Annotated in this window: 41 protein-coding genes, 1 other RNA gene and 2 pseudogenes; 21 read left to right on the forward strand and 23 right to left on the reverse strand. The window is 67.5% G+C overall.

The genetic code is table 11. The annotated features are described in order from the left end of the window. The first annotated feature begins 101 nt into the window (after window positions 1–101). Window positions 102–1,391 carry a DUF222 domain-containing protein gene (locus tag A5779_RS17880; RefSeq protein ID WP_064884163.1) on the forward strand — a complete coding sequence of 430 codons (1,290 nt, stop codon included), beginning with the start codon at window positions 102–104 and terminating at the stop codon, window positions 1,389–1,391. 23 nt (window positions 1,392–1,414) lie between these two features. On the opposite strand, the gene A5779_RS17885 is transcribed toward A5779_RS17880, so the two are convergent. Together A5779_RS17885 and A5779_RS17890 are read right to left on the reverse strand one after the other, a co-directional pair. Continuing rightward, on the reverse strand, window positions 1,415–1,834 hold the full coding sequence (locus A5779_RS17885; protein ID WP_055115161.1) for a VOC family protein: 420 nt from the start codon (window positions 1,832–1,834) through the stop codon (window positions 1,415–1,417). A gap of 9 nt (window positions 1,835–1,843) precedes the next feature. Beyond that, complete coding sequence (locus A5779_RS17890) at window positions 1,844–2,296, reverse strand: helix-turn-helix transcriptional regulator (RefSeq protein ID WP_064884166.1); 453 nt, start codon at window positions 2,294–2,296, stop codon at window positions 1,844–1,846. 29 nt (window positions 2,297–2,325) lie between these two features. Between A5779_RS17890 and rnpB the strand changes: the two genes are divergently transcribed. Further along, window positions 2,326–2,721, forward strand: an RNA gene (gene rnpB / locus A5779_RS17895) — RNase P RNA component class A. Window positions 2,722–2,732: 11 nt separating this feature from the next. Here rnpB and A5779_RS17900 read toward each other — a convergent pair. After that, window positions 2,733–4,223: a CYTH and CHAD domain-containing protein gene (locus tag A5779_RS17900; protein WP_064884168.1), complete on the reverse strand. Its 1,491-nt coding sequence runs from the start codon at window positions 4,221–4,223 to the stop codon at window positions 2,733–2,735. A gap of 162 nt (window positions 4,224–4,385) precedes the next feature. On the opposite strand from A5779_RS17900, the gene A5779_RS17905 reads away from it, so the two are divergent. Together A5779_RS17905 and A5779_RS17910 are read left to right on the forward strand one after the other, a co-directional pair. Beyond that, window positions 4,386–5,084: a TetR/AcrR family transcriptional regulator gene (locus tag A5779_RS17905; RefSeq protein ID WP_064884170.1), complete on the forward strand. Its 699-nt coding sequence runs from the start codon at window positions 4,386–4,388 to the stop codon at window positions 5,082–5,084. Window positions 5,085–5,094: 10 nt separating this feature from the next. Next, a complete protein-coding gene (locus A5779_RS17910; RefSeq protein WP_064884172.1) occupies window positions 5,095–5,880 on the forward strand; it encodes an enoyl-CoA hydratase/isomerase family protein in 786 nt (261 codons plus the stop codon). Between the two features lie 34 nt (window positions 5,881–5,914). Here A5779_RS17910 and A5779_RS17915 read toward each other — a convergent pair whose 3' ends face one another. Beyond that, window positions 5,915–7,744, reverse strand: a complete 1,830-nt coding sequence (locus tag A5779_RS17915) for a BamB-related PQQ repeat family beta-propellar protein (protein WP_064884174.1) — start codon at window positions 7,742–7,744, stop codon at window positions 5,915–5,917. Window positions 7,745–7,842: 98 nt separating this feature from the next. Then, complete coding sequence (gene panB, locus A5779_RS17920; protein ID WP_055115148.1) at window positions 7,843–8,688, reverse strand: 3-methyl-2-oxobutanoate hydroxymethyltransferase; 846 nt, start codon at window positions 8,686–8,688, stop codon at window positions 7,843–7,845. 158 nt (window positions 8,689–8,846) lie between these two features. Here panB and A5779_RS17925 point away from each other — a divergent pair, with 158 nt between their 5' ends. The 7 genes from A5779_RS17925 (at window position 8,847) to A5779_RS17955 (ending at window position 19,453) form a co-directional block, all read left to right on the forward strand. Further along, window positions 8,847–10,238, forward strand: coding sequence for a WS/DGAT/MGAT family O-acyltransferase (locus tag A5779_RS17925; RefSeq protein WP_064884176.1), 1,392 nt, complete (start codon window positions 8,847–8,849; stop codon window positions 10,236–10,238). Window positions 10,239–10,303: 65 nt separating this feature from the next. Beyond that, on the forward strand, window positions 10,304–11,821 hold the full coding sequence (locus A5779_RS17930; RefSeq protein WP_236732067.1) for an alpha/beta hydrolase: 1,518 nt from the start codon (window positions 10,304–10,306) through the stop codon (window positions 11,819–11,821). A gap of 89 nt (window positions 11,822–11,910) precedes the next feature. Further along, complete coding sequence (locus tag A5779_RS17935) at window positions 11,911–13,437, forward strand: alpha/beta hydrolase (RefSeq protein ID WP_064884226.1); 1,527 nt, start codon at window positions 11,911–11,913, stop codon at window positions 13,435–13,437. A 52-nt stretch (window positions 13,438–13,489) separates the two neighbouring features. Beyond that, window positions 13,490–14,830 carry a type I glutamate--ammonia ligase gene (glnA, locus tag A5779_RS17940; protein ID WP_064884178.1) on the forward strand — a complete coding sequence of 447 codons (1,341 nt, stop codon included), beginning with the start codon at window positions 13,490–13,492 and terminating at the stop codon, window positions 14,828–14,830. A gap of 49 nt (window positions 14,831–14,879) precedes the next feature. Continuing rightward, window positions 14,880–17,885 (forward strand): bifunctional [glutamine synthetase] adenylyltransferase/[glutamine synthetase]-adenylyl-L-tyrosine phosphorylase, encoded by a 3,006-nt coding sequence (locus tag A5779_RS17945; RefSeq protein WP_110777444.1) that lies wholly within the window; start codon window positions 14,880–14,882, stop codon window positions 17,883–17,885. Between the two features lie 84 nt (window positions 17,886–17,969). Continuing rightward, window positions 17,970–18,599: a PaaI family thioesterase gene (locus A5779_RS17950; protein WP_064884180.1), complete on the forward strand. Its 630-nt coding sequence runs from the start codon at window positions 17,970–17,972 to the stop codon at window positions 18,597–18,599. Further along, window positions 18,596–19,453, forward strand: a complete 858-nt coding sequence (locus A5779_RS17955) for a TIGR03619 family F420-dependent LLM class oxidoreductase (protein WP_055120343.1) — start codon at window positions 18,596–18,598, stop codon at window positions 19,451–19,453. The genes A5779_RS17950 and A5779_RS17955 overlap by 4 nt, the downstream gene beginning before the upstream one ends. Here A5779_RS17955 and A5779_RS17960 read toward each other — a convergent pair. The 4 genes from A5779_RS17960 to glnA (A5779_RS17975) form a co-directional block, all read right to left on the reverse strand. Next, on the reverse strand, window positions 19,450–19,869 hold the full coding sequence (locus tag A5779_RS17960; protein WP_064884182.1) for a DoxX family protein: 420 nt from the start codon (window positions 19,867–19,869) through the stop codon (window positions 19,450–19,452). The two genes, A5779_RS17955 and A5779_RS17960, sit on opposite strands and share 4 nt — an antisense overlap. 31 nt (window positions 19,870–19,900) lie before the next feature. Continuing rightward, on the reverse strand, window positions 19,901–20,332 hold the full coding sequence (gene dtd, locus A5779_RS17965) for a D-aminoacyl-tRNA deacylase (protein WP_064884184.1): 432 nt from the start codon (window positions 20,330–20,332) through the stop codon (window positions 19,901–19,903). 45 nt (window positions 20,333–20,377) lie between these two features. Further along, window positions 20,378–20,704, reverse strand: a complete 327-nt coding sequence (locus A5779_RS17970; protein ID WP_064884186.1) for a darcynin family protein — start codon at window positions 20,702–20,704, stop codon at window positions 20,378–20,380. A 250-nt stretch (window positions 20,705–20,954) separates the two neighbouring features. Further along, window positions 20,955–22,391, reverse strand: coding sequence for a type I glutamate--ammonia ligase (glnA, locus tag A5779_RS17975; RefSeq protein ID WP_055115131.1), 1,437 nt, complete (start codon window positions 22,389–22,391; stop codon window positions 20,955–20,957). 156 nt (window positions 22,392–22,547) lie between these two features. Between glnA (A5779_RS17975) and A5779_RS17980 the strand changes: the two genes are divergently transcribed. Continuing rightward, window positions 22,548–23,024 (forward strand): RDD family protein, encoded by a 477-nt coding sequence (locus tag A5779_RS17980; RefSeq protein ID WP_064884188.1) that lies wholly within the window; start codon window positions 22,548–22,550, stop codon window positions 23,022–23,024. A gap of 3 nt (window positions 23,025–23,027) precedes the next feature. Here A5779_RS17980 and A5779_RS17985 read toward each other — a convergent pair whose 3' ends face one another. Genes A5779_RS17985 through lipB form a run of 3 tightly spaced genes read right to left on the reverse strand, consistent with a single transcriptional unit; the run spans window position 23,028 to window position 25,411 of the window. Continuing rightward, entirely contained in the window at window positions 23,028–23,780 is a 753-nt protein-coding gene (locus A5779_RS17985; protein ID WP_064884190.1) for a DUF4191 domain-containing protein, read from the reverse strand. Between the two features lie 4 nt (window positions 23,781–23,784). Continuing rightward, a complete protein-coding gene (gene lipA, locus A5779_RS17990) occupies window positions 23,785–24,729 on the reverse strand; it encodes a lipoyl synthase (protein WP_064884192.1) in 945 nt (314 codons plus the stop codon). A 4-nt stretch (window positions 24,730–24,733) separates the two neighbouring features. Next, entirely contained in the window at window positions 24,734–25,411 is a 678-nt protein-coding gene (lipB, locus tag A5779_RS17995; RefSeq protein ID WP_064884194.1) for a lipoyl(octanoyl) transferase LipB, read from the reverse strand. A gap of 144 nt (window positions 25,412–25,555) precedes the next feature. Between lipB and A5779_RS34975 the strand changes: the two are divergent. Then, window positions 25,556–25,825: pseudogene (locus tag A5779_RS34975) on the forward strand (STM3941 family protein); the annotation flags it as partial. 135 nt (window positions 25,826–25,960) lie between these two features. Here A5779_RS34975 and A5779_RS18005 read toward each other — a convergent pair. Both A5779_RS18005 and sucB read right to left on the reverse strand, forming a co-directional pair. Then, entirely contained in the window at window positions 25,961–26,869 is a 909-nt protein-coding gene (locus tag A5779_RS18005) for a TIGR01777 family oxidoreductase (RefSeq protein WP_064884198.1), read from the reverse strand. A gap of 25 nt (window positions 26,870–26,894) precedes the next feature. Then, a pseudogene (gene sucB, locus A5779_RS18010) lies at window positions 26,895–28,690 on the reverse strand (2-oxoglutarate dehydrogenase, E2 component, dihydrolipoamide succinyltransferase). 213 nt (window positions 28,691–28,903) lie between these two features. Here sucB and A5779_RS18015 point away from each other — a divergent pair. Both A5779_RS18015 and A5779_RS18020 read left to right on the forward strand, forming a co-directional pair. Then, window positions 28,904–29,257, forward strand: coding sequence for a hypothetical protein (locus tag A5779_RS18015; protein WP_064884200.1), 354 nt, complete (start codon window positions 28,904–28,906; stop codon window positions 29,255–29,257). A 67-nt stretch (window positions 29,258–29,324) separates the two neighbouring features. Further along, window positions 29,325–31,061, forward strand: coding sequence for an SDR family oxidoreductase (locus A5779_RS18020; protein ID WP_064884202.1), 1,737 nt, complete (start codon window positions 29,325–29,327; stop codon window positions 31,059–31,061). Window positions 31,062–31,065: 4 nt separating this feature from the next. Here the strand turns inward: A5779_RS18020 and A5779_RS18025 are convergent, their stop codons facing one another. The 3 genes from A5779_RS18025 to A5779_RS18035 are packed head-to-tail and all read right to left on the reverse strand — an operon-like array spanning window position 31,066 to window position 34,623. Next, window positions 31,066–31,986 carry a lytic transglycosylase domain-containing protein gene (locus A5779_RS18025; protein ID WP_064884230.1) on the reverse strand — a complete coding sequence of 307 codons (921 nt, stop codon included), beginning with the start codon at window positions 31,984–31,986 and terminating at the stop codon, window positions 31,066–31,068. 26 nt (window positions 31,987–32,012) lie between these two features. Continuing rightward, a complete protein-coding gene (locus tag A5779_RS18030) occupies window positions 32,013–33,530 on the reverse strand; it encodes a leucyl aminopeptidase (protein WP_207549093.1) in 1,518 nt (505 codons plus the stop codon). Between the two features lie 10 nt (window positions 33,531–33,540). After that, window positions 33,541–34,623: an adenylate/guanylate cyclase domain-containing protein gene (locus tag A5779_RS18035; RefSeq protein WP_064884232.1), complete on the reverse strand. Its 1,083-nt coding sequence runs from the start codon at window positions 34,621–34,623 to the stop codon at window positions 33,541–33,543. Window positions 34,624–34,677: 54 nt separating this feature from the next. Here A5779_RS18035 and gcvT point away from each other — a divergent pair, with 54 nt between their 5' ends. Beyond that, on the forward strand, window positions 34,678–35,775 hold the full coding sequence (gene gcvT, locus A5779_RS18040) for a glycine cleavage system aminomethyltransferase GcvT (protein WP_064884206.1): 1,098 nt from the start codon (window positions 34,678–34,680) through the stop codon (window positions 35,773–35,775). 52 nt (window positions 35,776–35,827) lie between these two features. Then, window positions 35,828–36,934: a branched-chain amino acid aminotransferase gene (locus A5779_RS18045; RefSeq protein ID WP_064884208.1), complete on the forward strand. Its 1,107-nt coding sequence runs from the start codon at window positions 35,828–35,830 to the stop codon at window positions 36,932–36,934. On the opposite strand, the gene A5779_RS18050 is transcribed toward A5779_RS18045, so the two are convergent. Genes A5779_RS18050 through A5779_RS18065 form a run of 4 tightly spaced genes read right to left on the reverse strand, consistent with a single transcriptional unit; the run spans window position 36,931 to window position 39,978 of the window. Continuing rightward, window positions 36,931–37,656, reverse strand: coding sequence for an adenosylcobinamide-GDP ribazoletransferase (locus A5779_RS18050; protein WP_064884210.1), 726 nt, complete (start codon window positions 37,654–37,656; stop codon window positions 36,931–36,933). The genes A5779_RS18045 and A5779_RS18050 overlap by 4 nt on opposite strands. Beyond that, a complete protein-coding gene (cobT, locus tag A5779_RS18055; RefSeq protein ID WP_064884212.1) occupies window positions 37,653–38,723 on the reverse strand; it encodes a nicotinate-nucleotide--dimethylbenzimidazole phosphoribosyltransferase in 1,071 nt (356 codons plus the stop codon). Before cobT ends, A5779_RS18050 begins: the two co-directional genes overlap by 4 nt. Continuing rightward, window positions 38,720–39,262, reverse strand: a complete 543-nt coding sequence (locus A5779_RS18060; protein WP_064884213.1) for a bifunctional adenosylcobinamide kinase/adenosylcobinamide-phosphate guanylyltransferase — start codon at window positions 39,260–39,262, stop codon at window positions 38,720–38,722. Before A5779_RS18060 ends, cobT begins: the two co-directional genes overlap by 4 nt. 23 nt (window positions 39,263–39,285) lie before the next feature. Continuing rightward, window positions 39,286–39,978, reverse strand: coding sequence for a DUF3043 domain-containing protein (locus A5779_RS18065; protein ID WP_064884235.1), 693 nt, complete (start codon window positions 39,976–39,978; stop codon window positions 39,286–39,288). Between the two features lie 154 nt (window positions 39,979–40,132). On the opposite strand from A5779_RS18065, the gene A5779_RS18070 reads away from it, so the two are divergent. Next, on the forward strand, window positions 40,133–40,489 hold the full coding sequence (locus tag A5779_RS18070; protein ID WP_064884215.1) for a HesB/IscA family protein: 357 nt from the start codon (window positions 40,133–40,135) through the stop codon (window positions 40,487–40,489). A gap of 20 nt (window positions 40,490–40,509) precedes the next feature. Here A5779_RS18070 and A5779_RS34060 read toward each other — a convergent pair whose 3' ends face one another. Then, a complete protein-coding gene (locus A5779_RS34060; RefSeq protein ID WP_064884217.1) occupies window positions 40,510–41,136 on the reverse strand; it encodes an Rv0361 family membrane protein in 627 nt (208 codons plus the stop codon). Window positions 41,137–41,309: 173 nt separating this feature from the next. Here A5779_RS34060 and A5779_RS18080 point away from each other — a divergent pair, with 173 nt between their 5' ends. Next, window positions 41,310–42,287, forward strand: coding sequence for a carbohydrate kinase family protein (locus A5779_RS18080; RefSeq protein WP_055115086.1), 978 nt, complete (start codon window positions 41,310–41,312; stop codon window positions 42,285–42,287). 90 nt (window positions 42,288–42,377) lie between these two features. On the opposite strand, the gene asnB is transcribed toward A5779_RS18080, so the two are convergent. Beyond that, window positions 42,378–44,342, reverse strand: a complete 1,965-nt coding sequence (gene asnB, locus A5779_RS18085) for an asparagine synthase (glutamine-hydrolyzing) (RefSeq protein ID WP_064884219.1) — start codon at window positions 44,340–44,342, stop codon at window positions 42,378–42,380. Between the two features lie 190 nt (window positions 44,343–44,532). Between asnB and ctaC the strand changes: the two genes are divergently transcribed. Both ctaC and A5779_RS18095 read left to right on the forward strand, forming a co-directional pair. Beyond that, window positions 44,533–45,570: an aa3-type cytochrome oxidase subunit II gene (gene ctaC / locus A5779_RS18090; RefSeq protein ID WP_064884222.1), complete on the forward strand. Its 1,038-nt coding sequence runs from the start codon at window positions 44,533–44,535 to the stop codon at window positions 45,568–45,570. Window positions 45,571–45,582: 12 nt separating this feature from the next. Further along, window positions 45,583–46,002 (forward strand): cytochrome c oxidase subunit 4, encoded by a 420-nt coding sequence (locus A5779_RS18095; protein WP_064884224.1) that lies wholly within the window; start codon window positions 45,583–45,585, stop codon window positions 46,000–46,002. Window positions 46,003–46,078 lie beyond the last annotated feature (76 nt).

Raw genomic sequence — 46,078 nt, forward strand, 5'->3', positions numbered from 1 at the left:
ACTGGGCCTACGCGCGCATTTTCAATGAGGCAACGAATCACCCGTACGCGCGCATTTCTGATGAGTCAACGCGGTCATACCGCTGTGGCATAGTCGAAAATATGTTCGATATGTCCAGGTTGTCGCAGGTCAACCCGCATGATGACGAGGCGACGCTGCATCGGCGCATCGAGGAACTCGAGCGGGCCAAGTCGGCCGCGGCTGCCGGGCAGGCCCGGTGTGCGGCCCTGTTGGACGCGAAGCGCCGGGCCGCCGAGGCGGCGGCGGGAGTGTCGCGCGCCAAACTGGGCCGCGGGGTGGCTTCGGAGGTTGCGCTGGCTCGTCATGATTCGCCGAACCGGGGGAGTCGGCATCTCGGGTTCGCCAAGGCGCTGGTGTACGAGATGCCGCATACGTTGGCGGCGCTGGAGTCCGGCGTGTTGTCAGAATGGCGGGCCACGTTGATCGTGCGGGAGTCGGCGTGCCTGTCGGTCGAGGATCGGCGTGAATTGGACGCCGAGATGTGTGCCGACGTCACGAAGCTCGACGGTATGGGTGACAAGCGAATTGAGGCGGACGCCAAGAAGATCGCGTACCGCCTGGATCCGCAGGCTGTCGTCGACCGGGCGGCGAAGGCGGCAGAGGACCGGAATGTCTGGATCCGGCCGGCACCGGACTGCATGGCGCGGCTGACGGTGTTGTTGCCGGTGCAGAAGGGCGTCGGCGTGTATGCGGCGCTCAAACGCAGCGCTGATACGACGTTCGACGGTCGGACCCGCGGGCAGGTGATGGCCGACACCGTGGCAGAGCGGGTGACCGGCCGCCCTGTCACGGTGCCTGAGCCGGTAGCGGTCAATCTGTTGCTCTCCGACCAGACCCTGTTGGCGGGCGACGAGAACCCGGCCGTGGTCGAGGGATACGGGCCGGTGCCGGCGTCGGTGGCCCGTTCCCTCGTGAGTGACGCGGTGGCCGACGAACGGTCGCGTGCGACGCTGCGGCGGCTCTACCGGCATCCGGTGTCCGGTGCATTGGCGGCGATGGAGTCGCGGTCGCGGCTGTTTCCCAAGGCGCTGGCCCAATTCATCGGATTGCGGGATCAGACCTGCAGAACCCCGTACTGCGACGCGCCGATCCGCCATCACGACCACGCCCAACCGCATGCCGGGGGTGGTCCCACCAGTGCGCGCAACGGTCTCGGCGAATGCGAACGGTGCAACTACGTCAAAGAGTCACCCGGGTGGAGGGTGACGACCAGTGACGAGAACGGCCTACACACAGCCGAATTCGTCACTCCGACGGGGGTGGCCTATCGGTCCGCCGCCCCGCCGCCACCCGGGCCAGTCGAGAGGTACGAGAGCGTGACCGAGTTGCGGGTCGCGATCGAGTTCGCGCGCTGCCCGGCCGCGGCTTAGTCACCGCGGCTTGGTAACGCGGGTTAGTCCGTGCGTTGGGTCAGCCGGATGCTGTTGCCCGATGGGTCACGGAACCCGGAGTCGATGCCGTAGGGCATCTGATTGGGCGGCTCGGTGAACTCGACGCCGCGGGCGGTGAGCTCCTCGTAGCTCTTCTGGCAGTCGTCGGTGGTCAGAAACACCGTGCCGGCGAAGCCCTTTGCGGTCAGATCCTGGACCTGCTTGCGGGTCGATTCATCCATCACGGGCTCGCCGGGTACAGCCATCAGCACGATGCCGACGTCCTCCTGTCCCGGCGGGCCGACCGTGACCCACCGGAAGTTGCCCATCTCCTCCGGAAACGAAACATCTTCGCGCACTTCCATTCCCACCTTTTCGGTCCAGAACTTCAACGCGACTTCCTGATCGTGAACCCACAGATGCGTGTAAGCGATTTTCATCATGAGCAGACGCTACGTCCGCTCTGGCCCGGCCGTCTTCTCCGTTTGTGCTGTCTTGGCTCGGCCGGTGTGGGCCCGCCGGGTATCGCGCGCCAGAATGCAACTGGGCACCGGGGCGCGCAGCATCGCAGGCGGCAGGCCGGCGCGATAGGCCGCGGGAGGCTTGCCGTACACGCGAGCGAAACTGGTGGTGAACGACCCCACGCTGTGTAGGCCGACCATCACGCAGATGTCCGCCACCGAGCGGTCGGTGTTGCGCAGCAGCGCCGCAGCCCGTTCCAGGCGCCGGCTCTGCAGATAGGCGCGCGGAGACTCACCGAAGGTGCGGGTGAACGTGCGGCTGAAATGCGCCCGGGACAAGCCGGCCGCCGCGGCAAGGTCGTCGACGGTGATCGGATCCGCGTAGCGGGCGTCCGCCAGATCCTTCGCACGGAGCAAATATCGTGCCGGTGGCACCTGAGCCATGATTTTGAGGGTAGTCTGACCAGCGCGAACGAGTTGGCTGGGCGGCCGCGGCACCCTCGGGTGTCGAGGAAAGTCCGGACTTCACAGAGCAGGGTGATTGCTAACGGCAATCCGAGGCGACTCGCGGGAAAGTGCCACAGAAAACAGACCGCCACCTGAGCCCTTGCGGCCAGGGGTAAGGGTGAAACGGTGCGGTAAGAGCGCACCAGCACCCCGGGTGACCGGGGTGGCTAGGCAAACCCCACCCGAAGCAAGGCCAAGAAGGCCGCAACCTGGTTGCGGCCGCGCAGGCGTTCGAGGGCTGCTCGCCCGAGCCTGCGGGTAGGCCGCTCGAGGCACCCGGCGACGGTGTGTCCAGATGGATGGTCGCCGCCTCGCCCTCTGGGGGCGAGGGACAGAATCCGGCTTACAGGCCAACTCGTTCGCCCTCAGCCCCCTAGTGGGCCTTGCGCACCGCCTTGGCCAACTTCTTCAGCGCGTCGTCCAACAACGCCCGGGACTGCTGGGCGGCGTCGTGCTCCTGTTGATAGAGCAGCCCGTAGGTGAAGGTGTCCTCGCCGGCGGCATGTGCGGCATCGGCTTGGGTGCTCAGGTGTGCCTTGCTCACCACGCTGTCCTGGTGGTCGCCCAGCAGGGACTGGATGCTCTTCGCCCGATCGGACACCTTGTCCGCCCCGGTGGCAGCCGCGGTATAACGAAGCCGTTTGGCGCCCTTGCGGATCCGGTGTAGCGCCTCATCCTTCTCCTCGGCGCTGGCATCTTCGGCAGCCACCGCCGCGGCGGTCTTGGCCGCCTTACGTACCCGCTTGTACGCGGCGTCGATGGTCACCGAAGGCGCAGAGCCGTCCGCAGATTCGGGCTTCTCGGCACCGACCAACTCTTCCAGTGAGTCCAGCAACCGGAAGTAGCGTTGTGACCGCATCGCCAACAGCGAACGTCGCCAACCCGCGGTGTAGCGGCGGTTGGCACCCTCGACCAGACGCTGGCGCACCGGGCCGCGGACCAGCTCGGCGGGCATCTCGTCGAGTGCGCGCTGATAACGCTCGCCCAGCACCTCGGCATCGCGGGCCACACCCAGGACAGCGGCCAGCGCCCGCAACTCGTCGAGCACCCAGCCGTCGTCATCCAGCCCGAAAGAGTCCTTGGACTCCTGCAGCAGACTGCGGATCTTGCGGGTCGTAACCCGCATCTGATGTACCGAGTCGTAGGCGTCCGCGCGTACGGCCCGGTCCCACTCCAGCAGCGCGTCGATCTGCTCGGCGATGGCCCGGTGCACCGGATCAGCCGGGGGCGTCGGGGCCGGGGCCTGGTCGGTACCGAGGACCTTGGCCAGCTTCGAACCGTGCCCGGCCGGTTCCGCGCCGGCATCCGCGAGCCGGTTCGACAGTCGATCCATCAGGTCGTCGGGCACATCGGCGGTGAGCAGTTCCAGCTCCCACTCGCGCCAGCTCTGTTCTTCGCCTTCGGTGGCCGAAGCGGTCACCCGGTCATCACAGAATTCGGCCAGTGCGACGCCGTCCGCTCCGTGCAGTACCTCGACGTGGCGTTCGGTGCTGATCCGGGCCACCGGAGCCAGCGGACGATCCCGGACGATCGCCAGCACGATGTCGCGCAGATCCTCGGGCACTGTGTCGGTGCCCGCGCCCAGAGGCGCGCGGACCTCGGTGCGGGTGTCGACTCCGGCCGGGAGCTTCAGGTGCCAGCCCGCGTCGTTGCCGCCGGTGCGGCGCCGCAACGTGATGCGGTGCGCTGCCAGGTCGCGATCAGGGGTGTCGAAGTACACCGCATCCAGATGCTGGGTCGGGGTGTGTTCCACCTCGGTGACGGCCGACAAACCCTCGAACGAGGGCGAGACGGTGTCCTCGGTGACGGCGAACTTCCGCTCGATTTCGGTGTATCTCGCGGTCTTGGATTTGCCGGGAGCCATAGTCACCTTCGCTGTGCACCGGAGGCGGGAGATCGGATGGCACCAGCGTGCCATATTCGGGTGGGTGCCACGACCGGTGTCCGGTCACAGCAACATCAAGACTTGGCGCTGTCCCGACCGCGCTGACGGTCATGTCCGCAGACGTCTCTTACTGTTGCTGGCATGGGGGCTGAGACGACACCGGCGAGCGCCAGTGCCGGGCGCGGACGCCCGCGGCTGGAGCGGCCGCGGCGACCGGGCACGACTGCCCGGGAACAGATCCTTGACGCCGCCGCCGAACTGTTCACCAACCACGGCTACGCCAGCACCTCGACCCGGCGGATCGCCGACGAGGTCGGGGTGCGACAAGCCTCGCTGTATCACCATTTCGCCACCAAGGACGACATCCTCGACGCCCTGCTGGCCGGCACCGTCGACGAGGCCCTGCGCCTGGGCGCCGAATTGCTCGACGGCGCGGGTACGGCGGCGCAACGCCTGCACATCCTCGCCGTCGCCGATGCGCGCCAGTTGTGTGCGGGACGGTGGAATCTGGGTGCCCTCTATCTGCTTCCCGAGCTCCGGACCGACCGGTTCGCGCCGTTCCGGCAACGACGCGCCGAGCTTCGCGAGGTGTACCGCAGATTGTCAGAGGCGGTGATCGCCGAGTGCGGTGGTCCACCCGCGGCCGCCGACCTGCCGTTCCGATTGGTGGAATCGGTGGTCAACACCCGCTCCGACGAGGTCGAGGGCACGCCCGCGCAGCCCTGGGTGATCGCGGAGGCGGCGCTGCGGATCCTCGGGTTCGACGGCGACTTCAGTCCGCTGGTGACTGCCACCGCGGCTCGACTGGGGGTGCGACCGCCGCAAACCCCGGCCCGCTAGAGTTCGGGCCGTGACCGAGCCCACCTATGAAGCCATCTCGTTCGAACAGTCCGGAGCCGTCGCGTACATCACGCTGAACCGCCCGGACGCCGCGAATGGCATGAACGACACCATGACTCGCGAACTGGCCGACGCTGCGCGGCGCTGCGACACGCCTGCGACCAAGGTCGTGGTGCTGACCGGTGCGGGCCGGTTCTTCTGCGCGGGTGGCGACCTGAAATCGTTCGCCACCGCACCCGACCGGGGCCAGTTCATCAAGGGCGTCGCCGACGACCTGCACCAGGCCATCTCGTCGTTCGCCCGGATGGACGCCGTGCTGATCACCGCGGTCAACGGCACCGCGGCCGGCGCCGGGTTCAGCCTCGCGGTGACCGGTGACCTGGTCCTGGCCGCCGAATCCGCCACCTTCACCATGGCCTACACCAAGGTGGGCCTGAGCCCCGACGGCAGCGCGTCCTATCACCTGCCGCGACTCGTCGGCTTGCGCCGGGCGCAGGAACTCATCCTCACCAACCGCACGCTCTCGGCCACCGAGGCGCAGGAGTGGGGACTGGTCACCGAGGTGGTCGTCGGCGACGAACTGGCCGCGCGTGCCGCCAAACTGGCCGAGCAGGTGGCCACCGGGTCCGGCGGATCCAACGGCGCGGTCAAGTCGCTGCTGGTGTCCTCGTTCAAGAACAGCCTCGAAGAGCAGATGGCTGCCGAAGGGCGGTTCATCGCCGAGCGGGCCAACTCCGCCGACGGCCGCGAGGGCGTCGACGCGTTCCTGGCCAAGCGCAAGCCTGACTTCGCCTAGGCGCTCGGGCCGCGAACGCTCAGGCCGCGAACACTCAGGCATAGCCCTCGATCACCACGGTCTCCATGTCGGGAACGTCCTGGCGTAGTGCCAACACGACGCCGGGCGCGGCCACCAGTCCGAGGATCGCGTCGAAGGGGACTTCGGACATCGGCTGACAGGTCGTATTGCTGAACATCCGCAAGAACGAATGTTCGTCGTACCTGAAGTTCGGGCCGTAGTCGTACACCACGAAGCCATCGCGCAACGCCACGTAACCCACTTCGGACTGCCTGCGGTCCGGCAACAGAGAGCCCGCGGCCTCTAGCGGGGTTGTGGTGGCGCATTTCGGCTTTCCGTCGTTGCCGTACACCGACAGCACGTCCCACCTGCGTCCGTTGTAGTGGTGGCGGACCAGGAAGTCGTCGGCGGGTGCCGGTGTGGTCTGCGCGCCGACATCCACCGGCAGCGGCACGACGAGTTGCCTACCCGGATCGACGTAGAAATCGCTCGCGCGCTGCGGGTCGTTCGCATCGACCCGTAGGTACAGGCCGGACGAGCCGGTCGGGAACGGGTAGACCGAATAGTCGCGCCAGGAATCGTCATCGAGGGATACGTCCGGCAAGTAGGTGTGCTCCCAGAGCTTCTCACCGTTCAGCGGATCGGCTGCGAGGATTCTCTGGTTCACCACGCGCCGCCCGTCGTTCTCGCGCTCGCACCACAACAGGGACGTGAGGCGGTTGCCGGTATCGGCCGCGCGTTGCTCCTTGCAGTCGCCACGGGGATTGGCCACCGACCACATCGGTTCACCGGTGCGGGCATCGAAACGGGTCCAGGTCTCGTCGGTGCGGTCGATGAGAAACGGATCGGGGTCATATAGACCCGATTCGCCGAGGAACGCCGATGTCAACCGCGCGTCCCGGCGGGTCCACAGCCATTGCCCGGTAACGGCGTCCAGGCCCAGCAGAACATATTTCCGGTCCCGGGCGAGGGACGGTGCGGCACCGAAGTCCGCTATGACCACGGTGGCCCCCTGGTCGTAGACCCGCGCCGACATGACGGTCTTTCCCGGTCCGGTTCTGCGATAGTGCCACCGCTCGTTGCCGTCGGCACCATAGGCGGTGACGGCTCCCGCGTGAGTGACCACAAAACCCGCTCCTGCCGGCCAGATTTCGTATTGGGGATCGGCGGACGTGCCGAGCGCGGCAGGTAGTTTCACGCTGAATTTATGCTGGCCGAGCGCTGTCGGGTACGGCGGAACGTCGACTCGATCCGCCGTGGTCGCGTCGATGAATCTGGCGTCGTTACCGGCGAACCCCGCGGCGACGGCCACCGCCCCGGACACCACGACCGCGACGACGACACCGACCACCAGCGCCGACTTCACGCGTCGAGTCCACCAGGGCAGCCCGAAGCCCGCGAACACCGTGGCGACTGCACCTGCGATGGCAAGCACCCAGGCACCGATCGCCGCTGGCAGCGCCGCTGTGATGGGGCCTTCACTCATGACTTCCCGGACGTAGCCCAGCGCGCCGGTGCTGAATGCGGCGAGGAACACGAGGGCGCAGACCGCCACTACGCCCACGGAGGCCCAACGGGGTGGCAGAGCCGCAGCCCGAGACCGCATGGTGCGCTGAAGGGGGATCAGAAGCAGTACGGCGACGACGGCTGCCGACACCGAAAGGAAGGTGGCCGAGTTCCACGGATGCTCGTCGACGCCCGAAGGGGGAGCGGCATCGCCGACCACGCCGAACTTGGCGTCGAGGCGACTCCAGACGGCCAGTGCAATCGCCGACAACAGCAGGACAATGGCGGCGCCGGCAGAGAACGAGGCAATTCGACTCGGTGGGGCGCCGTCAGCGGGCTTGTCTTGGTCGCTGTTCACACGCCCAATCGTCACACGGATCAACGCACCGCCAGATCAACAAAAACGTCGCTGAATCCGTTCTCCAGCGACGTTTTCGTTGATCTCGGCGGGGGAGATCAGTAAGAGTGCTCTTCGGCCGGGAACACCCCGGACGCCACGTCGTGGGCGTACTGCGTTGCCGCACGGTGCAGTTCGCCGCCCACGTCGCCGAAACGCTTCACGAACTTGGCGGTCTTACCACTGGTGAGTCCGGCCATGTCCTGCCAGACGAGCACCTGGGCATCGCAGTTGGGGCCGGCCCCGATGCCGACGGTGGGGATGGTCAACTTGCCGGTGATCTGCGTGGCCAGCTCGGCGGGCACCATCTCCAGCACCACCGCGATGGCACCGGCTTCCTGCACGGCGATCGCGTCGTGAATGGTCTGCTCGGCGGCATCGCCGCGACCCTGCACGCGGAACCCGCCCAGCCCGTTGACACTCTGCGGCGTGAAGCCGATGTGCGCGACCACCGGGATACCCGCGGCGGACAGCGTCGCGATCTGATCGGCCATCCGCTCACCACCCTCGAGTTTGATGGCCTGCGCGCCGGTCTCCTTCATGAAGCGGGTGGCGGTCGCCAGCGCCTGGGTGGGGCTGCTCTCGTAGCTGCCGAACGGCAGGTCGGCGATCACCAGGGCGTGCGGGGCGCCCTTGACTACCGCGCGGGCCAACGGGATCAGCTCATCGATGGAGATCGGCACGGTGGTGTCGTAGCCGTAGACCACGTTTGCGGCCGAGTCGCCGACCAGCAGTACCGGAATCTCGGCCTCGTCGAATACCCGGGCGCTGGAGTAGTCGTAACACGTGAGCATCGCCCACTTGTGGCCTTCGGACTTCCACTTTTGCAGTGTCAGCGTGCGGACTTTGGTGCGCGGCTTGGCTTCGACAGAATCGGAAGCACCATAAACAGACTGTTCAGACATCGTCGTCCCTTGTGATGGTCGGTTCGATCCTCGAGGCCGCTCTGCGGTCCCCGGGTTCGGCTGACAATTGCAAGTCTGCCACTGCACGTATTGAAGGCCAAAGCGACGTTCGAGTGGATTTCCTCACAGTTCGTGCGCGGAGCCCTAACATCAGCGGCATGCAACGGCTCAGCGGACTCGACGCCAGCTTCCTGTACCTCGAAACTGCTGCGCAGCCCATGCACGTGTGTTCGGTGCTGGAACTGGACACCTCGACCATGCCGGGCGGCTACACCTTCGACCGGATGCGTGACGCGCTTACCCTGACCATCAAGGCGATGCCGCAATTCCGGGAGAAGCTGGCCGACAGCCGGTTCAATCTCGACCACCCGGTGCGGGTGGAAGACAAGGACTTTGACGTCAACCGGCACCTGCACCGGATCGGCCTGCCCGGGCCCGGTGGGCGGGCCGAGCTGTCCGAGATCTGCGGACACATCGCGTCGCTTCCGTTGGACCGGACCCGGCCGTTGTGGGAGATGTGGGTCATCGAGAACGTGGCGGGCACCGACGCTCACGCCGGGGGCCGATTGGCGCTGATGACGAAGGTGCACCACTCCGGCGTCGACGGGGTGACCGGCGCCAACCTGATGTCGCAGCTGTGCACGACCGTGGCGGATGCGCCGCCCCCGGACCCGGTCGACGGGGTGGGCGGTGCCACCGGCGCCGAGATCGCCATCAGCGGGGCACTCAGGTTCGTGAGCCGGCCACTGAAGCTGGCGAACGTGCTGCCCTCCACGGCGAGCACGGTCATCGACACGGTGCGCCGGGCAATCAACGGGCAGGCGATGGCGGCCCCCTTCAACGCGCCGAAGACTGCGTTCAACACCAACATCACCGGCCAGCGCAGCGTGGCGTTCGCCCAGTTGGACCTCGATGACATCAAGACCGTCAAGAACCACTTCGACGTCAAGGTCAACGACGTGGTGATGGCGCTGGTGTCCGGCGTGCTTCGCACCTTCCTGCACGACCGAGGTGAACTGCCGGAAAGCTCGCTGGTCGCGATGGTGCCGGTATCGGTGCACGACCGCTCGAACCGGCCCGGCCGCAATCAGGTGTCGGGGATGTTCTCCAAGCTGGAGACCAACATCGAGGATCCGGCTGAGCGCCTGCGGGCCATCGCCGAATCGAATTCCGTTGCCAAGCAACACAGTTCCGCGATCGGTGCGACGTTGCTGCAGGACTGGACCCAGTTCGCGGCACCGGCGGTGTTCGGCGCCGCGATGCGGGTGTACGCGGCCAGCCGCCTGTCCGGGGCCAAACCCGTCCACAATCTCGTCATCTCGAACGTTCCCGGGCCACAGGACCCGCTGTACCTACTGGGGTGTGAGGTCAAGGCCATGTACCCGCTGGGCCCGATCTTCCACGGATCGGGGCTCAACATCACCGTGATGTCGCTGACCGGCAAGCTCGACGTCGGCATCATGTCCTGCCCGGATCTGCTGCCTGACCTGTGGGATATGGCCGACGATTTCCACGTCGCGCTCGACGAACTCCTTGCCGCTACCCGATAGCGTCGGGGCACCTCGTGACCAGGCCCGGCCTGCGGCGATGTCGTGCCATGGCAGCATGGTCAGCCATGAAGTTCAGGATGAGGTTCGGCGCGCTGCTGGCAATGACGGCGGTGGCCGCGGCGGGCTGCACCCAGGTGGTCGATGGCCAGGCCAAGATCGCCGTTCCGCGGCCCGGCACGCCGGTGCAATGGCTGCCGTGCAACGCCGGCTCCGGTGACCACGTGCAGATCCCCGACAACGCCGAATGCGGGATGCTGTCGGTGCCGGTCGACTACTCGAAGCCTGACGGCGACGTCGCCCGCCTGGCGATGATCCGGTTCCCGGCCGCGGGCCAGAAGATCGGCTCGCTGGTGATCAACCCCGGCGGCCCCGGTGAATCCGGCGTGGAATCGGCCGTCTCCCTGTTGTCGGGCCTGCCGCAGTCGGTCAAGGACCGCTTCGACATCGTCGGGTTCGATCCGCGCGGTGTCGGATCCTCCACACCCGCGGTGTGGTGCAACTCCGACGAAGACAACGACCGGCTGCGCGCCGACCCGACGGTGGAATACACCCCCGAAGGCGTCGAGCATCTGGAGAACGAGACCAAGAAGTTCGTTCAGCGCTGCGTCGACAAGATGGGCAAGGAGTTCCTCGAGAACGTCGGCACCGAGAACGTCGCCAAGGATCTGGATGCCATCCGGGTTGCCCTCGGCGACGACAAGCTGACCTACCTCGGCTACTCGTACGGCACCCGCATCGGCGCCACCTATGCCGAGCAGTTCCCGCAGAAGGTCCGCGCGATGATCCTCGACGGTGCCGTCGACCCCAACGCGGACCCGGTGGAAGAAGACATCCGTCAGGCCGCGGCGTTCCAGAAGGCCTTCGACGACTACGCCACCGACTGCACCACCAAGAACCCCGACTGCCCGCTGGGCACCGATCCGGCCAAGGCCGTCGAGGTGTACAAGAGCCTGATCGACCCGCTGGTGGAGCACCCCGCCAAGACCCGCGATCAGCGCGGGCTGGGTTACAGCGACGCCACGGTGGGCACGATCCTGCCCCTGTACTCGCCGAACCTGTGGCGGCACCTCACCGAGGGTCTGACCGGACTCAAGAACGGCAACGGTGACGTCATGCTGGCGTTGGCAGACCTCTACATGGGCCGAGACGCCAAGGGCCACTACAACAATTCGACTGACGTGCGCGTCGCGGTGAACTGCGTGGACAAGCCCGCGATCACCGACCGGGCCACCGTCGTCGAAGAGGACCGGCGGGCCCGAGAGGTGGCCCCGTTCATGAGCTACGGCGAGTTCACCGGGCATGCGCCCATGGGCACGTGCGCGTTCTGGCCGGTGCCGCCCACCAGCAAGCCGCACGAGATCTCGGTGAAGGGACTGCCTCCGACCCTGGTGGTCTCGACCACCAACGACCCGGCCACGCCCTACCAGGCGGGCGTCGACCTGGCCCGCCAACTCGGCGGCACCCTGGTGACCTTCGAGGGCACCCAGCACACCGTGGTGTTCCAGGGCAACAAGTGCATCGACGACATCGCCGCGACCTACCTCGTCGACGTGACGGTGCCCCCGCCCGGAACCCGTTGCTGACCGCCCCGACCGTCAAAAGTCACCGGTTGGTCTCCGGCCGATCTCTGCTCGGCCTCAGGCGCAGACCCGGCGGTGGCCGCCGTGCGACCATGACTGCCGTGTGGTGGGCGGGTAGGCGGGCGGCGAGCGCCCTTGCGGTGACTCTGCTCAGCGCATCTGCCTTGGTGTGCCCGGTCGCGGTACCTGTCGCGGCTGCTGCGCCGGAATCCGGGCCGGAGTGGGGAAGTTGCGCTCAATGGGTGCAAGATCCGGCACGGATTCCGACAGCGCAGTGCAGCACGGTCGCCGTTCCGATCGATTGGAATTCCCCGGACCCCCAAGGCGCACAAGCGCAATTGGCCGTCATCCGGATACCTGCCAGCGGGCAGCGGATCGGCGCCCTGTTCATCAACCCGGGCGGCCCCGGCGCCTCGGCGGTGGACACCGTCGCCGGCATGGGTGCCGCCCTGGCCGGCTCCCCACTCACCGATCATTTCGATCTGGTGGGCTTCGATCCGCGCGGCGTCGGGCATTCCACCCCGGAGCTGCGCTGCCGCACCGACGCCGAGATCGACGCCTACCGCCGCGAGCCGATGGCCGATTACAGCCCCGCCGGGGTCGCCCACATCGAAGATGTCTACCGCCAGTTCGCCCAGCAGTGCCTCGACCGCATGGGCGCACCGTTCCTGGCCAATGTCGGCACCGCCTCCGCCGTACGGGACATGGACGCGGTGCGGGCCGCGCTGGGGGAGGAACAGATCAACTATCTGGGCTTCTCTTACGGCACCGAACTGGGCAGCGCGTACGCCGAACAGTTCGGGAACCGGGTGCGCACGATGGTGCTCGACGGCGCGATAGACCCCAGCCTGGATCCGATCACCAAGAACGTCCGCCAACTCGCCGGCTTCCAGAAGGCCTTCGACACCTACGCCGCGGAATGCGCGACGTCAGCCGACTGCCCCCTGGGCACCGACCCTGCCCAGTTCGTCAGCCGGTACCAAGGGCTCGTGGATCCACTGGTGACGACGCCGCACCCCACTGCGGACCCGCGTGGACTCGGCTACGCCGACGCGATCACCGGCACCGGCAACGCCCTGTATTCGGCGCGCTACTGGCCGTACCTGACCAGCGGGCTGCTCGGGTTGACGCGTGGCACCGACGCCGGCGACCTGCTGTTGCTCGCCGACGACTACTGGCGCCGCGATGGAACCGGGCACTACCAGAACATGCAGGATGCGTTCACCGCGATCCGGTGCGTCGACACGCCGTTCCCCACCGACCCAGCGGTGTGGGCCGACGCGGATCAGCGGACCCGTGCTGCCGCCCCGTTCATGTCCTACGGCGAGTTCACCGGATACGCGCCGCGGGACATCTGCGCGCTCTGGCCGGTGCCCGCGACGTCGTCACCCCACCCGGTCACCGGGCCCGGGCCGGGCAAGGTCGTGGTGGTGTCCACCACCGGCGACCCGGCCACGCCGTACCAGGCCGGGGTGGAACTGGCCCGGCAAATGGACGCGGCGCTCATCTCGTTCAAGGGCACCCAACACACCGTGGTGTTCAACGGGAACGCCTGCGTCGACACCGCGGTGCTGAACTTCTTCGTCACCCAGGGCTCCCCGGGCAACCTCTCCTGCTAACTCCTTGCAGGCCCGTAACACAGAATTAACAGCCGATGCCTACGCTGCGCTCATGGACCGCCAGAAGGAATTCGTGCTGCGCACCCTGGAGGAACGCGATATCCGGTTCGTTCGGTTGTGGTTCACCGACGTCCTCGGCTACCTCAAATCGGTAGCGATCGCGCCCGCCGAACTCGAAGGCGCCTTCGAGGAGGGCATCGGTTTCGACGGCTCTTCGATCGAGGGCTTCGCCCGTGTCTCGGAGTCCGACACCGTGGCACGGCCCGACCCGTCCACCTTCCAGGTGCTGCCCTGGACCACCAGCGCCGGCAAGCACTACTCGGCGCGCATGTTCTGCGACATCACCATGCCGGACGGCTCACCGTCGTGGGCAGACTCGCGACACGTGCTGCGTCGGCAGCTCGCCAAGGCCAGCGACCTGGGCTTCACCTGCTACGTGCACCCCGAGATCGAGTTCTTCCTGCTGCAGCCCGGCCCGGACGACGGGTCGGTGCCGGTGCCGGCGGACAACAGCGGCTACTTCGACCAGGCCGTGCACGATTCGGCCCCCAACTTCCGCCGGCACGCCATCGAGGCGCTGGAGCAGATGGGCATCTCGGTGGAGTTCAGCCACCACGAGGGCGCACCGGGCCAGCAGGAGATCGATCTGCGCTACGCCGACGCCCTGTCGATGGCCGACAACGTGATGACCTTCCGGTATCTGGTCAAGGAGGTCGCGCTGGCCGACGGTGTGCGGGCGTCGTTCATGCCCAAGCCGTTCGGAGAGCATCCCGGCTCGGCCATGCACACCCACATGAGCCTGTTCGAAGGCGATACCAACGCCTTCCACAGCCCCGACGACCCGCTGCAGCTGTCCGACGTGGCCAAGTCCTTCATCGCGGGCATCCTTGAGCACGCCAGCGAGATCAGCGCCGTCACCAACCAGTGGGTGAACTCCTACAAGCGCCTGGTGCACGGCGGTGAAGCCCCGACGGCGGCGTCGTGGGGCGCGGCCAACCGCTCGGCGCTGGTGCGCGTTCCGATGTACACCCCGCGCAAGGCGTCGTCGCGGCGTGTCGAGGTCCGCAGCCCCGACTCGGCATGCAACCCGTACCTGACGTTCGCGGTCCTGCTCGCCGCCGGTCTGCGCGGCGTGGAGAAGGGTTACGTGCTGGGCCCACAGGCCGAGGACAACGTCTGGAGCCTGACACCCGAAGAGCGGCGCGCCATGGGCTACCGCGAGCTGCCCACCAGCCTGGGCAACGCGCTGGAGGCCATGGAGAACTCTGAGCTCGTCGCGGAAGCGTTGGGGGAGCACGTATTCGACTACTTCCTGCGCAACAAGCGCGCAGAGTGGGAGAACTACCGCAGCCACGTCACGCCCTACGAGCTGAAGACCTACCTGTCGCTCTGAGACGGGTGGCGCCGGTGCCGGTCGTTTCCCGCGAGCGTGCGCTACCGTCGTGAACGTGCCCAAGCCTGCAACCGATCGCCCGAAACTGCCCAGCGTCGGTCGGCTCGGTCTGGTCCATCCCCAGGCAGCGGCCCACTTGGAACAGCTCGGCTGGAACACCGAGTCACACGTCGAACTGCTGTGGTCGCTGTCGCGTGCACCGGACGCCGACGTCGCGCTGCTGGCAATGGTGCGGTTGACCGACGCGCTCGGCGCGGACGCCGACGAACTCAACCGGCGGCTCCTGACCGACAAGGCGCTGCGGGGCCGGCTGTTCGGGGTGCTCGGATCCTCTCTGGCTCTCGGTGATCACCTCGTCGCCCATCCGGAATCGTGGCGGTTGTTGGCCGGTGCGGTCGACCTCCCCGGCCCCGACGAACTGCACAGTGTCTTCACCGCTGCGGCCCGGGCAGCCGAGATCGACAGGGGCGCAAGCAGTGCCGTGCCCGCGCTGCGGGATCTCTACCGGGACCGACTGCTGGTCCTGGGCGCGCTCGACGTCGCCTCGACCGTCGAGAACGAGCAGGTGCTGCCCTTCGTCGAGGTGGCCGCCCATCTGTCCGACCTGGCCGACGCCGCGCTGGGCGCCGCGCTGACAGTGGCCACCCGCGTCGTGTGCGACGACGGTGTGCAGCCCCGGCTGGCAGTCATCGCCATGGGTAAATGCGGTGCGCGCGAACTGAATTACGTCAGCGACGTCGACGTCATCTTCGTCGGGGAATCGGTCCCGGACGGCGACGGCGACGACAACCTGGCCACCGCGACCCGGGTGGCCGGCGAGATGATGCAGTTCGCCGCCGATGCGTTCTTCGAGGTCGACGCCGCGTTGCGCCCCGAAGGTAAACGCGGACAACTGGTCCGGACACTGGAATCCCACGTCGCCTACTACCAGCGTTGGGCGAAAACCTGGGAATTCCAGGCCCTGCTCAAGGCGCGTCCCGCCGCAGGCGACGCCGAACTGGGCAAGGCCTACATCGAGGCTCTGATGCCGATGGTGTGGACCGCGTGCGAGCGTGAGGATTTCGTTCCCGAGGTTCAGGCCATGCGCCGCCGCGTCGAGGAACTCGTCCCGGCCGGAGTGCGGGCCCGCGAGCTCAAGCTGGGCACCGGCGGCCTGCGTGACGTCGAATTCGCGGTCCAGCTCCTGCAATTGGTGCACGGACGCAACGACGACTCACTGCATGTGGCGTCCACCGTCGACGCGTTGGCGGCCCTCGGCGAGGGCGGTTACATCGGCCGCGACGACACCGCGAACATGACGGCATCCTACGAATTTCTGCGACTGCTCGAGCACCGGCTGCAGCTGCAGCGGCTCAAACGCACCCACATGCTGCCCGACGACACCGACGTCGAGGCGTACCGATGGCTGGCCCGGGCGGCGCACGTGCGACCCGACGGCCGGCACGACGCCCAGGGCGTGCTGCGCGAAGAACTCAAGCGGCAGAGCATGCGGGTGTCGCGACTGCACGCCAAGCTCTTCTACCAGCCGCTGCTCGAAACGGTGGGCCAGCCGGCGCTGGGAATCGGCGCAGGCATGAGCACCGAGGCGGCCGAACGTCAGCTTGCCGCACTGGGTTACGAGGGGCCCCAGAGTGCACTGACCCACCTGGCCGCGCTCACGGGCCAGAGTGGGCGTCGGGGCACGGTGCAGCAGGTGTTGCTGCCGACCCTGTTGGACTGGCTCTCGGACACCCCCGACCCGGACGCGGGCCTACTGGCCTACCGCCGGATCAGCGAGGAGCTGTCCGAGCAGCGCTGGTACCTGTCGACCCTGCGCGACGAGGGCGCAGTGGCCAAGCGGCTGATGCGGGTGCTGGGCACCTCGGCCTACATCCCCGAACTGCTCATGCGGGCTCCTGAGGTGATCCAGCTGTACGCCGACGGGCCCAACGGCCCCAAACTGCTCGACGGCGATCCCGACAGCCTGGCCCGTGCCCTGGTGGCCTCGGCCGGCCGTCACCCTGACCCGGTGCGCGGCATCGCCGCCGCCCGCACCCTGCGCCGTCGCGAACTGGCCCGCATCGCCTCCGCGGACGTGCTGGGCCTGCTCGACGTGACCGACGTGTGCAAGGCACTGACCGCGGTATGGGTTGCCGTGTTGCAGGCCGCACTCGACGCGGTGATCCGGGCCAACACCCCCGAATCCGGTGCGCCCGCACGCATCGCCGTGATCGGTATGGGTCGCCTCGGTGGCGGCGAACTCGGCTACGGCTCCGACGCCGACGTGATGTTCGTGTGCGAACCCAACTCGGGTGTCGAGGAATCGGCGGCCGTGCGCTGGTCGGTGAGCATCGCCGAACAGGTCAGGGCCCTGCTGGGGACACCCAGTGCGGACCCGCCGTTGGAGGTCGACACCGGACTGCGCCCGGAGGGCCGTAACGGGCCCCTGGTGCGCACGCTGGCGTCATATGCAACCTATTACGAGCAGTGGGCGCAGGCCTGGGAGATCCAGGCCCTGCTGCGCGCTCACCGGGTGGCCGGTGATCTCGAGCTCGGCGAACGATTTCTGCTCATCGCCGACAAGACGCGTTACCCCGCCGGTGGGGTCTCGGCCGAAGCCGTCCAGGAGATCCGCCGGATCAAGGCACGCGTGGACGCCGAACGGCTGCCCCGCGGCGCAGACCCCAACACCCACACCAAGCTGGGCCGTGGCGGACTGGCCGACATCGAGTGGACCGTACAGCTGCTCCAGCTGCGTTACGCGCACAATCTCCCTGCGCTGCACAACACTTCGACCTTGCAGACCCTCGACGCGATCGGCGCGGCCGAGCTGGTCGCCGAGAGTGACGTCGAATTGTTGCGCGAGGCCTGGCTGACGGCCACGCGGGCGCGCAACGCACTGGTCCTGGTCCGCGGCAAACCCACCGATCAGCTGCCCGGGCCGGGCCGCCAGCTCAACGCGGTCGCGTTGGCGGCCGGGTGGGGCAGCGACGACGGCGGGGAGTTCCTGGACAACTACCTGAGGGTGACGCGGCGGGCGAAGGGTGTGGTCCGGAAAATTTTCGGCGGGGAGTAGCCGAGGCCGAATTGGGCCCCGCGTGCAGGACGTCCCAGTGGCTGGTGTTAATAAGGGCATATAACCAATTCACTGGGAGTCCGGATGCAGCACACGTTCGACGTCATCAGCGCGGCCGAGCACGAACGACTCGAAGCGCTCTACGAACCCTTTGCCCGGGCGATGCGCGAACTCGTCGACGCCGGCGTGCGAACCCAGGTGGACCCGCAGTCCATCGCCGAGGCAACCGCGGCCGTCGAGGCCGTCACCGCCTCGCTGCGCCGCGAACAGCGCGACGGGCCACACGCCTTGCTTCATGCCGAGACCAACCGCCCGGTGGTGTGGGCCAACCCGGTCGTCGGACTGCGCAACGCTCTGGCCCCGCCGCTGGTGATCGAGCATGCCGAGGACGGCAGCTGCTGGAGTGAATTCGTGCTGGGCGCCGCCTACGAGGGGCCGCTGGGCTGGGTGCACGGCGGCATCTGTGCGCTGGTGCTCGACCATATTCTCGGCGAGGTGGCCAGTGGGGGACTGAACGAGCCGCGCTACACGGGGACCATCACGTGCCGGTACAACCGCGGCACTCCATTGGGGCCGCTGCGCGCCGAGGCCCACATCGATCGGACCGAAGGTGTCAAAACCTTTGCGCGGGGCCACATCAGCGACGGCGACGGGATCACCGTCGAGGCGGAAGGCGTCTTCATCACCCCGGCGTGGGCGCGGGACGCCGGATGAAGTTCTACGTGAGCATGGCCTTCATGGACACCCGGGAGGCCGTCGAAGTGGCCAGGGCCGCAGACGATCTCGGGTACGACGGGATGGGCATCCCGGATCACGTGGTGAACCTGGAGACGCTGTCGACACCGTATCCGTACACCAAGGACGGCAAGCGGCGCTGGGAGGCATTCACCGACTGGCCGGACCCATGGGTGATGATCGGCGCCCTGGCGCTCGTCACCACCAGGTGCAAGTTCGTCACGACTGTCTACCTGCCCGCGATGCGTGACCCGTACTCCGCCGCGAAAGCCATCGGCACCGCGGCCTATCTGGCCGACGGGCGGCTGGAACTCGGCATCGGCGTCGGCTGGTGTGAGGAAGAGTTCGACCTGCTGGGGCAGCAGTTCGCGCGACGCGGCAAGCGCACCGACGAGATGCTCGAGCTGATGAAGAAGCTGTGGGAGCCCGGCTGGACCGAGTTCTCCGGCGAGTTCTATTCCACGCCCCGGCTCGAGATGGAGCCCACCCCGCCGCGGATCCCGATCTACGTCGGTGGTCTGTCCGACATCGCGCTGCGGCGCGCGGCGCGCCACGACGGCTGGATCGGCGATCTGATCTCCACCGATGACGCCCTGCAGCGAGTCGATCGGTTGCGCGAGCTACGTGCCGAAAAGGGTTTGACGATGGATGATTTCACCATCATCACGCCGCTGACCGACGCCTTCACTCCCGAGCACTACGCGCGTGCGGAGGCTGGTGGGATTCAGGGCATCATCACCATGCCGTGGATGTTCTACTCCGGGCCCTCGGCGACCCTGGCCGAGAAGATCGACGGACTGAAGCGCTTCCGCAAAGACCTCGCGCTGGACTAGGCGGCAAGCCGCTTGCGGCGCGTGGCGTCCAACGCGTAAGCGCCACCACCGATTGCGGCGAGCAGCAGGAAGCCGAAGCAGTACAGCACGGCGAGTTCGCCGCCGTTCTCGATCGGCCACAGGCCCTTGGGCTGGTGCTCGGTGAAGTAGGCAAAGGCCATCTGGCCCGCGGCGATGATTGCGGCGATCCGGGTGAACAGCCCGACCGCGATCAGCAGGCCGAGGACCAACTCGAGTACACCGGCGTACCAATACGGCCAGGTGCCCACCGGGACAGCGCCGCTCCCCGAATCGACGGGCCAGGCAAAGAGTTTGGATGCACCGTGGATGGCGAACAGCAGACCGAACACGACGCGGAACAAGCTGATGACAGCAGGAGAAATTGAGCTCAGTCGGCTGTCCAAGTTGGTCGTCATGTGCCGACAATACTCGCCGTCCGCAGAAAACTCACAGCTCCAGCAACACCGTTACCGGCCCGTCATTGACTAGTTCCACCTTCATGTGCGCCCCGAAAACTCCTGTTTGCACAACCGCACCCAATTCCTTGAGTGCGCCCGCGAACTCTGCCACCAGAGGTTCAGCAACGGCACCGGGTGCGGCCGCGTTCCATGACGGGCGCCTGCCCTTCTCGGTATTGGCGTACAGCGTGAACTGGCTGATCACCAGGATGGGTGCGCCAACGTCCGCCGCGGACTTCTCACCGTCGAGTATCCGCAACTGCCAGAGCTTTTCGGCCATCCGCCGGGCCTTGGCGGCGTCATCGTCATGGGTCGCCCCGACCAGGGCGACCAGCCCCTGCGGGTTCGGCTCGATCGCGCCGACGATTTCGCCGTCGACCGCAACATTGGCCGATGTCACCCGCTGCACCAGAACCCGCATCGGTCCATTGTGCTTTCGGCGCTGAGCCGGCCGCCGGTCGGGTGCCTACCCGAGGGCGGATCTGCCGTAGTTGTCCGCGTACGCGTTCGCCACGCCAGGGAGGATCTCGACGATGGTGAAATAGCGGTCCCACAGTGGTGTTTCGCGGAGTTCCTCGACCGCGAGCTCGTACTCGTGCGGATCGGTGGTCTCCCAGAGCAGGAGGTCGGTGACCCTGGCGGTGTAGAACTCCGTGTCGTACCAACGGAAATTCACTGCGGGGTGTCGATCGAGTATCGGTTGCAGGTGCCGGGCCAGCTCATCGAAGCGTTTGGCCACCGGAAATCCGAGCCATTCCGGATTGGTCTTGACCAACATGAAAACCGTGAACATTGTGAACCTCGTTCTCTCATCTGTGAATACGACCGGAGAGAAACGAAAAGGCCAACGAATCTCTCCGTTGACCTGTGAGGTTGTCAGCACCGCAAGCGATTGCGCTCGCGTTGGTTAGGTTAGCCTAAAACTGTGGCCCCCGGCAAGAACCGGGGGCCACAGTCTGAGCGACTTGGACGTCGCGTCGGCGGTGCCGACTTAAACGTCGCGTCGGCGGTGCCGACTTACACGTCGCGTCGGCGGTGCCGACTTAAACGTCGTAGTACAGGCTGAACTCGTACGGGTGAGGCCGGATCTGGATCGGCATGATCTCGTTCTCCCGCTTGTAGGAGATCCAGGTCTCGATCAGGTCCTCGGTGAACACGCCGCCCTCGGTGAGGTACTCGTGATCCTCTTCGAGCTTGTCGATCACCGCGGCCAGCGAGGTCGGGGCCTGCGGGATGTTGGCGGCCTCGTCCGGCGGCAGCTCGTAGAGGTCCTTGTCGACCGGGGCGAGCGGCTCGATCTTCTTCTTGATGCCGTCGATGCCGGCCATCAGCATGGCCGCGAACGCCAGGTACGGGTTACCCGAGCTGTCCGGGCAGCGGAACTCGAGGCGCTTGGCCTTCGGGTTGTTGCCGGTGATCGGGATACGGACGCAGGCCGAGCGGTTGCGCTGGCTGTAGACCAGGTTGATCGGGGCCTCGTAGCCCGGCACCAGACGCTTGTAGGAGTTGACCGTCGGGTTGGTGAACGCCAGCAGCGACGGGGCGTGGTGCAGGATGCCGCCGATGTAGTGGCGGGCGATGTCGGACAGGCCCGCGTAGCCGGACTCGTCGTGGAACAGCGGCTTGCCGTCCTTCCACAGCGACTGGTGGGCGTGCATACCGGAACCGTTGTCACCGAACAGCGGCTTGGGCATGAAGGTGACGGTCTTGCCGTTCTGCCACGCGGTGTTCTTGATGATGTACTTGAACAGCAGCACGTCGTCGGCCGCGTGCAGCAGCGTGTTGAACTTGTAGTTGATCTCGGCCTGACCGGCGGTGCCCACCTCGTGGTGGCCGCGCTCCAGGGTGAACCCGGCGTTGATCAGGTTGGTCGACATCTCGTCGCGCAGGTCGACGTAGTGGTCGTACGGCGCCACGGGGAAGTAGCCGCCCTTGGGGCGGACCTTGTAACCGAGGTTGGGGCGGCCGTCGGCCTCGGAGGGCTCGCCGGTGTTCCACCACGCGGACTCGGAGTCCACCTCGTAGAAGGTGCCGTTCATCCGGGAGTCGAAGCTCACGGAGTCGAAGATGTAGAACTCGGCCTCGGCACCGAAGAAACAGGTATCGGCGATACCGGTGCTGGCCAGGTAGTTCTCCGCCTTGCGGGCCACGTTGCGCGGGTCACGGGAGTAGGCCTCGCGGGTGAACGGGTCGTGCACGAAGAAGTTCAGGTTCAGCGTCTTGGCGGCGCGGAACGGGTCGATGCGGGCGGTGTCGGGGTCCGGCAGCAGCATCATGTCGGATTCGTGGATCGACTGGAACCCGCGGACCGACGAGCCGTCGAATGCGAGACCGTCCTCGAACACGCTCGCGTCGAACGCCGACGCCGGGATCGAGAAGTGCTGGACGACGCCTGGCAGATCGCAGAAGCGAATGTCGACGTACTCGACGTTCTCGTCCTTGATCAGCTTGAAGATGTCGTCGGACGTCTTTTCTGCCACTTCAGTGTTCTCCTTTACTGGTAACCCGCGGGTTGACGCTAAGGACACGATGTTGCGCAGTCGTCAACCATATGTTGCGCGCAAGTTACGCGATGACCGTTCTCTGTGACATGAGCTACTCGCCGCAACCAAACCGGCCACGCCTATTCTGGCCCTATGGCGCGCACGATGGGAACTTGGCTGTCCGGACCTTCCTCCGAACCCGCCAGTGGATATCCGGGAGAGCGGCTCGGACTTCCCCAGCAGGGGCCCGGGTCGATCGCCCGATTCGGCCGACGCGTCGGTGCCATCCTGGCCGACTGGCTGATCTCGCTGGGCCTGACGGCGGTGCTGGCGGTGTCGTTCGGGCTCATGAGTCGCGACCAACTGCTGTACTCGCTGGACTTCCGGAACATCGCGCTGCTGGTGTGGTTGGTCATCGGGGTCGCCGCGGTGCGCTTGTTCGGCTTCACCCCCGGCCAGTACCTGCTGGGTCTGGCGGTGATCCCGCTCGACGGCCGCGACCATGTCGGGTTGGGCCGGGCGCTCACCCGCAACCTGTTGATCGTGCTGGTCATCCCGGCGCTGTTCACCGACGAGGACCACCGAGGTCTCCATGACCTGGCATCGAAGACCGCGGTGGTGCGGCGCTAGAACCTAGCGCCGACGCACCGTGCGCTGCACGCCACGCATCTTCGCGCCGGCGGGCATCGGACCCTTGGGCATCCCGGCCGGACCGGACTTGGTGCCCAGTGCGGCGAGCCGGGACTCGATCGAGTCCATCTGCTTGACGGTGATGTTGGCCGGCAGCTTGTTCAGGTGGCGCTCCAGCTTGGACAGCGGCACCTCGCCCTCGCCGTTGCCGACGACGATGTCGTAGATCGGGATCTCGCCGACCAGGCGAGCGGTGCGCTTCTTCTCCTGCGCCAGCAGTGGCTTGACCCGGGTGGCCGAACCCTCACCGACGAAGATCACACCGGGACGACCGATCACCCGGTGCACTGCGTCGAAATGACCCGTCGCGGCGACGCCGGGGGTGACCCGCCACTTGCCACGCAGGTTGTCCAGTGCCCAGGCCGCGGCACCCGTCTGGCCCTCGGCCTTCTTGTACACCGACTTCTGGGCCCGGCGGCCGAAGATGATGAACGCGACGAGCGCGCCGAGCACCACACCGAGCGGGACCATCGTGTACATGGTGAACCCGCCGATGAGCAGGCCGGCGACCACAGCGGCAGCGACGATCAGCACGAACGCGCCGATCATGTACGGCAGCAGGCGCTTGTCCTCTTTGCGCTGGATCTGGAATGCCTGCCACAGCTGACTGCGCCGCTGTTTCGAGGCCGCCTTGCGGGCAGCCTTCGCCTCGGCCTTTGCCGCCTTGGTTTCTGCGGCATTGCGGGTTTTCGCCATTACTTCAGGATACGGGGGGTTGATCCGCGAACCGAACCCGCGCGGCCTGGGCATAGAGCCGGCCCGCGCGGTAGGACGAACGGACCAGTGGTCCGGCCAGCACACCGGCGAATCCCAGGCCCTCGGCATAGCTCGACAGCTCGACGAACTCGTCGGGGTGGACCCAGCGTTCGACCGGGTGGTGGCGGGGGGAGGGCCGCAGGTACTGGGTGATGGTGACGATGTCGCAGCCCGCGTCGTGCAGGTCGCGCAGTGCGGTGTGCACCTCGTCGATCGTCTCGCCCATCCCGAGGATCAGGTTCGATTTGGTAACCAGACCGAAGTCGCGGGCAGAGGTGATGACCGCAAGGCTGCGGTCGTAGCGGAACGCCGGACGAATGCGCTTGAAGATGCGCGGCACGGTTTCGACGTTGTGCGCGAACACTTCTGGGCGCGACTCGAAAACCTCTTCAAGCTGTGCGGGCTCTCCGTTGAAGTCCGGGGCCAACAACTCCACGCCGGTGTTCGGGTTCAGGGCATGGATCTGACGGACCGTCTCCGCGTACAGCCACGCCCCGCCGTCGGGCAGGTCATCACGGGCCACCCCGGTCACGGTCGAGTATTTCAGCCCCATCGCCTGCACGCTCTCGGCGACCCGGCGCGGCTCGTCGCGGTCCAGATCGGCCGGCTTGCCGGTGTCGATCTGGCAGAAGTCACAGCGGCGGGTGCACTGCTCGCCGCCGATCAGGAACGTGGCTTCCCGGTCCTCCCAGCATTCGAAGATGTTGGGGCAACCCGCCTCCTCGCACACCGTGTGCAGACCTTCGCGGCGAACCAGGCCCTTGAGTTCGGTGTACTCCGGACCCATCTTGGCCCTGGTCTTGATCCACGGTGGCTTGCGTTCGATGGGCGTCTGCGCGTTCCGCACTTCCAGACGCAGCAGTTTCCGACCTTCAGGCACCACAGTCACTGGTTCATCCTACGTTCAGCGCTACTTCCAGGCGTCCGTCGAGCGCGTCGGACACGGCGGCGGCGACGCGGTCGGTGACGTCCTCGACGGTGATGCGACGGCCGAGTTCTGCCGTCAGCGATGTCACACCGGCATCCGCGATTCCGCACGGCACGATGGACGAGAACGCCGACAGGTCGCAGTCACAGTTCAGCGCGAACCCGTGCAGCGTCGTCGCCCGGGACACCCGGATGCCGATCGCGCCGACCTTGCGGGCCGGGCGCAGCCCGTCACCGGCGACCCACACGCCCGACCTGCCCTCGACCCGGCCCGTCTGCAGACCGAGATCCGCGCACACGGTGATGAGTGATTCCTCAAGGCGCCGAACGAAATTCACCACGTCGAGCGGCTCGGTCAGCCCGATGATGGGGTAGCCCACCAGCTGTCCGGGGCCGTGCCAGGTGATCTTGCCTCCGCGGTCCGTGTCGACGACGGGAGTGCCGTCCACCGGACGTTCGTGTGGCTCGGTGCGCTTGCCGGCGGTGTAGACGGCCGGGTGTTGCAGCAGCAGCAGAGTGTCGGGCCCGCCGGCCACCCTGGCATCGGCGATCTCGCGCTGTAGTTCCCAGGCGGATTCGTAATCGATCGTCCCCAGCTGCCGCACCGCCACCGGAGCAGTCGCCGAGCGGATGGATGCTGCCATGATCGTCCACGCTACTCGCGCGCAAAATTGCTGCCCGGCGCAGGGGTTGACGCCGAATAAGGTCGGATGGTGCCGGAATTCTCTGCCCGATATTCGCCGTGGCGATTGTTGATGTTGACGGTGCTCGGCGTACTGATGGGCGCAATGTCGGCCTGGGTGGCGAGCTCGGCCGAGGCTTCCCTGCTGCACAAAGCTGTCGGTGCCTGCGGCACCCTGTTCTTCCTGGGCGCGGCGGTCACCACCGCGGTCCGGTTGTTCGACCGCCGTGAGCAGCTTTCGGTGTCGCCCGACGGCATCTACTACAAGCAGTGGTCCGAGGCGGTCATCCCGTGGGACGAGATCGTCGGCGTGACGGTGTGGAAGTACCGGCGGCAGCGGGCGATCATCCTGCATCTGGTCGACCCCCGCCGATTCCCGTCGACCACACTGCTGGGCAGGGTCGCCCGGGCCAACCGGCGGCTGACCGGAGGCGACATCGCTGACGCCGATGGACCGTTCGTTCGACGAGGCGCTGACGGTGATCGAGGACTACCGGGCTACGTCGGCTCGCTAGTCCTCGGGTGCGGCGGTGGCATATGCCAATGCCTCGCCGACGGTGTTGTGGTGGAAGCTGAAGCCGGCCCGCTCCAGGGCGGCGGGGATCGCGCGCTGGCCGATGAGCAGTCCCTCGTCGGCGATCTCGCCGAGCAGCGTTCGCAGCGCGAATCCCGGGACCATCACCGGAGTGGGCCGGTTGAGCGCCCGGCCCAGTGCGGCGGTGAACTCGGCATTGGTCACCGGGGCCGGACCGGTGAGATTGACCGGTCCGGAAAGGCTTTCGGTCGCCATCGCGAACAGCACCGCGCGGACCTCGTCCTCAAGGCTGATCCACGGGATGTACTGCCTGCCGTTGCCCAGCCTGGCGCCCAGGCCGAGAGAGAACAGCGGCTTGAGCCGGTTCACCATGCCGCCCGACGGGGACATGACCAGCCCGGTACGCAGCAGCACCACCCGACAGCCGGCGGCGACGGCCGGCGCGGTCGCCGCTTCCCAATCTGCGCACAGCCCGGCAAGGAAACCGCGCCCTTCGGGCGCGGACTCGTCGGTCACCCGGTCCCGGGTGTCGCCGTAGTAGCCGACCGCGCTGGCATTGATCAGCACCGGCACCCCGGCATCGGCCGCCGCCCCGGCCAGCACCTCGGTGGGGCCGATCCGGCTGTCGCGCAGGCTCTGCTTGAAGGCGCCCGACCACCGTTTGTCGCCGACGCCGACGCCGCAGAGGTTCACCACCGCGTCCACGCCATTCAGCGCGCCGGCGTCGAACTCGCCGGTGTCGGGGTTCCAGAACAGCTCATCGCCGTTCGATGGTGCCCTGCGTACGATCCGGAGCACCCGGCGATCGGCAGCGCGCAGCGCTGACACCAGCGCCGAACCGATCAGACCGGATGATCCCGCTATCGCGATGACGGCGTCCGCCACAGTGGGGAGCCCCTCCTAACGGCGTTTACAGCCCGAGGTCGGCCTCGAAAGCACCTTCTTCGAGCCTGCGCTTGATGGTGGTCACGAACCGGCCGGCATCTGCGCCGTCGATCAGCCGGTGGTCGTAGGTCAGCGGCAGGTAGCACACCGAGCGCACACCGATCGACTCATTGCCGTACTCGTCGGAGATCACCCGCGGACGCTTGACGATCGCCCCGGTGCCCAGCATCGCCGCCTGCGGCGGCACCAGGATCGGGGTGTCGAACAGCGCGCCCTGGCTGCCGATGTTGGTGATGGTGAACGTGCCACCGGACAACTCGTCTGGCTTGAGGTTGCCCGACCGGGCCCGAGCCGCGATGTCGGAGATGGCACGCGCCAACCCGCCCAGCGACAGATCACCGGCGTTGTGGATCACCGGAGAGAGCAGACCCTGATCGGTATCGACCGCGAAGCCGAGGTGCTCGGCGTCGTAGTAGGTGATCTCCTTGGTGTCCTCGTTGTAGCTCGCGTTGATGTTCGGGTGGATCTTCAACGCATCGATGACGGCGCGGGCGATGAACGGCAGATAGGTGAGGTTGACACCCTCGCGCTCGGCGAAATCTGCCTTCGCCCGGGCCCGCAACGCCACGATCTTGGTCATGTCGACCTCGTGGGTCTGGGTCAACTGCGCAGTCGCCTGCAACGATTCCCGCGTCTTCTTCGCGGTGATCTGGCGAATCCGGTTGGCCTTCTGCGTCGTTCCGCGCAGGTGCGCCAACGCCGGGGACGGGGCCGCCGACGCGGCGGCGGGTGCGGCCGCGGCAGGGGCCGCCGGTGCGGCCGGAGCCGGGGGAGCCTTTTTGGCCTCGGCCGCGGCGAGCACATCCTGCTTGCGGACGCGGCCGCCGACACCGGTGCCCTTCACCGATGCCAGGTCGACACCGTTCTCCGCGGCCAACTTTCGCACCAGCGGGGTGACGTACGGCGAGCCGTCTCCGGCTGCCGCCGGGGCTGCGGGCGCCGGAGCCGCCGGAGCGGGGGTGGGAGCCGGCGCGGCGCCGGCCGCTGCTCCCGAAGCACCCGCTCCCGAAGCGAAGCCTGAACCGAAACCAGAGCCCAAGCCCGAACCCAAGGCCGAGCCCGCCCCTGCCGCGCCGGCTCCCACCCCCGCTCCGGCGGGGCCGGCGCCGCGGAGGCGTCACCGATCTTCGCCAGCTCGCCGCCGACGGCCACTGTGTCGTCCTCTTCGGCGGTGATCTCCAGCAGGGTGCCGGCCACCGGGGACGGGATCTCGGTGTCGACCTTGTCCGTGGACACCTCGACGAGCGGCTCGTCGACGCCGACCGAGTCGCCGATCTTCTTGAGCCAGCGGGTGACGGTGCCCTCGGTGACCGACTCACCCAACTCGGGCATCACGACGGTGGTGGCCGACCCGGAGGCGGCGGGCGCCGGAGCGGACGGGGCCGGCTGTGCCGGGGCCGCGGGCTCCGGGGCTGCAGTCTCGGCAGGGGCGGCCGACGGCTCGGTGGTCTGGGGCTGCGGCTCGGGTTCGGGCGCTGCCTGCGGGGCCGGGGATTCGGCCGGCGCTGCAGAGGCTTGTTCGCCGGCCTCGCCGATGACCGCGAGCTCGCCACCGATCTCGACGGTGTCGTCCTCTTGGGCGACGATCTTCGTCAGCACACCCGCGGCGGGCGACGGGATCTCGGTGTCGACCTTGTCCGTGGACACCTCCAGCAGTGGCTCGTCGAGTTCGACGGTGTCGCCCTCTTGTTTCAGCCAGCGGGTGACGGTCCCCTCGGTGACGCTCTCACCTAGCGCGGGCATCTGGACGGAGATGGCCATGTATTGACTCCTCGGACGGTCACTTGTGACGACTCGAACTCTGGCTTACCACAGCTAGGTGCACTGGGTACGGCACCTAGGTGGATTGTCGGAACCATCCTGTCACTGCAGCAACATTCGCACTCACTCAGGGTTGCCGATCCTCTGGCACTATCGAGTGAGGGTTTGCAGGGCGGTTCGTCGAACTTCCCCAGAGCTGAGGAGATCCGTCCGTTGGGCCTGTTCGATACGTTTCGCCGAAACCGGTCGGCGCGCGGATCCGGCAGCGACCAGGCCGGGGACCTGCAGTATCTGCAACGTTGGGTGGCCGAGCATGTCGGGGTCGAGGCATTCGTCGAACCCCGCACCACCGTCACGGAGGTGACGGTCGTGCTCGTTGCTGCGGACGGAGAATGGACGCGGCGCCGCACGGGTGGCGAGGCGGGTGCGCGGAGGCTCAGCGAGCGTTTGCAGATCCCCGTGTACGACGTGCAGAAGGTCGGATATCCGCAACGGATGCGGGACTACGACGCGCGTCGACGCATCGAACGGCAGCGCGCCATGTACCGCGAACTCGACGACCGTTAGAGTCAAGGCAACCGGTACCTCCGGTATTGGATACTGTTCGTCACAGGTACCTCGTGGAGGATGGACTATGCAGCGCTTCGTCGACAGTTCGGACGGAACCCGTATCGCGGTTTACGAACAAGGGGACCGGCAGCGCCCCACGCTGGTGATGGCCCACGGCTGGCCGGACTCGCACGTGCTGTGGAACGGCGTCACGGGCGAACTCGAGGACCGCTTCCACATCGTGCGGTACGACAACCGCGGCGCCGGGGCCTCGGATGTCCCCAAGGCGGTCAGGGCCTACCGGATGGACCGATTCGCCGACGACCTGTCTGCGGTGATCGACGCGGTGAGCCCCGGCCGCCCCGTGCACGTGCTGGCCCACGACTGGGGTTCGGTCGGCGTATGGGAGTACCTGAGCCGGCCCGAGGCCTCCGAGAAGGTGGCGTCCTTCACGTCGGTGTCGGGACCCAGCACCGACCACTACGGGTCGTTCGTGCGCGGCCGGCTCGCCCGCCCGTACCGGCCCATCCGGTTCGCCAAGGCGGTGAACCTGGCCTCGCGGTTCAGCTACTGGATCCCGTTCTCGGTCCCCGTCGTCGCGCCGGTCCTGATGCGGCGCGGTGCCGCGCGTCGACTGCAGGCCATCGACACCGCGGGCCCCAAATTCCAGTCCGAGGCGCTTGACACCGATGCGGCGAACGGCCTGAAGATCTACCGCGCCAATGCGATTCGCTCGTTCACGACTCTGCGGAGCGATCACTATGTGACGGTGCCCGTGCAGTTGATCTGCAACGACCACGATCCCGTGGTGCGTGGACACGGCTACGACGAGGCGTCCAAGTGGGTGCCGCTGCTGTGGCGCCGGGACCTGAAAGCCGGCCACTGGGCGCCGTTCTCACATTGGCGGGCCATCGCCAACGCGACAGCCGATCTGATCGATCACATCGAGGGTTCCCCGGCCTCCCGCGCCTTGCGGCGTGCTCAGGTCGGCCGCTCGCGTGATCCCTTCAGCGACACACTGGTTTCGGTGACCGGTGCGGGCAGCGGCATCGGCCGTGCCACCGCCCTGGCCTTTGCCGCACAGGGCGCCGAACTGGTGGTCAGCGATATCGACGAGGCTTCGGCCAAGGCCACCGCCAACGAGATCGCCGCGCGCGGCGGCGTGGCCCACGCCTACGGACTCGACGTGTCCGACGCCGAGGCCGTGGAAAGCTTCGTCGAGCAGGTCTGCAGCACCCACGGCGTGCCCGACGTGGTGGTCAACAACGCCGGAATCGGCCACGGCGGCAAGTTCCTCGACACCCCGGCCGAGCAGTTCGACCGGGTGCTCGATGTGAACCTCGGGGGAGTCGTCAACTGCTGCAGGTCATTCGCCCGACGCCTCGTCGACCGCGGTACCGGTGGCCACATCGTCAACGTGGCCTCGATGGCCGCCTATTCGCCGTCGGCTTCGATGAACGCCTACTCGACCAGCAAGGCCGCGGTGTTCATGTTCTCCGACTGCCTGCGCGCCGAATTGGAAGCGGCGGGAGTCGGTTTGACGACGATCTGCCCGGGCATGATCGACACCAACATCATCGACACCACCCGCTTCGACGTCCCTGCCGAAAAGCAGGACCAGGTGGAGCAGTTGCGCGCGGCGACCAAGAAGGCCTTCGCCGCGCGGCGCTACGGGCCGGACAAGGTGGCCAAGGCCATCGTCGCCGCGGTCCGCAAGGACAAGGCGATCCGCCCCGTCACCCCGGAGGCCTATGCCGCCTACGGCGTGGCACGGCTGGTGCCCTCGGCGCTGCGCCGGGTGGCGCGGTCGGGGTCGCTGTAGACCGCTACTGCGGGTGGGCCGTCAGATACTCGCCGACGGGTATCCGCGACTCGGCGGCGTACCCGATGGGCAGCAGCACGTCCCCTGCGGTGGAGACGTAGTACACATCCCAGCGGTAGAACGCGCCGAAGGCCGCCGGATCGGCGGCCATAGCGGCGGCGTAGTCGGTGACCGCTCGCACGTACTCGTCGGCGTTGTTGTACCGGAACAGGGCGTGGTCGGGGTCGTGGGAAAAACCATTGGCGGCCAAGTAATTTCCGGCGGCCATGATGCTGTCCCGGGGTGAGTGGATGTCGCCGCCCAGGCCGTACGCGGCGAACGTGGAGGGCATGAACTGCATCGGCCCCTGCGCGCCGGCCGAGCTGTCGCCGGTGACGCTGCCGAAGTGTGTCTCGATCAGGTTGATCGCCGCGAGGTAATTCCAGCCCACGCCGGAGGCCGCCTCGGCCTCGCGGTACGCGTCCAGGAGCAGCTCAGCCGGAGCCGGCGGGTTGATGCGCCACGCAGGCAGCGTGTCCTTGGGTTCGGCCAGCGTGGCGAGTTGCCGACGCGCATCGACGTTGTGGTCGTAGAACGCGACCAGTTCCGCGGGGATGCGGGGCCGGATGATCGCGTCCCATTCGGGGTGGCGGCCGATCGCGCGGTAGGCGACCTGCTGACGCCGGGCCGCCTGTGTCAGCGTCGTCTCCGGCGTCGACGGAGCACGGAGGGCACGCTCGTCGGCGATGAGATCCTGCGCCAGCCGAGCCGGATCCGGCGCCAGGCGGGGCTGCGCTCCGGCGGGGGTCGCCGGCGCGGCCGGGTGCGTCGACGGTGCGGCCGCACTCGTGGAGGCTCCCGGCGGCGGGTTCGACGTTCCCGAACAGCCGGCGAGAGCTGCGCCCAACGTGAAGAAGATCGCGAGGCTCCGAAGAAATCTCGCCATCTTGTTCACGTTGGGCGGGAACATGATCAGCCGTTGTCGGCGATATCCTCCAGGACCGCGAACATCGTCCGCGTCGGCACGCCGGTGCCGCCCTTGGGTGTGTAACCCCAAGGGCCGCCGGTGTTGTAAGCCGGGGCGGCGATGTCGATGTGCGACCACTGGACCCCGTCGGCGACGAACTCGCGGAGATACGTGCCCGCCACCAGCATCCCGGCGTAGCGGGACCCGCTGACATTGGCCAGGTCCGCCACCGAGGACTTGAGGTCGTCCTTGAGTTCCTCGGGCAACGGCATGGCCCAGCCGTTCTCGCCGACGGACTGCGACAGCGTCGCCACCCGGTCGCGGAACTCGTCGCTACCCATCACGCCCGGCGTGCGGGAACCAAGGGCCACGGTCTGCGCGCCCGTCAGGGTGGACGTCTCGATCAGGTAATCCGGCTCGTCCTCGCACGCACGCACGATCGCGTCGGCCAGGATCAGACGACCTTCGGCGTCGGTGTTGAGCACCTCGACGGTGATCCCGCCGTACTGGGTCAGCACATCGCCCGGGCGTTGCGCGGTCGACGACGGCATGTTCTCGGCCATCGGCACGGTAGCGATCACCTCGATCGGCAGGTTCTGCCTGGCGGCCAGCACCACGGTCGCGATGACCGCGGCGGCGCCACCCATGTCCGAGGTCATGTGATGCATGTTGGCGGCCGGCTTGATCGAGATGCCGCCGGTGTCGAACGTGATGCCCTTACCGACGAGCGCGACGCGCTTGGCCTTCTTGCCCTTTGCGCCCCGGTGGATCAACCGCACCAGGCGCGGTGGGCGCGACGACCCCTTGCCAACACCCACGATGCCGCCGTAGCCGGCCTTGGCCAGAGCCTTGTCGTCCAGCACCTCGACCTCAAGCCCGGCGTCCTCACCCAAAGCCTTTGCGCGCTTGGCGAATTCGTCCGGAAAAAGGTGGCTCGGCGGGGTGTTGACGAAATCCCGGGCCGTCGCGACCGCCGAAGCGATGTCCACCGCGCGCTGCGCTTCAGCCTTGGTGGCGGCCTTGGTATCGGCGGCCAGCGCGGTGATCGCGGTCAACCCGGCATCGGTGGGTGCGGTCTTGGCGCTGCGGAAGTCACTGAATCGGTAGGCGCCCAGGATCAATCCCTCGACGGCCGCCTCCAGGTCGATCGCCGACAGCGACGTCACCACCGTGGCGACCTTGTCCAACGCGCGTGCTGCGGTACCGGCGGCCCGGCGGACCGTGTCGGCCGACCACTCGTCGCGCGGCTTACCCAGGCCGACAGTCAGCACGCTGGCAACCGGAAGCGACGCGACCACCAGGCGGTGCGTCTGGCCCTCGCCGCCGGTGGCTCCCAGCGCCTGCAGGCTGGATTCCACGGCGGCGACCGCGTCGTCATCGAGGTAGGGCCCCACGGCCAGAACCTTGGGCCCGGCGTCGTCGCTGACGACGCCGATGACGAGGACGGCCTCGGCGACCCCCTTGCGGGGCAACGACGAGCTGACAGTGACGGTGGGGGCCTGGTAGCCGGGTGCGCTGCTCACCCCGTTCACCCTAGAGTCCGGCGAGCGGATACGCCGTGACCGGTGCGTCGAACCCTTTCAGGGTCAGCGCCTGCGCCGCGGCGAACTGTCGGCGCGGCAGGAGATCGTGCAGGGACTCCGACACCAGGATCTGGCTGGGTGGCGCGATGCCCACCAGCCGCGCCGCGCGATTGACGGTGTTGCCGAAGTAGTCGCCGCCGATGGCTAGCGCGGGACCGAAGTCCACTCCTGCCCGCACGTGCAGGCCCGTCTCACGTACCCGCGGGTGCGTGACCAGGTCGACGGCCACCTGAGCCAGCTGTTCGGGTTCGTAACCCACCCACATCACGGCGTCGCCGATGAACTTCACCACCCGGCAGTCGCGGGCGTGGACGATGTCGGAACTCGTCGAGCTGAACTCGTTGAGCAGGGCCGACAGTTCGGTGGTGGTCAGCATCTGGGTGAGTGCGGTGAAACCGGAAAGATCGGCAAAACCGATGCCACACAACACGCCTGAGGATCCCTCCTGCAAGACGTGCTCGAAGTAACGCCGTGTGCTCATCAGATGGTGACGGTGCACGGCGTCGATCATCGAGCCGATGCGGGGAATGAACCGGGCCGCGGCCCGGTAGGCCTTGGCGGTGGTGAGCTCGTCATGGGAATGCTCGAGCTGGATGTCGGGGGTGCCGGCCCGGCTCATCGACGAGATGGCCTCGGACAACCTCGCCATGCCCGAACCCACCACTCGAAGCAACCCGGTGGCCTCGACGTCTCCCACCAGCACACGCATCTCGGCCCAGGTGCGCAGCGCCTCCACGTCGGCCGTGCTCAGTGTCTTTACGTCGCATCCGGCGACGGTCAGGCCAAGCGCTGCCCACGCGCGTTCCACGTCGGCCAGCGGAACCTCGATCATCGCGGCCACATCGGCCAGGCAGAACTCCGGCGGCCCCGACCACTGCAGGACATCGCCGGCCAGGCCGAACAGCCGGCCGCGGGATTCGGCCTCGATCATCTCCTCGGCGGTGAACCCGAGACCGTCCAGATACTCGATGAGCGGGGCGCGCCTGCGGGCGTCGGCGATCCCGCCGGATTCCAGCGCATCGAAATCGACCACCAGGTAAGTGTGCAGTTTGGTGGTGGGATCAGGCGTGCGGTTTAGGGTGAACTCGTGAGTGACGACCTGCTGCACGGACCGTTGGAAGACCGCCACCGCGAACTGGGGGCCAGTTTCGCCGAGTTCGGCGGATGGCTGATGCCGGTGTCCTACGCCGGGACCGTCTCCGAGCACAATGCCACGCGTGAGTCCGTCGGCCTGTTCGACGTCAGCCACCTCGGCAAGGCACTGGTCAAGGGGCCGGGTGCGGCGGCCTACGTCAACGCGGCCCTCACCAACGACCTGAACCGGATCGGACCGGGCAAGGCGCAGTACACCCTGTGCTGCACCGAGTCGGGCGGCGTGATTGACGACCTGATCGCCTACTACGTCTCCGACGACGAGATCTTCCTCGTGCCCAATGCCGCGAACACCGCGGCTGTCGTCGCCGAACTGCGCAAGAACGCTCCCGACGGGCTGACCATCACCGACGAGCACCGCTCCTACGCCGTGCTGGCCGTGCAGGGGCCGAAGTCCGCCGAGGTGCTCGACGCGCTGGGGCTGCCCACCGACATGGACTACATGGGCTACGCCGATGCCGAATACGACGGTGTGTTCGTCCGGGTGTGCCGCACCGGCTACACCGGCGAGCACGGCTACGAACTGCTGCCGGCCTGGGACCGCGCCGGCGTGGTGTTCGACGCCCTGGTGGCGGCCGTGCGCGCGGCCGGCGGCGAGCCCGCGGGCCTGGGTGCCCGCGACACCCTGCGCACCGAGATGGGCTATCCGCTGCACGGACACGAACTGTCGCTGGACATCTCGCCGCTGCAGGCCCGCTGCGGCTGGGCGATCGGATGGAAGAAGGACGCGTTCTGGGGCCGCGACGCGCTGCTGGCCGAGAAGGAGGCCGGACCGGCCCGCGTGCTGCGCGGCCTCAAGGCCGTCGGCCGCGGAGTGCTGCGCGCCGATCTCGCGGTGGTCGACGGGGACACCCGGATCGGGACCACGACATCGGGAACGTTCTCGCCGTCACTGAAAGTCGGTATCGCGCTGGCGCTCATCGACACCGCCAACGACATCGCCGACGGGCAGCTGGTGAGTGTGGACGTGCGTGGCCGCGCCGTCGAATGCGAAGTGGTCAAGCCGCCGTTCGTGGCCCCGCACACCCGCTGAGCTCCTGCTCCCGCGGGGAAATGCGCTAGCGACCGGGCGATACAATCGCTGCATGACTAGCGGCCATCTCGAGTTCACGGTTTCAGCCAACGCGAATCCGGCGACCGATGCGGTACGCGACTCCATCCTGGCCAACCCAGGCTTCGGCAAGTACCACACCGACCACATGGTGGCCATCGACTACACCGCCGGACAGGGCTGGCACGACCCGCGGGTGGTCCCGTACGGGCCGATCGAGCTCGACCCCTCGGCCATCGTGCTGCACTACGCGCAGGAAGTGTTCGAAGGGCTCAAGGCCTACCGCTGGGCGGACGGCTCGATCGTGTCCTTCCGGCCGGAGTCCAACGCCGCGCGGCTGCAGGCGTCTTCGCGGCGGCTGGCCATCCCGGAACTTCCCGAGGACGTGTTCATCGAGTCGCTGCGCCGGCTCGTCGCGGTCGACGAGGCGTGGGTGCCCGCGGCCGGCGGTGAGGAGTCGCTGTACCTGCGGCCGTTCGTGATCGCTACCGAGCCGGGCCTGGGCGTGCGCCCGGCCAACGAGTACCGCTACCTGGTGATCGGCTCGCCGGCCGGGGCGTACTTCAAGGGCGGCATCAAGCCGGTCAGCGTGTGGCTGTCGCACGAGTACGTGCGCGCGTCACCCGGTGGCACCGGCGCGGCCAAGTTCGGCGGCAACTACGCGGCCTCGCTGCTCGCGCAGGCGCAGGCCGCCGACAACGGGTGCGACCAGGTGGTGTGGTTGGACGCGATCGAGCGCCGTTACGTCGAAGAGATGGGCGGGATGAACCTGTTCTTCGTCTTCGGCAGTGGTGGTTCGGCCCGGCTCGTCACCCCGGAGCTGTCCGGCTCGTTGCTGCCGGGTATCACGCGAGACTCGTTGCTGCAGTTGGCAACCGATGCCGGATTCGCGGTCGAGGAACGCAAGATCGATGTCGACGAGTGGCAGAAGAAGGCCGCCGCGGGTGAGATCACCGAGGTGTTCGCCTGCGGTACGGCCGCGGTGATCACCCCGGTTTCCCACGTGAAACACGCCGACGGCGAGTTCACCATCGCCGACGGACAACCGGGCGAGATCACCATGGCCCTGCGTGACACCCTGACCGGGATCCAGCGCGGCACCTTCGCCGATACGCACGGCTGGATGGCGCGGCTGAACTAGCCGATCGCCAGCCCGAGCGCGGTCAGCGTCGTCGTCACCTCGACGGCGGCGCCCAGCACGTCACCGGTGATGCCACCGAACCGTCGCACGCAGTGGGCGACCAGCAGCGCCGAACAGCCCACGGTCACCAGCACCACGGCCGGGCCCTGCCACATCCGGGGACCCGCCCATGCGGCCAGGACAGCAACGGCGCCCACCCAGGCCGCCACGACGGCCACCGGCTGGGTGCCGGCCACCGCGCCACCCAGTGAGCTGCCCGCCGCGGCGGGCACCGAACGGCGGCAGGCGACGACCGCCGCGACGCGTCCGGCGGTGACGGAGAGGACGACGGCGACCGCGCTGAGTTGAGCGAATGCCATTGCCTGACAACCGATCACCACGATGACCGCGGCGACGCCGAACGGCCCCGCCGAACCGTCACGCATGACCGCCAGTGCTCGTTCCGGCGGGCCGTAGCACCCAAGACCGTCGACGGTGTCGCAGAACCCGTCGATGTGCAGCCCGCGGGTGGCCAGCAGGAGCACCGCCACCGCCAGGAGGCCGGGTAGTGCACCACCGGTGCCGAAGGCCCACTGGCCGCCGGCCACCACCGCGGCCGCGAGCGCGCCCAGCATGAGGCCGGCCACGGGCAGCGCGGTGAGGGCGCCTCGACCGATGCCGGCCGAAGTTCGCACCGGTAGCACCGTGCCGAATGCGAACGCCCCGCCGAGCGCGGAAATCATGGTGTTGATTCGAGCGATCCGGCCACTGCGGCCTCGTCGAAGGTGGCCATCGAGGCCAGGGTGGCGATCGCGGCCCGCACGATCGGCAGCGCCACCGCGGCGCCGGTACCTTCGCCCAGACGCATGCCGAGGTCGACGATCGGCTCCAGTCCCAGCTGTGACAGCGCCAGGCTGTGGGCCGGTTCGGTCGACCGATGGCCCGCCTGCCACCACGCCTGCGCACCTGGTGCCAGCTTCTCGGCCACAAGGGCCGCGGCCGTCACCACCATGCCGTCCAGGAGCACCGGGGTGCGTCGCACCGCGGCCTGGGCCAGGAACCCGGCCATCGCGGCCAGGTCGGCACCGCCGCACACCCGCAACAGACCCACCGGATCGCTGGTCACCGATCGTGCCCGGTACAGCGCGTCGCGTACCGCGCCGGTCTTGCGCATCCAGCCTTGGTCATCGATACCGGTGCCTCGGCCGACGACCACGACAGGTTCGGTTCCAGTCAGTGCTGCCACCAAAGTTGTTGCTGCCGTGGTGTTTCCGATTCCCATATCGCCGGCGATCAGCAGATCGGCCCCGGCATCGATCTCTTCGTCGGCGATTTGGCGCCCTGCCGAGATTGCCGCGACCGCTTCCTCTTCGGTGAGGGCATCCTCGACCGCGATGTTGCCCGAGCCGCGGCGGATCTTGTGGGCGCCGACCGCGGGGGACAGCGGCTCGTCACAGTCGACGGCCATGTCGGCGACACGGACCGTGGCCCCGGCCACCTCGGCCAGTACGTTGATCGCGGCGCCGCCCGCGTCGAAGTTGGCCACCATCTGTCCGGTCACCGCGGCCGGAAAAGCCGAAACGCCTGCGGCGGTGACCCCGTGGTCGGCCGCGAACACCACCACGCGGGCCCGGGTGGGCGCCCGCGGCGGGCACACGCCCTGACACGAGGCCGCCCAGACCGCGAGGTCTTCCAGCCGACCGAGGGAGCCGGGCGGTTTGGTGAGCCGGGCCTGGCGGGCCCGTGCCGCCGCGGCCGCCTCGGCATCTGGTGCAGCGACCGCGGCGAAGGCCTCGTCCAATTGCGTCATGACGGCTCCTTCACCGTGAGCGGTTGGCCGGCCACCACCAGCACCACACGGTCGCACACCGCGGCCAGACGCTGGTTGACCGTGCCCAGTTCATCGGCGAACCGGCGTCCCGCCTCGGTGGCAGGCACCACCGTGAGCCCGACCTCGGGGCTGACCAGGACCAGGGGAGCGGTGAACGCGTCCACCGCCTGCACAAGGACGTCGACTTCGCGGTCCACGGGTGATCCGGTCCAGGCGCCGAGGCGGTCCATGGTCGCGGTCAGCCAGCCACCGATATCGTCGACGAGTGTTGCGGTGCCCGGAATCTCGCCCGCGCCGGAGTTCAGAGCCCCGGACAGATCAGAGGTCTCCACGGTGTGCCAGTGCGCGGGCCGACGCACCTGGTGTGCGCTCACGCGGTCGGCCCAGGCGGGATCACCGTCGCCGCCGGGCCCGGTGGCCAGGTAGCACACCGGTGCCTCCCCGGCAGCACGGGCGATCGCCGCCTCGGCCCACTGCGATTTACCCGAGCGGATACCGCCGAGCACCAGGGTGCGCACTCCTCAGGCCGCCTGGAATGGCATCAAGAGATCTTGTCGCCGCGTTCGACCGCCGGCCGCGGCGCGCGCATGCGGCGCAGCTGCGACGCCCGGCTCGCTGCGTAAAGCCCGAGCTTCCAACCACTTTCGGTGTTGTCGGGGAACTTCTCGTCCACCATGTGATTCACCTTGCGGCCGACGATGAACCCGTCGATGAGCATGATGACGACCAGGATCAGCATCGCGTAGGACAGAATCTGCTGGAACTTCAGCGACGGCAGCGCAAGCATGAAGAAGATCATCGCCAGGGCGGCGGGCATGAACAGGCCCAGCACATTGCGGCGGGAGTCGACGATGTTGCGGACATAACGGCGAACCGGGCCCTTGTCGCGGGGCAGCAGGTAGGACTCCTCGCCGGCCATCATCTTCTCGCGGCGATCGGACATGTCGGCCCGGCGGGTGAGCCGCTCGATCTTGCGTTCTTCCTTGGACAGCTTGGGCCCGCGCAGCTCCTTGCGGCGCTGCCGCGCCTCGGCGGAGGTCAGCGGTGCCGGTGCGACCGGGCCGCGCCGCTTGCTCGCCTCGTTGCGTTTGGGTGTCGGCCTGCCCTTGGGGGCGGTGCCTGAGGTCGCAGCACCGGCCGTTGATTCGGCGGTCGGTGCGGCCGACCCGTTGACGACCTGGTCGGTTCCGGCGGATTCGCCTTCGTTGTCCTTCTTGCGGCCCAGCAGCTTCACGACTGCCAGGTTACTGCCCGCCGCAGGTGACCCGGCCACATGCCCCGGCCTGTGGATAAGTCGGGAATAGCGTCGGAACAAGGTACCGTTGAGGTAGTAGACGCGCGGTACGTCCTCGCGTTTCCTTGATGCCCAGGGATGTTTAGGGAGAGCTATGACTGTTCAGGACGCCACCTCCACCGAAACCCACGGTGTGACCCTGTCCGACGCTGCGGCGACGAAGGCGAAGGCGCTGCTGGACCAGGAAGGCCGCGACGACCTCGCGCTGCGTATCGCGGTTCAGCCGGGCGGCTGCGCCGGCCTGCGCTACAACCTGTTCTTCGATGACCGCACCCTCGACGGCGACCTCAATGCCGAGTTCGGCGGCGTGAGGTTGGTCGTCGACCGGATGAGCGCGCCGTACGTCCAGGGCGCCACCATCGACTTCGTCGACTCCATCGAGAAGCAGGGCTTCACGATCGACAACCCGAACGCCACCGGCTCCTGCGCCTGCGGCGACTCCTTCAACTGACGTGAGCTGACGCCCAGCGGTCAGTACTGACCGCTGGTGCGCAGTACATACGAGCACACCAGAACGTGCTCGTTCTTCCCGTCTTTCTGCACCAGTAGCTGTGCCACGCCCTGCTGTTCCTGGCCGCTGGAGCTTTGGCCTCGGGTCGACCCGCTGGCCGGTGCGACCCGCATGGTGAACAGCACCTGGGCCTGCGTGGTGGACCACGGCACATTCGCGTCGATGCCCGTCACCTCGACGTGGCTGAACTGCTTCTGAAATGCGTCACTGGCCAGGCCGGCCACTGCCAGGTCTGCCTTGCGATCTTTGACCCCGTCGTACAGCCCGCACAGGGTGTGCCGCGCAATGGTTTCGTCGTCCCCGTCGAGCAGCGCGTCGAGGTACTCCTGGATTGCGGCCTGCGCCCGCGCGTCGGAGACCACCACCGGTGCCACGGGCCCACGCCGGCCCGCGACCAGCACCGCCGTCAGCACCCCTCCCAGTGCCGCCACCACCAGCAGCGCCGCCAGAATCTTGGGCCAGCGCCGCCGCGTGGGGTAGGGCACCGGCGGCGGGAGCGTCCCGGGATATGCCGACGGTTCGGTCGGCACCGGCTCGGGATAGGGCTGGGGCGGAATGTGCTCGGGGTACTGGTAAGAACCAGTCATCAAATGACGCTCCCCGCGTGATCTGGAGGTGGGTCAGCCGTCTACGGTGACCGGGAATACGGTTATACGCAGGTTAGCGCAACCCACGAGGTGCGACTGTGCGCGCAGATCGCCGGAAGGCCCACGCGGGTACTGTTATGTAGCCGACTTAACGAAATGAGGGGTGACACTACGTGACCATCGCAGTTACCGGATCCATCGCGACCGACCACCTGATGCGGTTCCCGGGCAAATTCTCCGAGCAACTGCTGGCCGACCACCTGCAGAAGGTGTCGCTGAGCTTCCTGGTCGACGATCTGGTGATCCACCGTGGGGGAGTCGCGGGCAACATGGCCTTCGCGATCGGCGCCCTCGGCGGCGATGTCGCGCTGGTGGGCGCCGCAGGCCAGGATTTCGCCGAGTACCGGACCTGGCTGGAAGGCGCCAACGTCGACTGCGGCAACGTGCTGATCTCCGACAGCGCCTACACCGCCCGCTTCGTCTGCACCACCGACGAGGACATGGCCCAGATCGCCTCGTTCTACCCGGGTGCGATGTCCGAGGCGCGCAACATCTCCCTGGCCGATCTGGTGGACCGCGTCGGCAAGCCCGAGCTGGTGATCGTCGGTGCCAACGACCCCGAGGCGATGTTCCTGCACACCGAGGAGTGCCGCAAGCTCGGCCTGGCCTTCGCCGCCGACCCGTCCCAGCAGCTGGCCCGGCTCTCCGGTGACGAGATCCGCAAGCTGATCAACGGCGCCACCTATCTGTTCACCAACGACTACGAGTGGGACCTGCTGCTCCAGAAATCGGGCTGGAGCGAGGCGCAGGTGATGAGCCAGATCGGCATGCGCGTCACGACCCTCGGTGCCAAGGGCGTCGATCTGGTCAGCTCCGACGGTACGTTCGTGCACGTCGGCGTCGTGCCGGAGAAGCATCAGGCCGACCCGACCGGTATCGGCGACGCCTTCCGGGCCGGCTTCCTGACCGGGCGCAGCGCCGGATTGAGCCTGGAGCGCTCCGCGCAGCTGGCCTCCCTGGTCGCGGTCCTGGTGCTCGAAGCGACCGGTCCCCAGGAGTGGACCTGGGATGCGGCCGAAGCAGTGCAGCGCCTGACCGATGCCTACGGTGCCGAGGCCGGTGCCGAGATCGGCAAGGCGCTCGGCAACTAGCCTGCCGAACCGACGCAAACTGCCCCGAAACCATCGGTTTCGGGGCAGTTTTGCTGGGGGCACCGCCCGCTTGCGGGGGACTGATCGCGCCTAGAGCTGTACCGGGTAGTGCGGTTCCTTGATCTGCGGGGTGACGCTGTGCTCGACGAAGATGGCGTGCCACAGCATGAAGATCAGCACGGTCCACAACCGGCGGCTGTGATCGCTGACGCCGCTGCGGTGCTCGTCGAGCATGGTGCGCACGGCAGCGAGGTCGACATACGCCCCGGCCTGCGACGACGCCGTCATCGCGTAGGCCCAGTCCATCAGCTCTCCGGCGCGCAGCCAGTGCCGGATCGGCACCGGGAAGCCCAGCTTGGGCCGATTGAGCACATGGGCCGGAATGATCGGTTCCAGTGCCCGCCGCAGCGCGTATTTGGTGGTCGAGCGGGTGATCTTCTGATCGACGGGCAGCCGGGACGCGACCGCGAACACCTCGGGGTCCAGGAAGGGCACCCGCAGTTCCAGTGAGTTGGCCATGGTGATCTTGTCCGCCTTGACCAGGATGTCGCCGCGCAGCCAGGTGAACAGATCGATGTGCTGCATGCGGGCCACCGGATCCCAGCCCCGCGATTCGGCGTATATCGGGGCAGTGACGTCGGTGTGCGTCCATTCCGGCCGGAAGCCCGGAAGCACCGCCCGCAGCTGCTCATCGGAGAAGCTGCGGGCATTGCCGTAATAGCGCTCCTCGAGCGTCAGCGAACCGCGGTGCAGCAGGCTCTTGCCACGCATGCCCTCGGGCAGTGGTTTGGACGCCTTGCCCAGCGATTTGCGCACCGGACGCGGCAGGTAGTCGAAAGGCCGCAGCGACAACGGCTCCCGGTAGATCGTGTAGCCACCGAACAACTCGTCGGCACCCTCGCCGGACAGCACCACCTTCACGTGCTTGCGGGCCTCGCGGGCAATGAAGAACAGCGGTACCAGGGCCGGGTCGGCCACCGGTTCGTCCAGGTACCAGACGATCTCGGGCAGCGCCTCGACGAACTCTGCCTGGCTGACCACCTTGGTGACATGCCGGGCGCCGATGGCCTCGGCGGACGCGACGGCCACGTCCACCTCGGAGAAGCCCTCCCGCTCGAATCCGGTCGTGAAGGTGATCAGCCGGGGATTGTGGCGCATCGCCAGCGCCGCGGTGGCCGTCGAATCGATGCCGCCCGACAGGAACGCGCCGACCGTCACATCGGCACGCATGTGCTTGGCGACGGAATCCTCCAGGGCGGCGGTGATTTCGTCGTAGCGGGACTGCTCGGCGCCCTTGACGAACGGCACCGCATTGAATTTCGGGTAGAAGTAGCGGGTCACCTCGGGACGGCCGCCGGGCTTCAGGCGCGCGTAGCTGCCCGACTCCAGCCGGCGGATGCCGCGGTGCAGCGTCTCGGGTTCGGGTACGTACTGCAGCACGGTGTAGTGCTGCACTGCCCGCTCGTCGATGCTCAGGTCCAGCCCGAGAATGTCGGCCAGGCCGAGCAGGCACTTCTTCTCGCTGCCCACCGCGGTGCCTCCCGGCCCGGTGGCCATGAACAGCGGTTTGATGCCGAACGGGTCCCTGGCACAGAACAACTCACGTTCGACGGTGTCCCACACGGCGAATGCGAACATGCCGCGCAGCCGATTCAGCGCGTCTGCGCCCCAGTGGTGGTACGCGGCGACGATGGCCTCGCCGTCGCCGTCCGTGTGAAATACGGCACCGGCGCCGCGCAGCTCTTCACGCAATTCCAGGTAGTTGTAGATCTCACCGTTGAAGACGAGTGCGTAGCGGTCCGGCTCGTCGGCGGGTCCCCAGCGCAACGGCTGGTGACTGTGCGCGATGTCGATGATCGACAGCCGGTTGAAACCGAGCACCACAGTGGCGTCGCCGCTGGTGTCGGCCCACGTACCGGGCTCGTCGGGCCCGCGGTGACGCATCAGGTGGGAGGCGCCGGCCACCGCGTCGACCAGCTGCGATCCGGCGTCTGGGGAGGCGTCACCCTGGGTGGATTGGGCTGGGTCAGTTACCAAGGCGAGCAGTCCACACACCGCGTCAGTATGTCTGATCCGGCGGCTCCCCGAGACCACCACCCGCGCGGCTGCGTCGGCTGCTCAGCTCGCGTTGCGATCCCATTCCCGAGTCGCTTCGCTCCCGTGGACCGGCGTGGTCTACGCTGCGTAGTATTCGCAAAACAACGACCGGTCGCGGTCGCGAAATACCGATCTAGGAGGCGCCAACGTGACACCTCGCGGGCTTAAGAAGGTGGCCCGAGCGGCGTTGTTGACCATTGTCCTGGGTGGCTCAGCGCTCTTGCTGAGCGGCTGCAGCTGGCAGGACGCACTCGCGCTCGGTTGGCCGACCGGAATCACTCCGGAGGGCAAACTCAACCGAGAGCTGTGGATCGGCTCCGTGATTGCGTCCTTCGTGGTGGGCGCCATCGTGTGGGCTCTGATCTTCTGGTCGAGTGCATTCCACCGGAAGAAGAAGGGCGACACCGAGCTGCCGCGCCAGTTCGGCTACAACATGCCGCTGGAGCTGGTGCTGACGGTCGTCCCGTTCCTCATCATCTCGGTGCTCTTCTACTTCACCGTGGTGGTCCAGGAGCGCATGCTGCACAAGGACCCGAACCCCGAGGTCGTCATCGACGTGACCGCCTTCCAGTGGAACTGGAAGTTCGGCTACCAGAAGATCGACTACGCCGACGGCACGTTCGATTACGACGGTGTCGACGCTGAGCGCAAGGGCGCGATGACGTCCAAGCCCGAGGGCAAGGACGCCCACGGTGAAGAGCGGGTCGGCGCGATCCGGGGCCTCAACCCGGAGGACCGCACCTACCTGAACTTCGACAAGATCGAGACCCTGGGTACCTCCACCGAGATCCCGGTGCTGGTGCTCCCCGTGGGCAAGCGCATCGAGTTCCAGCTCAACTCCGCGGATGTGATCCACGGTTTCTGGGTGCCGGAATTCCTCTTCAAGCGCGACGTGATGCCCGAGCCGGTGGCCAACCACTCGGACCACATCTTCCAGGTCAGCAAGATCGAGCAGACCGGCGCCTTCGTCGGGCGCTGCACCGAGATGTGCGGCACCTACCACTCGATGATGAACTTCGAGGTCCGGGTCGTCGAACCCAATGACTTCAAGGCCTACATCGACCAGCGCAACGCGGGCAAGACCAATGCCCAGGCGTTGGCGGCCATCAACCAGCCGCCGCTGGCCACCACCACGCACCCGTTCGATACCCGACGCGGTGAGCAGGCACCGCAGGCGAGCAAGTAGGGGCTACACGCAATGCATATTGAAGCTCGACTGTTCGAGATCCTCACGGCGTTCTTCGCGCTGTCGGCGGTGGTCTACGGCGTGCTGACCGCGATGTTCGCCACCGGCGGCGTCGAGTGGGCCGGCACCACAGCGCTGGTGCTCACCACTGGCCTGACCTTGATCACCGGCACCTTTTTCCGCTTCGTGGCGCGGCGTCTCGACACCCGCCCCGAGGACTACGAAGATGCTGAGATCAGCGACGGCGCAGGCGAACTTGGCTTTTACTCGCCGCACAGCTGGTGGCCGATCCTGATCGCGCTGTCCTTCTCAGTCGCAGCCGTGGGTGCCGCCCTCTGGCTTCCCTGGCTGATTGTGGCCGGCATCTGCTTCGTGCTGATGGCTGTCAGCGGCCTGGTCTTCGAGTACTACTGGGGTCCTGAGAAGCACTGACCCGTCCGGACGTGCCGGTTGTGGCCTGGCCAAGGTCACAATCGGGCCGTCACTTCATCCGCCACCGGCAGCGCCG

Origin of the sequence: Mycolicibacterium peregrinum, from assembly GCF_001665625.1 — a bacterium.
Classification (GTDB): Bacteria; Actinomycetota; Actinomycetes; order Mycobacteriales; family Mycobacteriaceae; genus Mycobacterium; species Mycobacterium peregrinum_B.

What these genes read in the sequence shown, in the direction of transcription:
- A5779_RS17880 (WP_064884163.1), top strand. Translation starts at nt 102, where the DNA reads ATGTTCGATATGTCCAGGTTGTCGCAGGTCAACCCGCATGATGACGAG.
- A5779_RS17885 (WP_055115161.1), bottom strand. Translation starts at nt 1,834, where the DNA reads ATGATGAAAATCGCTTACACGCATCTGTGGGTTCACGATCAGGAAGTC.
- A5779_RS17890 (WP_064884166.1), bottom strand. Translation starts at nt 2,296, where the DNA reads ATGGCTCAGGTGCCACCGGCACGATATTTGCTCCGTGCGAAGGATCTG.
- A5779_RS17900 (WP_064884168.1), bottom strand. Translation starts at nt 4,223, where the DNA reads ATGGCTCCCGGCAAATCCAAGACCGCGAGATACACCGAAATCGAGCGG.
- A5779_RS17905 (WP_064884170.1), top strand. Translation starts at nt 4,386, where the DNA reads ATGGGGGCTGAGACGACACCGGCGAGCGCCAGTGCCGGGCGCGGACGC.
- panB (WP_055115148.1), bottom strand. Translation starts at nt 8,688, where the DNA reads ATGTCTGAACAGTCTGTTTATGGTGCTTCCGATTCTGTCGAAGCCAAG.
- A5779_RS17925 (WP_064884176.1), top strand. Translation starts at nt 8,847, where the DNA reads ATGCAACGGCTCAGCGGACTCGACGCCAGCTTCCTGTACCTCGAAACT.
- A5779_RS17930 (WP_236732067.1), top strand. Translation starts at nt 10,304, where the DNA reads ATGAAGTTCAGGATGAGGTTCGGCGCGCTGCTGGCAATGACGGCGGTG.
- A5779_RS17935 (WP_064884226.1), top strand. Translation starts at nt 11,911, where the DNA reads ATGACTGCCGTGTGGTGGGCGGGTAGGCGGGCGGCGAGCGCCCTTGCG.
- glnA (WP_064884178.1), top strand. Translation starts at nt 13,490, where the DNA reads ATGGACCGCCAGAAGGAATTCGTGCTGCGCACCCTGGAGGAACGCGAT.
- A5779_RS17950 (WP_064884180.1), top strand. Translation starts at nt 17,970, where the DNA reads ATGCAGCACACGTTCGACGTCATCAGCGCGGCCGAGCACGAACGACTC.
- A5779_RS17955 (WP_055120343.1), top strand. Translation starts at nt 18,596, where the DNA reads ATGAAGTTCTACGTGAGCATGGCCTTCATGGACACCCGGGAGGCCGTC.
- A5779_RS17960 (WP_064884182.1), bottom strand. Translation starts at nt 19,869, where the DNA reads ATGACGACCAACTTGGACAGCCGACTGAGCTCAATTTCTCCTGCTGTC.
- dtd (WP_064884184.1), bottom strand. Translation starts at nt 20,332, where the DNA reads ATGCGGGTTCTGGTGCAGCGGGTGACATCGGCCAATGTTGCGGTCGAC.
- A5779_RS17970 (WP_064884186.1), bottom strand. Translation starts at nt 20,704, where the DNA reads ATGTTCACGGTTTTCATGTTGGTCAAGACCAATCCGGAATGGCTCGGA.
- A5779_RS17980 (WP_064884188.1), top strand. Translation starts at nt 22,548, where the DNA reads ATGGCGCGCACGATGGGAACTTGGCTGTCCGGACCTTCCTCCGAACCC.
- A5779_RS17985 (WP_064884190.1), bottom strand. Translation starts at nt 23,780, where the DNA reads ATGGCGAAAACCCGCAATGCCGCAGAAACCAAGGCGGCAAAGGCCGAG.
- lipB (WP_064884194.1), bottom strand. Translation starts at nt 25,411, where the DNA reads ATGGCAGCATCCATCCGCTCGGCGACTGCTCCGGTGGCGGTGCGGCAG.
- A5779_RS18020 (WP_064884202.1), top strand. Translation starts at nt 29,325, where the DNA reads ATGCAGCGCTTCGTCGACAGTTCGGACGGAACCCGTATCGCGGTTTAC.
- A5779_RS18025 (WP_064884230.1), bottom strand. Translation starts at nt 31,986, where the DNA reads ATGGCGAGATTTCTTCGGAGCCTCGCGATCTTCTTCACGTTGGGCGCA.
- A5779_RS18045 (WP_064884208.1), top strand. Translation starts at nt 35,828, where the DNA reads ATGACTAGCGGCCATCTCGAGTTCACGGTTTCAGCCAACGCGAATCCG.
- A5779_RS18050 (WP_064884210.1), bottom strand. Translation starts at nt 37,656, where the DNA reads ATGATTTCCGCGCTCGGCGGGGCGTTCGCATTCGGCACGGTGCTACCG.
- cobT (WP_064884212.1), bottom strand. Translation starts at nt 38,723, where the DNA reads ATGACGCAATTGGACGAGGCCTTCGCCGCGGTCGCTGCACCAGATGCC.
- A5779_RS18070 (WP_064884215.1), top strand. Translation starts at nt 40,133, where the DNA reads ATGACTGTTCAGGACGCCACCTCCACCGAAACCCACGGTGTGACCCTG.
- A5779_RS34060 (WP_064884217.1), bottom strand. Translation starts at nt 41,136, where the DNA reads ATGACTGGTTCTTACCAGTACCCCGAGCACATTCCGCCCCAGCCCTAT.
- A5779_RS18095 (WP_064884224.1), top strand. Translation starts at nt 45,583, where the DNA reads ATGCATATTGAAGCTCGACTGTTCGAGATCCTCACGGCGTTCTTCGCG.